Source organism: Novosphingobium sp. GW835-FHT14H07 (assembly GCF_058793515.1).
Genome location: NZ_JBXAFX010000001.1, coordinates 184,015 through 241,685, shown reverse-complemented (window position 1 = coordinate 241,685; position 57,671 = coordinate 184,015). Strand labels below are relative to the sequence as shown.

General features: G+C 63.3%; 40 protein-coding genes and 5 tRNA genes (1 of these 45 running past the window's edge). 34 read left to right on the top strand and 11 right to left on the bottom strand.

Going from position 1 to position 57,671, the window contains the following annotated elements:
- The 4 genes from AC1Q5P_RS01145 to AC1Q5P_RS01130 form a co-directional block, all read left to right on the top strand.
- Nucleotides 1-107, top strand: the 3' end of a protein-coding gene (locus AC1Q5P_RS01145; RefSeq protein ID WP_427463147.1) for a carbon-nitrogen hydrolase family protein. 724 nt of this gene lie to the left of the window's left edge; only the last 107 of its 831 coding nucleotides appear in the window; its start codon lies beyond the left edge, outside the window; the stop codon is at nucleotides 105-107.
- Complete coding sequence (locus tag AC1Q5P_RS01140; RefSeq protein ID WP_492517911.1) at nucleotides 104-580, top strand: DUF1178 family protein; 477 nt, start codon at nucleotides 104-106, stop codon at nucleotides 578-580. Before AC1Q5P_RS01145 ends, AC1Q5P_RS01140 begins: the two co-directional genes overlap by 4 nt.
- Before the next feature lie 45 nt (nucleotides 581-625).
- A tRNA-Arg gene (locus AC1Q5P_RS01135) sits at nucleotides 626-702 on the top strand.
- Between the two features lie 867 nt (nucleotides 703-1,569).
- A complete protein-coding gene (locus AC1Q5P_RS01130) occupies nucleotides 1,570-1,878 on the top strand; it encodes an FtsB family cell division protein (protein ID WP_193826622.1) in 309 nt (102 codons plus the stop codon).
- Between the two features lie 27 nt (nucleotides 1,879-1,905).
- On the opposite strand, the gene AC1Q5P_RS01125 is transcribed toward AC1Q5P_RS01130, so the two are convergent.
- Nucleotides 1,906-2,652, bottom strand: coding sequence for a class I SAM-dependent methyltransferase (locus AC1Q5P_RS01125; RefSeq protein WP_062780395.1), 747 nt, complete (start codon nucleotides 2,650-2,652; stop codon nucleotides 1,906-1,908).
- A gap of 139 nt (nucleotides 2,653-2,791) precedes the next feature.
- Between AC1Q5P_RS01125 and AC1Q5P_RS01120 the strand changes: the two genes are divergently transcribed.
- From AC1Q5P_RS01120 to AC1Q5P_RS01105, 4 genes are all read left to right on the top strand, one after another.
- On the top strand, nucleotides 2,792-4,309 hold the full coding sequence (locus AC1Q5P_RS01120; protein WP_230487615.1) for a phospholipase D-like domain-containing protein: 1,518 nt from the start codon (nucleotides 2,792-2,794) through the stop codon (nucleotides 4,307-4,309).
- A 12-nt stretch (nucleotides 4,310-4,321) separates the two neighbouring features.
- Nucleotides 4,322-4,936 (top strand): GTP cyclohydrolase I FolE, encoded by a 615-nt coding sequence (gene folE, locus AC1Q5P_RS01115; RefSeq protein ID WP_492478022.1) that lies wholly within the window; start codon nucleotides 4,322-4,324, stop codon nucleotides 4,934-4,936.
- A 110-nt stretch (nucleotides 4,937-5,046) separates the two neighbouring features.
- Nucleotides 5,047-5,496, top strand: coding sequence for a hypothetical protein (locus tag AC1Q5P_RS01110; RefSeq protein WP_492478023.1), 450 nt, complete (start codon nucleotides 5,047-5,049; stop codon nucleotides 5,494-5,496).
- 14 nt (nucleotides 5,497-5,510) lie between these two features.
- Nucleotides 5,511-6,257, top strand: a complete 747-nt coding sequence (locus AC1Q5P_RS01105) for a TorF family putative porin (RefSeq protein WP_427463142.1) — start codon at nucleotides 5,511-5,513, stop codon at nucleotides 6,255-6,257.
- 45 nt (nucleotides 6,258-6,302) lie between these two features.
- Here the strand turns inward: AC1Q5P_RS01105 and AC1Q5P_RS01100 are convergent, their stop codons facing one another.
- A complete protein-coding gene (locus AC1Q5P_RS01100; RefSeq protein WP_039332231.1) occupies nucleotides 6,303-6,782 on the bottom strand; it encodes a peroxiredoxin in 480 nt (159 codons plus the stop codon).
- A 231-nt stretch (nucleotides 6,783-7,013) separates the two neighbouring features.
- Between AC1Q5P_RS01100 and ahcY the strand changes: the two genes are divergently transcribed.
- From ahcY to trxA, 8 genes are all read left to right on the top strand, one after another.
- The gene (ahcY, locus tag AC1Q5P_RS01095; protein ID WP_039332440.1) at nucleotides 7,014-8,423 is read left to right on the top strand and encodes an adenosylhomocysteinase; all 1,410 of its coding nucleotides are present in this window, start codon (nucleotides 7,014-7,016) and stop codon (nucleotides 8,421-8,423) included.
- 142 nt (nucleotides 8,424-8,565) lie between these two features.
- Nucleotides 8,566-10,914, top strand: a complete 2,349-nt coding sequence (locus tag AC1Q5P_RS01090) for a sensor histidine kinase (RefSeq protein ID WP_492478025.1) — start codon at nucleotides 8,566-8,568, stop codon at nucleotides 10,912-10,914.
- The gene (tsaE, locus tag AC1Q5P_RS01085) at nucleotides 10,911-11,360 is read left to right on the top strand and encodes a tRNA (adenosine(37)-N6)-threonylcarbamoyltransferase complex ATPase subunit type 1 TsaE (protein ID WP_039332235.1); all 450 of its coding nucleotides are present in this window, start codon (nucleotides 10,911-10,913) and stop codon (nucleotides 11,358-11,360) included. Before AC1Q5P_RS01090 ends, tsaE begins: the two co-directional genes overlap by 4 nt.
- A complete protein-coding gene (locus AC1Q5P_RS01080; protein WP_492517910.1) occupies nucleotides 11,351-12,334 on the top strand; it encodes an aminoglycoside phosphotransferase family protein in 984 nt (327 codons plus the stop codon). Before tsaE ends, AC1Q5P_RS01080 begins: the two co-directional genes overlap by 10 nt.
- On the top strand, nucleotides 12,331-13,053 hold the full coding sequence (locus tag AC1Q5P_RS01075) for a nucleotidyltransferase family protein (protein WP_492517909.1): 723 nt from the start codon (nucleotides 12,331-12,333) through the stop codon (nucleotides 13,051-13,053). The genes AC1Q5P_RS01080 and AC1Q5P_RS01075 overlap by 4 nt, the downstream gene beginning before the upstream one ends.
- Nucleotide 13,054: 1 nt before the next feature.
- A complete protein-coding gene (gene addB / locus AC1Q5P_RS01070) occupies nucleotides 13,055-16,027 on the top strand; it encodes a double-strand break repair protein AddB (RefSeq protein WP_492517908.1) in 2,973 nt (990 codons plus the stop codon).
- Nucleotides 16,024-19,515, top strand: a complete 3,492-nt coding sequence (gene addA / locus AC1Q5P_RS01065) for a double-strand break repair helicase AddA (protein ID WP_492517907.1) — start codon at nucleotides 16,024-16,026, stop codon at nucleotides 19,513-19,515. The genes addB and addA overlap by 4 nt, the downstream gene beginning before the upstream one ends.
- Nucleotides 19,516-19,575: 60 nt before the next feature.
- Complete coding sequence (trxA, locus tag AC1Q5P_RS01060; RefSeq protein ID WP_039332242.1) at nucleotides 19,576-19,896, top strand: thioredoxin; 321 nt, start codon at nucleotides 19,576-19,578, stop codon at nucleotides 19,894-19,896.
- Nucleotides 19,897-19,936: 40 nt separating this feature from the next.
- Here the strand turns inward: trxA and AC1Q5P_RS01055 are convergent, their stop codons facing one another.
- Both AC1Q5P_RS01055 and argJ read right to left on the bottom strand, forming a co-directional pair.
- On the bottom strand, nucleotides 19,937-20,710 hold the full coding sequence (locus AC1Q5P_RS01055; RefSeq protein ID WP_492517906.1) for an inositol monophosphatase family protein: 774 nt from the start codon (nucleotides 20,708-20,710) through the stop codon (nucleotides 19,937-19,939).
- Between the two features lie 32 nt (nucleotides 20,711-20,742).
- Nucleotides 20,743-21,969: a bifunctional glutamate N-acetyltransferase/amino-acid acetyltransferase ArgJ gene (gene argJ, locus AC1Q5P_RS01050; protein WP_492517905.1), complete on the bottom strand. Its 1,227-nt coding sequence runs from the start codon at nucleotides 21,967-21,969 to the stop codon at nucleotides 20,743-20,745.
- A gap of 98 nt (nucleotides 21,970-22,067) precedes the next feature.
- Here argJ and AC1Q5P_RS01045 point away from each other — a divergent pair, with 98 nt between their 5' ends.
- From AC1Q5P_RS01045 to AC1Q5P_RS01015, 7 genes are all read left to right on the top strand, one after another.
- Nucleotides 22,068-22,676, top strand: coding sequence for an energy transducer TonB (locus AC1Q5P_RS01045; protein ID WP_492517904.1), 609 nt, complete (start codon nucleotides 22,068-22,070; stop codon nucleotides 22,674-22,676).
- A 49-nt stretch (nucleotides 22,677-22,725) separates the two neighbouring features.
- Complete coding sequence (locus AC1Q5P_RS01040; protein ID WP_039332248.1) at nucleotides 22,726-22,992, top strand: hypothetical protein; 267 nt, start codon at nucleotides 22,726-22,728, stop codon at nucleotides 22,990-22,992.
- Between the two features lie 102 nt (nucleotides 22,993-23,094).
- Nucleotides 23,095-25,830 carry a preprotein translocase subunit SecA gene (gene secA / locus AC1Q5P_RS01035; protein WP_062344563.1) on the top strand — a complete coding sequence of 912 codons (2,736 nt, stop codon included), beginning with the start codon at nucleotides 23,095-23,097 and terminating at the stop codon, nucleotides 25,828-25,830.
- Between the two features lie 257 nt (nucleotides 25,831-26,087).
- Nucleotides 26,088-27,785: a ShlB/FhaC/HecB family hemolysin secretion/activation protein gene (locus AC1Q5P_RS01030; RefSeq protein WP_492478033.1), complete on the top strand. Its 1,698-nt coding sequence runs from the start codon at nucleotides 26,088-26,090 to the stop codon at nucleotides 27,783-27,785.
- Nucleotides 27,785-36,121 carry a hypothetical protein gene (locus AC1Q5P_RS01025; protein WP_492517903.1) on the top strand — a complete coding sequence of 2,779 codons (8,337 nt, stop codon included), beginning with the start codon at nucleotides 27,785-27,787 and terminating at the stop codon, nucleotides 36,119-36,121. The genes AC1Q5P_RS01030 and AC1Q5P_RS01025 overlap by 1 nt, the downstream gene beginning before the upstream one ends.
- Nucleotides 36,118-39,201 (top strand): CHAT domain-containing protein, encoded by a 3,084-nt coding sequence (locus AC1Q5P_RS01020; RefSeq protein WP_492517902.1) that lies wholly within the window; start codon nucleotides 36,118-36,120, stop codon nucleotides 39,199-39,201. Before AC1Q5P_RS01025 ends, AC1Q5P_RS01020 begins: the two co-directional genes overlap by 4 nt.
- Nucleotides 39,202-39,313: 112 nt before the next feature.
- A complete protein-coding gene (locus AC1Q5P_RS01015; protein ID WP_492478036.1) occupies nucleotides 39,314-39,637 on the top strand; it encodes a hypothetical protein in 324 nt (107 codons plus the stop codon).
- Nucleotides 39,638-39,723: 86 nt separating this feature from the next.
- Here the strand turns inward: AC1Q5P_RS01015 and AC1Q5P_RS01010 are convergent.
- Together AC1Q5P_RS01010 and AC1Q5P_RS01005 are read right to left on the bottom strand one after the other, a co-directional pair.
- Nucleotides 39,724-39,798 (bottom strand) — tRNA-Asn (locus AC1Q5P_RS01010).
- A gap of 80 nt (nucleotides 39,799-39,878) precedes the next feature.
- Nucleotides 39,879-40,658 (bottom strand): NAD kinase, encoded by a 780-nt coding sequence (locus AC1Q5P_RS01005; protein ID WP_156135716.1) that lies wholly within the window; start codon nucleotides 40,656-40,658, stop codon nucleotides 39,879-39,881.
- A 151-nt stretch (nucleotides 40,659-40,809) separates the two neighbouring features.
- Between AC1Q5P_RS01005 and AC1Q5P_RS01000 the strand changes: the two genes are divergently transcribed.
- Nucleotides 40,810-42,090 carry an EAL domain-containing protein gene (locus tag AC1Q5P_RS01000; RefSeq protein ID WP_492517901.1) on the top strand — a complete coding sequence of 427 codons (1,281 nt, stop codon included), beginning with the start codon at nucleotides 40,810-40,812 and terminating at the stop codon, nucleotides 42,088-42,090.
- On the opposite strand, the gene mfd is transcribed toward AC1Q5P_RS01000, so the two are convergent.
- From mfd to AC1Q5P_RS00985, 3 genes are all read right to left on the bottom strand, one after another.
- Nucleotides 42,087-45,581: a transcription-repair coupling factor gene (gene mfd, locus AC1Q5P_RS00995; RefSeq protein WP_492517900.1), complete on the bottom strand. Its 3,495-nt coding sequence runs from the start codon at nucleotides 45,579-45,581 to the stop codon at nucleotides 42,087-42,089. The two genes, AC1Q5P_RS01000 and mfd, sit on opposite strands and share 4 nt — an antisense overlap.
- Before the next feature lie 27 nt (nucleotides 45,582-45,608).
- The gene (locus tag AC1Q5P_RS00990; protein ID WP_039332261.1) at nucleotides 45,609-45,890 is read right to left on the bottom strand and encodes an FAD assembly factor SdhE; all 282 of its coding nucleotides are present in this window, start codon (nucleotides 45,888-45,890) and stop codon (nucleotides 45,609-45,611) included.
- A gap of 127 nt (nucleotides 45,891-46,017) precedes the next feature.
- Nucleotides 46,018-46,404 carry a host attachment protein gene (locus AC1Q5P_RS00985; RefSeq protein WP_039332263.1) on the bottom strand — a complete coding sequence of 129 codons (387 nt, stop codon included), beginning with the start codon at nucleotides 46,402-46,404 and terminating at the stop codon, nucleotides 46,018-46,020.
- A gap of 145 nt (nucleotides 46,405-46,549) precedes the next feature.
- On the opposite strand from AC1Q5P_RS00985, the gene recG reads away from it, so the two are divergent.
- Entirely contained in the window at nucleotides 46,550-48,607 is a 2,058-nt protein-coding gene (gene recG, locus AC1Q5P_RS00980; RefSeq protein WP_492517996.1) for an ATP-dependent DNA helicase RecG, read from the top strand.
- A gap of 71 nt (nucleotides 48,608-48,678) precedes the next feature.
- On the opposite strand, the gene AC1Q5P_RS00975 is transcribed toward recG, so the two are convergent.
- Together AC1Q5P_RS00975 and AC1Q5P_RS00970 are read right to left on the bottom strand one after the other, a co-directional pair.
- Nucleotides 48,679-49,290 (bottom strand): hypothetical protein, encoded by a 612-nt coding sequence (locus AC1Q5P_RS00975; protein ID WP_492517899.1) that lies wholly within the window; start codon nucleotides 49,288-49,290, stop codon nucleotides 48,679-48,681.
- Nucleotides 49,291-49,493: 203 nt separating this feature from the next.
- A tRNA-Pro gene (locus tag AC1Q5P_RS00970) sits at nucleotides 49,494-49,570 on the bottom strand.
- Between the two features lie 152 nt (nucleotides 49,571-49,722).
- On the opposite strand from AC1Q5P_RS00970, the gene thyA reads away from it, so the two are divergent.
- From thyA to AC1Q5P_RS00925, 9 genes are all read left to right on the top strand, one after another.
- Nucleotides 49,723-50,667, top strand: a complete 945-nt coding sequence (thyA, locus tag AC1Q5P_RS00965) for a thymidylate synthase (RefSeq protein ID WP_492517898.1) — start codon at nucleotides 49,723-49,725, stop codon at nucleotides 50,665-50,667.
- Between the two features lie 146 nt (nucleotides 50,668-50,813).
- On the top strand, nucleotides 50,814-51,836 hold the full coding sequence (locus AC1Q5P_RS00960; RefSeq protein ID WP_492517897.1) for a VOC family protein: 1,023 nt from the start codon (nucleotides 50,814-50,816) through the stop codon (nucleotides 51,834-51,836).
- Nucleotides 51,837-51,997: 161 nt separating this feature from the next.
- Complete coding sequence (locus AC1Q5P_RS00955) at nucleotides 51,998-52,756, top strand: SDR family NAD(P)-dependent oxidoreductase (protein WP_492476188.1); 759 nt, start codon at nucleotides 51,998-52,000, stop codon at nucleotides 52,754-52,756.
- Between the two features lie 227 nt (nucleotides 52,757-52,983).
- Nucleotides 52,984-54,279 carry a 3-methyl-2-oxobutanoate dehydrogenase (2-methylpropanoyl-transferring) subunit alpha gene (locus AC1Q5P_RS00950; protein ID WP_492517896.1) on the top strand — a complete coding sequence of 432 codons (1,296 nt, stop codon included), beginning with the start codon at nucleotides 52,984-52,986 and terminating at the stop codon, nucleotides 54,277-54,279.
- Nucleotides 54,276-55,331 (top strand): alpha-ketoacid dehydrogenase subunit beta, encoded by a 1,056-nt coding sequence (locus AC1Q5P_RS00945; RefSeq protein WP_039332271.1) that lies wholly within the window; start codon nucleotides 54,276-54,278, stop codon nucleotides 55,329-55,331. Before AC1Q5P_RS00950 ends, AC1Q5P_RS00945 begins: the two co-directional genes overlap by 4 nt.
- Nucleotides 55,332-55,335: 4 nt before the next feature.
- The gene (locus AC1Q5P_RS00940; RefSeq protein ID WP_492517895.1) at nucleotides 55,336-56,676 is read left to right on the top strand and encodes a dihydrolipoamide acetyltransferase family protein; all 1,341 of its coding nucleotides are present in this window, start codon (nucleotides 55,336-55,338) and stop codon (nucleotides 56,674-56,676) included.
- A gap of 29 nt (nucleotides 56,677-56,705) precedes the next feature.
- Nucleotides 56,706-57,278, top strand: a complete 573-nt coding sequence (locus AC1Q5P_RS00935; RefSeq protein WP_492517894.1) for a YdeI/OmpD-associated family protein — start codon at nucleotides 56,706-56,708, stop codon at nucleotides 57,276-57,278.
- 103 nt (nucleotides 57,279-57,381) lie between these two features.
- Nucleotides 57,382-57,458: transfer RNA gene (locus tag AC1Q5P_RS00930), tRNA-Asp, on the top strand.
- Nucleotides 57,459-57,596: 138 nt separating this feature from the next.
- Nucleotides 57,597-57,670, top strand: a tRNA-Asp gene (locus AC1Q5P_RS00925).
- Nucleotide 57,671: the final 1 nt, after the last annotated feature.

Here is a 57,671-nt window from a genome sequence, read left to right as displayed (position 1 = left end):
GCAGCTCGCTTGGCTTTGCATATGTCGACCCTGCCCGAACGGGCGAGGTTCGCGCACAGCTTCCCAGTCTTGCCAACAAGCGCGAAATCCCTAGATCGGCGGCATGATTGTCTTTGATCTGCAATGCGGGCCGAACGGGCATCGCTTCGAGGGCTGGTTCGGCTCCTCGCAGGACTATGAAAGTCAACTCGCTCGGGGGCTGGTGTCCTGTCCCTCGTGTGGATCGCCCGATGTCGGCAAGGCGGTCATGGCGCCCAATGTTGGCCGCAAAGGCAACCAGATTGCGGCACCGGTGCCGGCAAAGCCTGCGGAATCCGCGCCCGTCGCTAATGTCCCGCTGCCGCCCGAGGCCGTGGCCATGCTGCAGGCCGTCGCTGCGATGCAGGCCGAGGCGATCAAGTCCTCGACCTGGGTAGGGGACAAATTCGCCGACGATGCCCGCGCAATGCACTACGGCGAGAAGGACCCCGGCGCCATCCACGGCCGTGCGACGCCCGATGAGGCGCGTGAATTGCTTGATGAGGGCATTGCGGTTGCTCCCTTGCTTATTCCCGTCGTTCCGCCGGAAGAAGCCAACTGAAAGAGCGTTGCCAGCGCCCGCGCCCCTGCCTAAAGGAGTGCGCGGGCGCCCGTAGCTCAGCAGGATAGAGCACCAGATTCCTAATCTGGGGGCCATGGGTTCGAATCCCGTCGGGCGCACCATTTTCCTAGAGCATTGATGTCATTGCCGTGGTCGGGGACGCTGAGGTCCCCGCCTGCGCGGGGACGCCGCGAGGTGGCGCGAGAGATCATCCGCTGGCGAATGCGGACCATAACGCCTGTGGGAGTTCACAGATCGCGCGACCGGTGCGGTGCCGTTGTGGCACGCAAGGGATGGGGCGCGGGACCGGTTGCGAGTGGCCGGGGGCGGTTCCGGGCCCCTTGTCGGCTCAGCCTGATGGTCGGACATATGCGAAAGGACGAAGCTTTGGCAGCGGCTCGCGTACTGCCTTGGCTTCTGGCAAGCGGCTGCGTGAAAAGAACCTGTCGTTTGTGCTGACACAGTCGCACAATCATGGCGGGTTCCGCATCCGCAGCGTCGCTCAGGGTTCGGCGCCGTGCTATCAGCCCTGGGTTGTCCTGTCTGTCCTTGGGTAACGGCAGGGTTTGCCCGGTGGGCCTTGGGCTTTACGCCCCTCGTTGAACCCGCTGCGCACCTGCCGCACCGATCGCGCCGGAGCCGTCCGCCCAAGTATAATTCTGGGCGTAAGCTCCGAAGGGAGAGGAGCGGGTTGGCCTTGTGCCCTCTCCTGACCTGTGGCGGGGCGTGTAACCTATATGGTTCGTTTTGTCAAGCTTGTCCGCGCCCCTTTCCTCGTCATCCCGGGCTTGACCCGGGATCCCGCTTCCTTGGTTCACAGGAAGCGCAGAAGAAAAGCGGGGCCCCGGGTCAAGCCCGGGGCGACGATTGTGTTTGTAGTGTGGTGGTGGTGTGCAGATTACATTTTTGTCTGTGCCGTTTTACCTATTGTGATGCGGGTGAAGGTGAAGGTCCTTGAAACGGCGCGGGATTTGTGATTCAATCGTGACATGAAATCCCGTCGCCCACTTCTCCCGAAAGACAGCCTTGCGCAGTCGATGGCGCTTGTCGTCCTGCTTGTGCTTGCTGCGGTCGGCGTTGCCGGGCCAAGCGGCCTGCTGGCCTGGGGCGAGAACGCGCGGGTGCTTGAACAGCGGCAGAAGGAAATTGCGTCGCTGACAGCTGAACGGGACCGGATAAAGAACCGTGTCGATCTGCTCGATCCTCGCCATGCGGACCCCGATCTTGTCGGCGAATTGCTGCATAGCAATCTCAACGTGACGCATCCTGACGACGTGGTGATGCAGCTCAAGGATTGAGCGGGTCTCCGCCAATGCAGCGGAGGCTTACCGCCGCTTCTGGAACATGGCGTCACTGTAACTCCCGTCCATGCGCGCATCGTCGGGTCCGTAGAGCAGAGTCATCGGATCGGCGCGCGTGAAGCGAAGGGAGCGCGCATGATAGCGCGCAGCGACGGGAGTATCGCTGAAGCGGAAGTGCGCATTCCAGATCGTGAGCCAACCGCCCGGGGCAAGATGGCGATCCAGCGCGGCAACCGTCTGCGCAAAGCGGGAGAAGGGTAGCCAGGCCGAACAGGACTGCGGCGCCTGGCTTTCCAGGGCGCCGTGTCGAAACACTGCCATGGCCAGAATGGCATCGAACGTCTGGCCTTCAAGCACCCCGACGTCGGCGGCCTCGATGTAGGAAATATCGGGGTCAGGGTGCAGCGCGAGGTGCGCCCGCGCGGTCCGGATCATCGCCGGGTTGGGGTCCAGACCGACAATGCGGGCGTTTGGGAACCACCGCCGCAGGCTGCGGACTTCGCTGCCATCACTGCACCCGAAGGAGAGGATGCGCGGGTTGGCGAGGGTCCACAGATGCGCGTCGAGCGCCGTGAAGATCTCGGGGTAGCGATCCTCGCAGGTCGTCGGCCAAGGTTGCAGGATGGCGCTGGAATGGGTGCGCTTCATGCGCGCGATGGCGCGGCGATCGGGGTCTGCCAGGTCCCTGATCCGATCGATCGTCGAACGCACTTGTGGAACTGCAAGCAGCCCGGTGCGTAGGGACGATATCAGGGTTGAGCCGCTTGCCATGGCTTCTGGATTGCGGTTGTGTCCGCTGCGGTAAAGCTGAAACGGACTTTTCCTTACTAGTGACAAAAAGATAGCAATCTATCGGTATGCAGGGGAATGTCGGTGGTGTGTGCTGGTAACATAATCGAAGTAAGTTTTTGTGGCTGAACACGAAGGCGTGACCGAGCAACAGGCCGGCGGCCTTGCCCGGATGCAGTCGGAATCCGAATCAGTCTGGCGCTATGCGATGGCCGACAGGGCGCATGCGGTGATCGATGCTGCGGATTACTTCGCGCTCATGCGCGAGGCGATGATGCGCGCGCAGCAACGGATTTTCCTGATTGGATGGGATTTCGATACGCGGATCATCATCGGCGGCGGCCGGCGATGGTGGAACCTGCCGCGAAGGCGCGTTTCGCCGGCGCGGCTTGGCCCCTTTGTCGTCTGGCTGGCCAACCGTCGCAAGCAACTCGATGTCAGGGTTCTCAAGTGGAACTTCGGCGCCTTGAAGGCCGTCTTTCGTGGCTCGATGATGCTTGATCTGTTGCGCTGGTGGAGGCACCCGCGCATCGTGTTCAAGCTCGACAGCGCGCATCCCCTGGGGTGCAGCCACCATCAGAAGATTGCGGTGATCGACGATCGCTTTGCCGTGTGCGGCGGGATCGACATGGCGGGCGATCGCTGGGACACGCGACAGCACATCGACGACGACAAGCGGCGCAGACGGCCCGGAGGCAAGCTCTATGGCCCGTGGCACGACTGCACCATGCTGATGGAAGGCGAGGCTGCCGCTGTCCTGGGAGCCTTTGGCAGAAAGCGGTGGGAACAGGCCGGGGGTAAGCCGTTCGAGCCTTGCGAGCCGCAACGAGCCTCTCCCTGGCCAACCACGGTGGAGGCTGAATTCCGCAATGTCGAGATCGGCATCGCGCGGACGCGATCACACTTTGCCGAAGCACGCGAGGTGCGCGAGGTGGAAGCGCTGTTTCTCGAGCATATCGCGCGGGCGAAGAAGTTCATCTACTTCGAGAACCAGTATTTCGCATCGCGCAAGATTGCAGAAGCCATCGTGAGGCGGATGGAGGAGCCGGATCCCCCCGAGATCGTGCTCATCAACCCGCAGAGTTCGGATGGCTGGCTGGAGCAGACGGCGATGGATGGGGCACGCATCCGGCTGGTGCGGGCGATCGAGCAGGTCGATCACGCAGGTCGCTTCTCTGTCTGGCATCCCTTCACCGCGAAAGGCACGCCGATCTATGTGCATTCCAAGCTGACAATCGTCGATGACGAGATCCTGAGGATCGGATCGGCAAACCTGAACAACCGGTCGATGGGTCTTGATAGCGAGTGCGATGTGTTCATCGACTGTGCAAGGCCTGCCAATGGTCACTGTGGCGAGGCAATCCGCCGGTTGCGAGTTTCCCTTCTGGCCGAGCATTGCGGTATCGGGCCAGAGCGGGTAGCGGAACTTCTGGACCAGCACGGTTCGATGGCTGCGGCCATCGCTGCTGCTCCGCAGGAGGGCAAGAGACTGGGGCGGTTCGTGCCGCACGACCTTACCGATGCGGAGAAGGCGCTGGCCGACAACGAGGTACTCGACCCAGAGCGTCCGGAGGAAATGCTGTCCTTCTACCGCCGGGGTCTGTTCAGGAGTCGCTTCCTGCGACGGCCTGCAAGGTAGCGGAGGAACGTGATGAGCAGTCTGGTGGGGCCTGATGAAGATGACGATCTGGCCCAGGGCAAGTCACCTGTTCCCGAAGATGTCCAGGACGCCATCCGCACGCTGATCCGGTGGTCGGGTGACGATCCGGCGCGCGAGGGACTGCTTGATACGCCCAAGCGCGTCGCCCGTGCCTGGAAGGAATATTGTCTGGGCTATGGCGAGGATCCTGCCAGCCATCTGTCGCGCCAGTTCGAGGAAGTAGGTGGCTACGACGAGATCGTGCTGCTGAAGGACATTCCGTTCCAGAGCCATTGCGAGCATCACATGGCGCCGATCATCGGCAAGGCGGCGATCGCGTATCTCCCGCGGCACAAGGTCGTCGGCATTTCCAAGCTGGCGCGGGTCCTTCATGGGTTTGCGCGTCGCCTGCAGATTCAGGAGCGCCTGACCGCCGAAGTCGCGCAGTGCATCTGGGACAACCTCAAGCCGCATGGTGTGGCGGTGGTCATCGAGGCGAGCCACGCCTGCATGACCGCGCGCGGCGTGCGCACGCCTGGTGTTGGAATGGTGACGAGCCGGATGATGGGCACGTTCCTTGACGATACGCGAAGCCGCAAGGAAGTGCTCAGCCTGATGGGCTATTGAGGCAACCTAGCAAAGAAACATTACAAGTCGGTCGGTTGGTTGCACACAATCGCGGTTCTATCTTGCTTGTGTCACCGGAAAAAAGCCGGGACGTTTGCAGGAGACACAACATGAAGACGCTTGGCTTTGCAGGTCTTGCCGTTGCGCTGGGCTTCAGCGCTCCGGCGATGGGCATGGAGCACTCGACCGTCATCGAGCATGCTGCCGGCCCGATCACAGCCGATTACAGCGGAAAGACAAGGGTCGAAATGAAGCAGGTCGGTTCGGCCGGCGGTGCCGGGCGGGCTTCCTCCTTGCGCTGCCAGTGGTCCGTATCGCTTTCGGTCGAGCGGCAGGCACGGGTTGGCGCAAAGATGCAGGCAAGTCGTTCGATGCTGCGCGATGACGTGCTTACGGGATCGTCGCCGGGCTGGTGCTCGGAGCGCGGCAATGGCATCGACCGCGTGATCGAGGCGCGCCGAGATGACTTGCGCAGTGCGATGATGGCCATGGTTGCGCAGGATCGCGAAGTGATCCTCGTTGAAGCAGAAGGAGCCCACGCCAGGCAGCGCGAGGGCTGAGGAGAAATGAGTACATGACCCGCATCCACACTCTGAATGGTCTGGCAGTTCTTGGCGTGATCGCTTCGGTGCAGGCGCCGCAAGCGCTGGCCCAGTCGGTGGAAGTGGGCGTGGAGGCAACCACGGACGAAGTCCGGCGCGGGCTCAGCTGGAGTGATGGGGAAATCTCCGCCTCGGCCGATGCCAGCGTCGGCTTTGCCGGGCTCGATGCCTCGGTGCGCATGGCGGCGCTGCGCAAGTCTGACCGCCATGCCAATGCCGATGTCGTCGGCGACGTGGCTATCGGCAAGGATTGGGAAGCCGGGGCGATCACCCTGCGGACGGAAGCTATCGGGCATTTCTTCGGCGGCGCGGATATCGGTGCCGACTACGGGGAAGTGGGCCTTGGTGCGCGTTATTCGATCGGACCGCTGCAAGTGCGGGCCGATGCGTTCTATGCGCCGAAACAGGACGCGATCGGCGGGGACAATCTCTATCTGAGAGGGTCAGCGAACTTCGGCGTGCCGGCGCTGCCGATCAGTCTTTCCGCATCAGTGGGATACACCACGGGGGACACGAAGGATCTTCGCTCGGCAAGGCTGCGTCCGGCCGGGGACTATGCAGACTGGAGGCTGGGCGTGGAATACAACCAGTTTCCGTTCACGATCGGGCTCGACTACGCTGGCACCGATATCGACACTTCGGGTGTCTCGGTTTCGCCCTATGCCGATCTCAAGCACGCCGGTGACCGGGTGCTGGGGAGGGTCCGGCTTTCGTTCTGAGTGCTCAAGGAAAAAGGCCCCCGTTTCCGGGGGCCTTTTGATAGATCAGATGTTCTCGATCATGTGCTCGGCGGAGCTGACCTTGAAGTCGCCCGGAGCTTCGACGAACAGCTGCTCGACGACGCCATCGTTGACGACCATCGAGAAACGCTGGCCGCGCTTGCCGAGGCCGAAGCCCGAACCGTCCATGGTAAGGCCGAGCGCTTCGGCGAGGTCACCGTTGCCGTCTGCCAGCATGGTCACGTCGCTCGATCCCGAAGCGGCGCCCCAGGCCTTCATCACGAAGGGATCGTTGACGGCGGTGCAGGCGATCTCGTCGATGCCCTTCGCCTTGAGATCGGCGGCCTTTTCCACGTAGCCGGGGAGGTGCTTGGCCGAGCAGGTCGGGGTGAAGGCACCGGGGACGGAAAACAGCGCAACGCGCTTGCCCTTGAAGTAATCGGCTGACTGCACGGCTTCCGGACCTTCGGCAGTCGCCTTGACGATCTTGACGTCGGGCAGCTTGTCTCCAACAGCGATTGTCATCCCCATCTTCCTTTCGTTGCGCCGGGCGAGGGGGCCCGGACGAGTATGGCGGGTTGGATATAGGCGCGCTGCGGTGGTCTGCAACAGTCCGGCAGTGCGGTAATCCCGAATAGCGATATAAAGACATCTTTATATTAAGTTTGCAGAGTGGGGGCGGGCACGCTATGGGCCCTGCAGGAGCGCGCCGGTACCTTGGTCTGCCGCGCAGATGATTTTTCAGGAGAAAGCTTCGTGGCCAGCGTGCTTGACGCCAAGAACGACTACGTGATCGCCGATATCGGCCTTGCCGACTTCGGTCGCGCCGAAATCAAGATCGCCGAAACCGAAATGCCCGGCCTGATGGCCCTGCGCGAGGAATTCGGCGCATCGCAGCCGCTCAAGGGCGCGCGCATCACCGGATCGCTGCACATGACGATCCAGACTGCCGTGCTGATCGAGACGCTGGTCGCGCTGGGCGCCGAAGTGCGTTGGGCCACCTGCAATATCTTCTCCACGCAGGACCATGCTGCGGCTGCCATCGCCGCTGCCGGCATCCCGGTCTTCGCGATCAAGGGTGAAACCCTTGCGGAATACTGGGACTATGTCGGTTCGATCTTCGACTGGGGTGACGACCAGACTGCCAACATGATCCTCGACGACGGCGGTGATGCCACCATGTTCGCCCTGTGGGGCGCGCGCGTGGAAGCTGGCGAGAAGCTGTTCGAGCCTTCGAACGCCGAGGAAATCGAGTTCGTCCGCGCGCTCAACGCTTTCCTCAAGAGGAAGCCCGGCTACCTCACGCAGTCGGTCAAGAACATCAAGGGCGTTTCGGAAGAGACGACCACGGGCGTCCACCGCCTGTATCAGATCGCCAAGGACGGCAAGCTGCCTTTCCCGGCGATCAACGTGAACGACAGCGTTACCAAGTCGAAGTTCGACAACCTGTATGGCTGCAAGGAATCGCTGGTCGACGCCATCCGTCGCGCCACCGACGTGATGCTGGCCGGCAAGGTCGCCTGCGTTGCCGGCTTCGGCGACGTCGGCAAGGGCTCGGCCGCATCGCTGCGCCAGGGCGGCGCGCGCGTGATGGTCACCGAAATCGATCCGATCTGCGCACTGCAGGCGGCGATGGAAGGCTATGAAGTTGTCACCATGGAAGAAGCGGTCAAGCGCTGCGACATCTTCGTGACCGCGACCGGCAACGAGGACGTAATCACCGCCGAGCACATGAAGGCGATGAAGCCGATGTCCATCGTCTGCAACATCGGCCACTTCGACAGCGAGATTCAGATCGCTGCGCTCGACAACTACAACTGGACCGAAGTGAAGCCGGGCACCGACCTCGTCGAATTCCCCGATGGCAAGCAGATCATCATCCTTGCCAAGGGTCGCCTGGTGAACCTGGGCTGCGCCACCGGCCACCCGAGCTTCGTGATGAGCGCCAGCTTCACCAACCAGACGCTGGCCCAGATCGAGCTCTTCACCAAGGCCGAGAACTACAAGAACGAAGTCTACGTGCTGCCCAAGCACCTCGACGAGAAGGTTGCGGCGCTGCACCTCGAGAAGCTCGGCGTGCAGCTGACCAAGCTCAGCAAGAAGCAGGCTGATTACATTGGCGTGCCGGAAGCCGGGCCGTTCAAGCCGGACCACTATCGCTACTGATCGTGCGATAGCAGCCAGAACACCAGAGGGCGGCGCGGGAAACCACGCCGCCCTTTCGGTTCTTGGAATGAGTGATACCGGATCATCAGTATTGTAGTGCGCCGGATTGTAATTCTTGGGGGCAGGCCCTAGCGAGAGGACGATGCCGCTGCTCAACCAGACCATCATGGTGTTGATCGGATTGCTGCTTGCTGCCTGGACCGCAGGGGCAGGCTGGCTGGTGCTTGTTGCACGAGCGCGCGCGCGTAAGGGCGAGGCGGTGCATCGCCAGGCGCGCCGATTGGCGAGGATGGTCGATGAATCGCCCGCCCTGCCATTGCTGGTGCGCGCCGATGGCAGGATTGAAGGCCCTGCGCGGCTTGCCGGATGGTTCGGCTTCGAGACGATGCCCGGCTACCTGACCGAACTGGACGCAGAAGGTGCAGGCTTTGACGAGGTGCAGCTTTCGCAATTGAGCGACGCTGTGCGAAAGGCGCAAAAGACCGGCGCGTCCTTCAGGCTGGCGCTCACGCCCAAGGATGGCAAACGCAGCCTTTCGGCCCAGGGACACCTGGCCGACCCCCAGATCTCTCCGGGTGGTGCAGCCTTGGTCTGGTTTTTCGACTTCTCGGAAAGCCAGGAAGAGCTGGTCCGCCTGCGCAGCGAGACGACTGCGGCACGGGCGGATTTTGCCGGGCTTTCGGGCCTGATCGAGGCGGCTCCCTTGCCGATGTGGTTTCGCGGGCCGGACCTGCGCCTGCGTCTTGTCAACAGCGCCTATGTGAAAGCCGTTGGTGCGGCGAGCGCCGATGTGGTTATCGCTCAGGGCATCGAACTGATCGAACCTGTCGATGGTCTCTCCGCATCCCAGGTTGCCCGCCAGGCGCAGTCTCGCAAGGTGCCGATCGAGCGTTCGCTGCTGGCAACGATCAAGGGGCAGCGCCGCGCGGTGCGCGTCACGGACCTGCCGTTGGGCGAGGACGGGATCGCCGGATACGTCGTCGACATCGAGGAAATGGAGGAGCTGATCCGCCAGTTCCGCCGCTTCCGCGAAGCGCAGCGCGAAATGCTCGATACGCTCTCGGCGGGCATTGCCCAGTTTGACGAGAAGCGAAACCTGGTCTTCGCAAACCAGCCTTTCCTGCGCATATTCGGTGTGCCCAAGGCCTGGGTGGTGGACACACCGCCGTTCGACCGGGTCATTGACCGGATGCGAGATGCGGGCAGGTTGCCGGAAGTCCGCGATTTCCCCGAGTGGCGCCGCGAAAGGCAGGCCTGGTTCCTCGCCCGCGTGCCAATCGAGGAATCCTGGCACCTTTCCGGGGGGACCCATCTGCGCGTGGTCGGCCAGCCCATGCCGGATGGCGGGCTGTTGATGATCTTCGAGGATCGAACCGAACAACTGCAGCTCTCGGCGACGCGGGACACCCTGCTGCGGACGCGAACGGCAACTTTCGACAATCTGTTCGAATCGCTCGCCGTTTTTGCACCTGACGGCAAGCTGCAGCTGTGGAACCGAAGGTTTGCTGCAGATTGGGGGCTTGAGGAGGAGTTTCTCACCACCCATCCGCGGGTCGACGTTCTGCTTAACAGGCTGGCAACGCAACTTAAACGTCCCGCGCAGATTGGCACGATAGCGCAGGTTATCCAAGCCGCGACGCTGGAGCGCAAGCAGCGTTCCGGCCGGTTGACGCTTGCGGATGGACGCCATTTTGCCCTCGCTGGCGTGCCGCTTCCGGACGGGAACGGGATGCTCACGGTCCTGGACATCACCGACAGCCAGAAGGCCGAGGCGGCGCTGCTCGAACGCAATGCGGCGCTGGTCGAGGCCGACGCGGTGAAGACGCGGTTCATAGCGAACATGAGCTACGAATTCCGCACGCCCCTCACTTCGATCGGAGGCTTTGCCGAGCTTCTGCAAAGTGGCATCGCCGGGGATCTGACGCCCCAGCAGGACGAATATGTTTCGGCAATCCTCACTTCGGTCGCGCGGCTTGGGGAGCAGATCGAGAACGTGCTCGACCTTTCGCAGAGCGAGGCCGGAACGCTGCCGCTGGAACAGGAGCCGGTGGAGATATTCCCGTTGCTGACCGAAGTTGTCAGCGAACGCGGAGAGCGGATCACGGCTGCTGGCCTTGCCCTCGATCTGCGCGGCGACAAGAGCGCCGGAACCGTGATCGGCGATGCCCGCAGGTTGCGTCGGGCCTTTGGGCAACTGGTTGACAATGCCGTGGCTGCGACACCCGAGGGCGGCAGGATCCTTGTCGTTGCCTCCCGAAGCAAGGGGGGACCGCTCCAGGTGGTCGTGTCCGACAATGGCCGCGGCATGGAGCCTGCGGTCCTTGCCCGCGCTCTTGAGGGGCTGAAGCTCGATGCCGAAGGCAAGGCGGTGGAGCGCCGGCAGGGGCTCGGCCTGCCGCTGGTTCGCCAACTGGTGGAAGCGCATGGCGGAACACTGGAGCTTGTGTCCGAGCCCGGCCTTGGCACCAGCGCCATCGTGGTGCTGCCGTGATCTTCGAGTTGCCCGACCTGGACAGTTCGGCTGTTCTCGCCCGCGAGATCGCCGCGAAACTGCGCCCGGGCGATGTGATTGCCCTCTCTGGCGGCCTGGGCGCGGGAAAGACAACCTTGGCGCGATCAATCATTGCAGCACTGGGACACGCCGGAGAAGTGCCCAGTCCCAGCTTTGCCATCATCGAGCTTTATGATCCGCCGTCGGTGCGTCTGCCCCTGGTCCACGCAGACTTCTACCGTCTGGACGATCCGTCCGAGGCGGAAGAGATCGGTCTGGATGACTATCGCGAAGGCGCGGCGCTGCTCGCTGAATGGCCGGAAAATGCCGGGGGCTTCGCGCATGAGCCCGGATGCCTTTCGATCGTGCTGGAATCCACGGAAAACGGCAGGCGGGCCATTGTAACGCCGGGGCGCGATTGGATAGAGCGAGTACCATGGACCTGACTATTCCTTCGGGCGTCGACGCCTTCCTGAACAAGGCAGGCTGGATCGGCGCTACCGTCGAGCCACTGCCTGGCGATGCATCGTTCCGTCGTTACTTTCGTATTCGCCGATCAGCGGGCAATGCGATGCTGATGCACGCGCCGCCGCCCAACGAAGATCCCGAGCCGTTCCTTCGCGCTGCCAAGTGGCTCGATGCAAATGGCCTGCGCGCGCCCCATGTCCTCGCCGAGGATCCGGCGCAGGGCTTTGTCCTGCTGGAGGATTTCGGTGACGTGCGCATGCGCGAATACCTCGATGCCTGGCCGCAGGATGAGGAAGAAGTCTATCGGCATGCCATCGACGCCCTGCTGCAGCTGCGCAAGCTGCCTGCGGGGCCTTTCACGGGATATACGCTGGCCGAGTATCAGCGCGAGGCTCGCCTGTTCATCGAGTGGTACGTGCCTACCCAGTCCCTCTATGTCGACGGGCGGGGCTGGAACGCGGCCTGGGAAGAGGTCCTGTCGCACCTTCTTCCGCGTCAGCGCCCCGGGGTCACTGTCCTGCGCGATTATCACGCCGAGAACATCATGCTGCTCAACGGCCTGGATCGACAGGGGCTGCTGGACTTTCAGGATGCCCTGAACGGCCACTCGGCATACGATCTGGTCTCGCTGCTGCAGGATGCGCGCCGGGATGTCTCGCCGGAACTCGAAGCCAGCATGCTGGACTACTACCTGCAGAAGACCGGCGAAGGCGACGATTTCCTGGCGGATTACGCCCGGCTTGGCGCGCAAAGGAATGCCAAGATCGTCGGCATCTTCGTGCGGCTTTGGAAGCGCGATGGCAAACCGCGCTACCTTGACTACATTCCTCGCGTCTGGGCTCTGCTGGAACGCGATCTCGCGCATCCGGCACTGGCTCCGGTTGCCGCCTGGTTCGATGCCAATATTCCGGCAGACCTGCGCGCCAGCATGGGCGGATCGTTTACAGTATGAGCAAGCCTCTTGTGAGCGACGTGGCCATGGTTCTTTCGGCGGGCCTTGGCAAAAGAATGCGCCCGCTTACGGCCACGCGGCCAAAGCCTCTGGTGCAGGTGGCGGGCAAGCCCTTGATCGACCATGCGCTGGACAAGCTTGAGGAAGCCGGCCTGGCCCGGGCCGTGGTCAACGTCCATTATCTTGCCGACGCGATGGAAGCGTATCTGGCGCAACGCAAAAGCCCGGCCATTTCCATTTCGGACGAGCGGGCGCAGCTGCTGGAAACCGGCGGGGGCATGGTCAAGGCATTGCCCTTGCTGAGGACCGATCCGTTTTTCTGCCTCAACTCCGACAATATCTGGCTAGACGGGCCGCGGAACGTCTTTGCCCACCTTTCGGATCATTGGGACGCCGAAAGGATGGATGCGTTGCTGCTGCTCGTGCCCCATGCGCGGGCGTTCAACTATCGCGGGAAGGGGGATTTCCACATGGATGCCCTGGGCCGGATATCGCGCCGTCGGACCGGTCGTGTGGCGCCTTTCATTTACAGCGGCATCCAGATTGTTTCGCACCGCCTGCTCCGTGACGCGCCGGAAGGTCCGTTCGGAACTATGGTGCTGTGGCAACGGGCCATCGAAAAGGGGCGGCTTTACGGATTGTCCCACCAGGGACTGTGGTATGAAGTGGGCGAACCCCAGATGATCGCCCCAACCGAGGCTGCGCTGAAGCGCGACTGACATGGCCGAGTTCTCCACCCGTCCGCGTGTCTGGTCCATCGCGGCGCACAGGGGTTTTGCCGACGCCTTGGTCGCCGGCCTGGTCCCTCGTTATCGCGAGGATCGGTTTGGCCTCGCGCGCCTGACGCTGCTGCTGCCAAGCCAACGCGCAATCCGCACGGTCACCGAAGCTTTCGTTAGGATAAGCGGGCAGGGACTGTTGCTGCCGCGCATGGCGGTAGTGGGCGACCTTGACCTCGACGAGACGCTGGGACCGTTGCTTGACCCGATCGGTGCCGGGGCGGGGATTCCCGATGCCGTGGACCCAGTACACCGGCTGCTCAAACTCTCCGCGCTGATCCGCGACGAACTGGGCAACGAAGCGCCCGGTGAAGCTGCCTTGCTGCGACAGGCCAGAAGCGTGGCACAGAGCATCGACCGGCTCCTCATTGAAGGGGTGCGTCCCGAGGACATGCTCGACGAAGGCATCCTTGGCCTCTCGTCGGAACTGTCGGAGCACTGGCGGGAAAGCACCAAGCTGTTCGCCACCGTATTCTTCAAGTGGAAGGACGAACTGGCGCGGCTGGGCAGGATCGATGCGCCCGAACGACGCAATCTGCTTTTGGCCCACGCGGCGCAGGTGTGGAGGGAAACCCCGCCTGCCCATCCCGTGATCGCTGCGGGCGTAACCTCGGCCTCGCCTGCGGTCGCGAAATTGCTGCGGGTGATTGCGGATCTTCCGGACGGCGGCGTCATTCTGCCCGATCTTGATCTTGCGATGGATGTATCGGTCTGGGACGCGCTCGGGTCTGCAGGCGGACCTGACGGCAAGGTATTTCAGCGCGGGGATGTCGTAACGCATCCGCAGTATCACCTGAAGCTTCTGCTGAACCGCATGGGGATCGGGCGAGGCGAGGTTGAGCCGTGGCACCGTTCTGGCCTTGCGCCTGCGCCGCCGGAACGCAGCCGCGCAATCTCGAATCTCTTCCTGCCGCCGGAAGCCAGTGCTGCTTGGGCTTCGCTCGAGGCGAGGGAGCGCCGTCTTTCCGGCGTTCGGATGATGGAGAGCGCCAACCCGGAGGAAGAAGCGCAGGCCATTGCCGTGTTGGTCCGCGAAGCTCTTGACGAGCCAGAGCGCCGCGTGGCGGTGATCACGCCGGACCGCAGTCTGGCGGCGCGGGTCGTGGCGCATCTTGGCCGCTGGAATATTGGCGTGGACGATACGGCCGGCCGGCCATTGCCGCAGACGGCGGCAGGCAGGGTGATCCTTCAATTGGCCGAAGTCGTTGCCGAGCGGGCCGCACCCGTCCCGCTGCTTGCCTTGCTTGGCCACCCGCTGGTCTGCGCAGGCGAGGGCAGGGCGAAATGGCTCGAGCGGGTGCGACAGCTGGATCTGGCCCTGCGTGGCCCCCGACCCGGCCCCGGACTGGCTGCCATCCGGAGCAAGGCGAAGGAACATGAAAAGCGGTATCCGGGTCTTGCAGACTGGTGGTCGGTCGTCGAGGACCTGCTGTTTCCGCTGCTGTCGCTCGATGGCCACGCGTCGCTGGATGCGGCGCTGATAGCTCTGTCCGAAGTGGGAGAAGCGCTGTGCGGGCAGGGGCTGTGGGCGCAGGCCGATGGGCGCTGTCTCGCGCAGTTCATCGAGACCTGGCGCGAAGCTGCTTCAGAGCATCCAGGCCTTTTGCCGCCCGAAGAACTGCCGGCATTGTTGCGCGATGCCATGGAGGAAGTCTCCGTCCGCCCGCCCTATGGGGGGCATCCGCGTCTGGCGATCTACGGCTTGCTCGAAGCGCGGATGAGCCGGGCCGATCTTGTCATCTGCGCTGGCCTGACCGAGGGCTCCTGGCCAGGCAGCCCGGCGACTGATCCGCTGCTGGCTCCTGCCATCCTCCGCGCTCTGGGCATCCCGGGCGCCGATTTCCGCATCGGTCTTTCTGCACACGACCTTGCTGCTGCATTGGGAGCGCCCGAAGTCGTGCTCAGCCATGCGCACCGCGATGCAACCGGTCCGGTCATTCCTTCGCGCTTCCTGCTGCGAATTCGCGCAATGCTTGGCGAGCAGCTTCGGCGCGAGACGCGCGCGGTCAGCCTTGCCCAAGCGTTGGCCGATCCCGAACCGGAGCAGCCTCACCCCCGGCCGCACCCCATGCCCAGTGCGGAGCAGCGGCGCGTTCCGATTGCGGTTACCGCACTGGACCGGCTGCGCGGCGATCCGTACCAGTTCTATGCCTCGGCGATCCTTGGTCTGCGTAGCCTGGATCCGGTCGATGCCGATCCGACGCCTGCCTGGAAAGGCACCGCAGTTCACGATGTGCTGAAGGCATGGCACGATGGCGGCGGCCGTCCCGGCGAACTCGTGCCGCTTGCCGAACGCATGTTCGACGAGATGAGCGCCCACCCCTTCATGCGGGCGATGTGGAAGCCGCGCCTGATCGATGCCTTGCTGTGGATCGAGGAGGAAACGGACCGCCTTGCCGGCGAAGGCCGCGACGTTCTGGCGATCGAGCGCAAGGGCGAGATCATGGTTGACGGCATCCGCATTCACGGCCGTGCAGATCGTATTGACAGGCTGGCCGACGGAACGCTGGCCGTAGTCGACTACAAGACCGGCACGCCGCCATCGGGCAAGATGGTCGCGCAAGGATACGCCCTTCAGCTTGGCCTCATTGGCATGATCGCCCGTGGCGGTGGCATGGAAGACGTCTCGGGCGAGCCAACGAAGTTCGAGTACTGGTCGCTTGGCCGGAACAAGGATCGCGCCTTTGGCTACATGAAATCTCCCGTCAAGGAAACGGCGCGGCAGACCGGCCTGTCGCTTGAAGACTTCCTGCCCGAAACCGAGCGTTTCCTGCGTGAAGCAATTGCGCGTTGGTTGCTCGGCAGCGAGCCGTTCACGGCGCGGCTCAATCCCGATCTTCCGGGCTACAGTGATTTTGACCAGCTGATGCGTCTCGACGAATGGCAGGGTCGCGAAGAGGAAAGCGGCCGGTGAGCAAGGTCTATCCCCTCAGGGACAATCAGGCGCATGCGGTCCATCCGCAGCGCACCGTCTGGCTATCTGCGTCCGCAGGGACCGGCAAGACGCAGGTCCTTTCCGCGCGCGTTCTGCGCCTGCTTCTGCAGGAGGGTGTCGAACCCGAGCAGATCCTTTGCCTGACTTTCACGAAGGCGGGTGCCGCCGAAATGGCGACGCGCGTCAACGAAGTGCTCGCCAGCTGGGTGCGTCTTCCCGAGATCGAGCTCGCCGCGCAGTTGAAGGCGATTGGCGCGCCTTTCGGACCCGAAACCGTGGCCCGCGCGCGCAGCCGCTTTGCCGCCGTGCTCGATTGCCCCGGCGGCGGTCTCAGGATCGAGACCATTCACGCCTTCTGCCAGTGGCTGCTTGCATCTTTTCCCGTGGAGGCGGGATTGCGACCGGGCAGCCGAGCCATGGAGGACCGCGACCGGGCACTGCTGGTTCGGCAAGTGCTGGCCGAATTGTTGGTTTCGGCCGAAATCGAGGGCGACGAGGCATTGATCGACGGTCTTGCCTCGCTCTCGCGCCGGATGAGCGAGGATCAGGTGGAAGCCTTTCTGCTGCGTTGCGCCGGTGCTCTGGATCTGTGGACAGGGCCGGGCGCATGGCAACCGCCACTGCGACCGCGGATCAACCGCGTGATCGGGCTGGGCGAGGACGACGGGCCGGAGAGCCTTGCCGCCATGTGCGCCGATGATCGGTTCGATTGCGAGTCCGTCCGGCGCTGCATGGAGATGAACAGCGCCTGGGGCACCAAGAGTGGTATCGAAACCGCGAACACCCTTGGCGACTGGCTCGCCGCGGGCCCGGAAGGGCGCCTGAACACCTTTGCCGCGCTGAAGAGCCAGTTTCTCACGGCCAAAGATGAAGCCAAGTCGACCACGAACATCGAAAAGAAGCAGCCCGGATATGCCGACTATGCCGCGCGGGTCATTGCCTGCGTCGAGGCAGTAAAGGCCCGCAAGGCACAGCTTGATCTTGCCGACCTGCTCGAGACAGCGCTTACCATCGGTCGCCGTTTTGCCCTGGCCTGGAGCGATGCCAAGGCGCGCGAGGGCTTCATCGATTTCGATGACCAGATCCGCACCGCCGCCGACCTTCTGACCAAGCGCACCAGCGCCGAATGGATCCGCTTCAAGCTCGATCGCCGCTTCGACCACATCCTTGTCGATGAAGCGCAGGACACAAATGCCTCGCAGTGGGAGATCGTGCTCGAAGGGCTGGTGTCCGACTTCTTCACCGGCGAAGGCCAGCGTGGGCCTGCCGTGCGCACGCTGTTCGTGGTGGGCGATTACAAGCAGGCCATCTTCGGTTTTCAGGGGACGAGTCCCGAGAACTTCGCGCAGGCGAGCCTTCGGGTCAGGGAGCAACTCGATCAGGTCGCGCAGATCCTCTCCGACCCGGACCGCAAGCTGCTCGAACTCGGGCTGGGCCAATCGTTTCGCACGTCAAGGCCGATCCTCGAATTCGTCGACCGTGCCATCGATCATCTGGGGTGGGATCGGCTGGGCCTTGATCGCAAGCCCGAGCGCCATGTCGGTCTGGATATCCCCGGCACGGTCGGCCTCTGGAAGATCGTCGGCGATGATGCGCCGGACGAGGAGGATGACGGTGGCGGGGGCGACCAGGGAGGGGGAGACGAGGGCGCCGAAAGCTGGCTCTCGCGCCCTGATCGCAAGCTGGCGGACCAGATCGCGCTGCAGGTGAAGGCGTGGATCGACAGCGGCTTCCCACTGGGCAAGGCTCAGCGCCATGCCGGTGCGGGCGACGTCATGGTCCTGGTGCGCAAGCGCAAGGAACTGGCGGGGCTGATCGTGGCACGTCTGCACGCGCGCGGCGTGCCAGTGGCGGGCGTGGACCGGCTGCGGCTTGGCGCTCCGCTTGCGGTGAAGGACCTGGTGGCCGCGCTGCGCTTTGCCGCGCAACCGCTGGATGACCTGAACCTGGCTGCGTTGCTGGTTTCTCCGCTGATCGGGTGGTCGCAGGAAGACCTGCTCGAACACGGCTATCGCAGGCAGGGCGTGCGGCTGTGGGACTGGCTGCGCCAGAACGAGGGGCCTGCGACTTTCGCAACGATGGAGCAATTGCGCAGCCTGCTTGCCCGGGCCGATTTCGATCCGCCGCAAGTGCTGCTGCATTGGTTGCTAGTGGGGCCTTGGGATGGCCGTCGCAGACTGGTCGCACGCCTTGGGCGTGAGGCCAACGATCCGATCGACGAACTGCTCAACGCAGCGATCGCGTTTTCCAGCGCCAATGTGCCCAGCCTGATCGGCTTCCTGCAGTGGTTCGACGCCGGGGAGGGTGAGCTCAAGCGCGAGGCAGGCAAGGCTGATGGCCTGGTGCGGGTGATGACCGTGCACGGATCGAAGGGGCTGCAGGCGCCGATCGTGATCCTCGCCGATGCTGCGGATGATCCGGACCTGTCTCCACCCCGCGGTCTTGAGCTTGTCGAAGACGTTCTGGGGTCCGTGCGCAAGGTCCCCCTGCCGTCGCTACGAAAGGAGGAGAAGGCACCCGCTGTTCTCGAGGCGGAGGCAGAAGCCAAGCTCGCCGAGCGCGAGGAGCATTGGCGTCTGCTCTATGTGGCGATGACGCGTGCCGAGGAAGCCCTGTTCATTGCAGGGGCGAAGGGCAAAAGGCGCAGGAAGGGGGCAGGTGACCTTCCCGAGGACAGCTGGTACGCACAACTCGAGCCGCTGTTCGAGGGCGATTGGCGCAGCGATCCGCTTTGGGGCGCGGTCAAGCAGATCGGCGGTCCTGCCAGCCTGAAAGGCCAGCCGGCCAAGCGATCCGGACGTTCTGCGCGGATTGAGGTCCCGGAGGTGTTGCGCGCTGCAGTCGGCCCCGAACCTCGCCCGCCGCGCCCGCTTGCACCTTCATCGCTGGGAGAGGACGAGGCCCCGGATCCGCCAGCGCCGCCCGGTCCTCATGCCATGCTGGCGGCAAGACGCGGGACGCTGCTGCATCGCCTTATCGAGCGTCTTCCGGAACTTCCGGTCGAGCGGCGACAGGAGGCTGGTCTCGCCTGGCTTGCCCGGATGGCGAGCGATTTCGACAATTCGGACTACGTGGCCATGGTGGCGGATGCCATAGCGGTAATCGACCAACCGGGCTGGAACGACGTCTTCGGCCCGGATTCCCTGGCTGAAGTGCCGCTGGCAGCGGTCGTCGGAGGCCGCGTCGTGAGCGGCACGGTGGACCGCCTTGTCATCTCGGACAAGGGCATACGGATCGTGGATTTCAAGACAGCGCGCCGCCCTCCGGCCTCGCTCGAGGAGATTCCTGCGGCCTACATCCGCCAGATGGCCGCCTATGTTGCCGCGCTTGAAGCAATACACCCCGGCCTGCCGGTTGAAGCTGCGCTGCTCTATACCCACACGCCGCAATTGTTCGTTATTCCCGATGACCTGATCGCAGCGCAAAAGCTGCGCCTTGCCGGGGTTCAGGAATCCTTGTCCGGCTGATCTGTTGCACCGCGCGCGCGAGTGCCTAGATTGCCCTCAACCACACAGGAGTTTCACGCAATGTCGACCAAGGCCGTTTCCGACGCCACTTTTGCCTCCGAAGTTCTGGGCAGCAGCAAGCCCGTCCTCGTCGATTTCTGGGCGGATTGGTGTGGCCCGTGCAAGATGATCGCCCCCGCGCTTGAGGAGATTTCCGAGGAACTGGCCGACAAGGTCGAGATCGCCAAGGTCGACATCATGGAGAACACCGATACGGCCAGCCAGTTCGGCGTGCAGTCGATCCCGCTGCTGATCCTGTTCAAGGACGGTCAGCCGGTCGCCCAGAAGCTGGGTGCTGCGCCGAAGAGCCAGATCAAGGGATGGCTCGAAAGCGTTCTTTGATTTCGAAGCAATTGCCCCCGCGAAAGCGGGGGTTCTTGTATCAGGCCGGCATGCGCGAAAGACGCTCGGCCAGTTCGTCGAACAGCCTGGGGCTGGCAGCACCGATCAGGCCCGGCTCAAGATGGCGGTCGACGCGGTAGGGCGAACCGTCAGGTCGCGCTGCCTTGCCGCCTGCCTCGTTCAGGAACAGCACGCCTGCGGCATGATCCCACGCCAGTGTCTTCTCGAACAGGGACACGTCATTCTGGCCAAGAGCTATGCGGGGATACTGCTCGGCGGCGCAACGGGGGATATCGACCAGCGTGTAGTGCAGCGCGATATGCTCCATCAGCGACGCGCGCTTGGACTTGTCGACAAAGACCAGCGAGATCGCGGCAATCGGCGTGTCATTGCCGCTGCCTTGCGCGGTCAGCTTCTCGCCGTTGACCCAAGCGCCCTGGCCGCGATGCGCGGTGCACAGACGGCCCGAGAGCGGGTCGTAGATCCAGCCTGCAACAGTTTCGCCGCCCTGCGCCAAGGCAACCAGGATACCGAACGGCGGCTTGCCAACCGCATAGTTGTTCGTCCCGTCGAGCGGGTCGATGATCCAGCACAGCTTGTCGGATAGGCGATCGAAGATTGCCGGATCAGCATGGGCCGCTTCCTCACCGACGATCGCCGCCTCGGGCAGGATCCTTGCCAGCCCTTCGGCCAGCATGATTTCGCTTTCGGTGTCGGCAATGGTGACGACATCGTCGACGGCCTTGTTGCTCACCTCTTCAATGGCCAGCCGCTGGTAGTGCTTCAGCAGCGTCTTTTCCGCAGTGTCCCGCATGAGGGCGGCCACTGCATCGTCAAGGGACCGGCTCAAGACCGGTAATCCGCATTGATCGAAATGTAGCCGTGCGTCAGGTCGCAGGTCCAGACCGTGGCCGAGCCTTCGCCCAGGCCGAGATCGACCTCTATCGAAATCTCGCTGCCCTTGAGATGCGCGGCGACGGGCGCTTCGTCGTAATTGGCCAAGGGCTGACCGTCACGCGCTGCCCAAGTGCCGCCGAACCCGATCGAGAGGCGGTCGCGATCGGCTGGTTCGCCAGCCTTCCCCACGGCCATGACAACCCGGCCCCAGTTGGCGTCCTCGCCTGCGATGGCGGTCTTGACCAGCGGCGAGTTGGCGATGGCAAGCCCCACCTTGCGGGCGCTCTCGTCGGACACCGCGCCGGTAACGCTGACGGCGATGAATTTCTGCGCGCCTTCGCCATCCTTGACGACGAGGTGGGACAGCTCGCGACATACCTGTTCAAGCGCGGCGGCGAAGGCATCGGCACCGGGGCTGTCGAAGCTGGTCAGTTCGGCGTTTCCTGCCTTGCCGGTGGCGAAGGCGAGCACGGTATCACTGGTCGAGGTGTCGCTGTCGACAGTGATGCATGAAAAGGTCCGACGGTTTGCGGCCGAAAGGCACTCCTGCAGGAATGCCGGGCTGACGGCGGCATCGGTGAAGATATAGCCCAGCATCGTTGCCATATCGGGCGCGATCATGCCGCTGCCCTTGATGATTGCACTGAACGTCACACGGGTATCGCCGATCATCGCCGAAGCGGCCGCGCCCTTGGTGAAGGTGTCCGTGGTGCCGATGGTCCGGGCGGCGTCTTCCCATGAGCAGACTTCGGCCTGGAGTGCGGCTTCGATCCCCGCACGGGCCTTGTCCTTGGGCAGCGGCACGCCGATCACGCCGGTGGAGGAGACGAAGACGTGCTCCTTTTCGCAGCCGAGGTGTGCGGCGACTTGCGACATGATCTGCTCGACCGCCTCGCGGCCGCGATAGCCGGTGAAGGCGTTGGAGTTACCGGCGTTCACCACCAGCGCGCGGGCCTTGCCCTGCTGGACGTTCTGCCGACCAAGTTCCACTTCTGACGAGCAGCACACGTTGCGCGTGAAGACGCCCGCAACCGCCGTGCCCTCGGCAAGTTCGACATAGGTGAGGTCGCAGCGGCCCCAGTCCTTGTACCCGGCGCGCGCGATGCGCGGGGTTGCGCCTGCAATGGCGGGCAGGGTGGGGAAGGGCGTTGCGAATGGCGATTTTGCTTCGGACATGGCGATGCGCCTAGCGCGCAGGCGCTTCCGGTTCAAGTTATGCGCAGAACGCGGGTTTGTCGGCTTGTGCTTTGCAATGCACCTTGTAGCCTCAGTGGATGAATTCGATCCGATATCTTGCGGCCTGCGTGGCCTTTGTCGTTGTTCAGCAGAATGCATCGGCCGCGGAGCCACAATCCCCCAAGCCCATGGGAAACCCGGGCGAGTGGGTTACCACCCAAGATTATCCTTCCGAAGCCCTTCGGAACGAACAGGAGGGCACCGTCGCCTTTCGCATTCAGGTCAGAACGGACGGAGTTCCGTCCGGCTGTGAAGTCACCATGAGCAGCGGAAGTGCATTGCTTGATAGTGCCACGTGCGACCTGATCCAGTCACGGGCGCGTTTCAGCCCTGCCATGGATGGGCAGGGAAGGGCCGTCGTCGGGACCTATTCGAATTCGGTACGCTGGACGATCCCGGATGATCTTGTCCCGGCCTCGATTTCACCCACAACGCAAGTGCTGGCGTTTGTCGTTGACGAGCAGGGCAACGTGATCAACTGCCGCCAATCCATCACTACGCCGTCAGGTACGAGGGAGTTGCCAGGCGCCGGACCGTGTCCCGGCGGGCCCCCGAAAATGGCTCCGTTCAAGGACAAATCTGGAAAGCCGGTAAAAAGGCAGGTGCAGGTCACCACGAAGATAGAGGTGTTTGACGTCGCGCCTTGAGAGCTTTCCATATGGACGAACCGCGACGGAATGCCTATCTGTTGCGGCAATGCGCATGCTTCTTGCCCTTTTGGCCCTGATTACGGGTCTTTCCCTGCCCGAGGCGGCGCTTGCCGTCTCGCGCACGGAAGTGGCCGAAGCAGGCATGGCGACAGGCGCTTCAACTTCTGTCGAGCAGCGCCAGCAGCGTTGCGCGGCCCGCGGTGGCGCGGTGCCGCAGAAGCGCACGAATGCCCGCCGCAAGACGGTGTGGCTGCCCGCTCCGGCACTGATCCGGCCTTGCGGCATTGAATTGACTGACCGCGCGCGCGAATAGCGCCACGGACAGCATACCCTTACCGGCACGACACTGTCCGACGCTGCGCGCCGATGATGCGCATGGCCAACTACATCACAGATTCAACAGGAAAATCCGCCCATGTTCGGCTCTATCGCCAAGGCCTTGTTTGGCTCTTCCAACGATCGTTACGTCAAGTCGCTCGACAAGCTCGTTCGCCAGATCGCGGGTTATGAACCACACCTCCAGGCGCTTTCCGACGAGGAACTCGCTGCCCAGACGCCGAAGCTGCGCCAGATGCTGGCCGAGGGCAAGACGCTCGACGACATCATGCCCGAAGCGTTTGCCACAGTCCGCGAGGCTTCGGTCCGCACGCTCGGGATGCGTCACTTTGATGTGCAGATGATTGGCGGCATCGTGCTTCACCGCGGCGAGATCGCCGAGATGCGCACTGGCGAAGGCAAGACGCTGGTTGCGACACTGGCGGTCTATCTCAACGCGCTGGAAGGCAAGGGCGTCCACGTCGTCACCGTGAACGACTACCTCGCCCGCCGCGACGCCGAGACCATGGGCGTGCTCTACAGGTTCCTCGGGCTGACGGTTGGCGTGATCGTGCCGAACCTCAACGAGGAGCAGCGCCGCGAGGCTTACAATTCGGACATCACTTACGCGACGAACAACGAACTCGGGTTCGACTACCTGCGCGACAACATGAAGCACGAACGGTCGCAGATGGTGCACCGCCCGTTCAACTTCGCGATCGTCGACGAAGTGGACTCGATCCTTATCGACGAGGCGCGCACGCCGCTGATCATTTCCGGACCGACCGACGACAAGAGCGACCTTTACATCTCGGTTGACGCCATCGTGAAGCAGATCCAGCCCGATCTCTACGAGGCGGACGAGAAGACCAAGAACATCACGCTCACCGAAGATGGCGTCGAGTGGGTCGAGCGTGCGTTCGAGGAAGCCGGGTTGCTGGTCGGCTCGAACCTCTATGACGTCGAGAACACGATGGTGGTCCACCATCTCGACCAGGCTCTCAAGGCCAACGTCATGTTCAAGCGAGACATCGACTATATCGTCAAGGACGACAAGGTCGTGATCATCGACGAGTTCACCGGCCGCATGATGGACGGCCGGCGCTGGTCGAACGGCCTGCACCAAGCGGTAGAAGCCAAGGAAGGCGTGCGGATCGAGCCCGAGAACCAGACGATGGCCTCGATCACGTTCCAGAACTACTTCCGCATGTACCCGAAGATTTCGGGCATGACCGGCACGGCTGCCACCGAAGCGCCGGAATTCTTCGACATCTACAAGATGAACGTCGTCTCGATCCCGACGAACGTGCCGGTGCAGCGCATCGACGAGGAAGACGAGTTCTACAAGAACACGCTCGACAAGTTCGCGGCCATCGCGAAGCTGATCCGCGACAAGTACGAAAACGGACAGCCGGTGCTGGTCGGCACCGTGTCGATCGAAAAGTCGGAGCTGCTTTCCGAATTCCTGACCAAGGAAGGCGTGAAGCACAACGTCCTGAACGCCCGCTTCCACGAGATGGAAGCGCACATCGTGGCGCAGGCGGGCCGCCTTGGCGCGGTGACCATTGCCACCAACATGGCGGGCCGCGGCACCGACATCCAGCTTGGCGGCAATGTCGAGTTCCGCATCGAGGACGAACTGCGCGATCTGCCCGAAGGCCCGGAGCGCGATGCCGGGATCGCCCGGATCAAGGCTGAAGTCGCCGAGGAAAAGGCCAAGGTGCTTGCCGCCGGCGGTCTGTGCGTGATTGGCACCGAACGCCACGAAAGCCGCCGCATCGACAACCAGTTGCGCGGTCGTTCGGGGCGTCAGGGTGACCCGGGCATGAGCAAGTTCTACCTCTGCCTCGAGGACGACCTGCTGCGTATCTTCGGCCCTGACACGCTCTTCGCCAAGATGATGAACAACAACCTTGCCGATGGCGAGGCGATCGGTTCGAAGTGGCTGTCGAAGGCTATTGAGACCGCGCAGAAGAAGGTCGAGGCGCGCAACTACGACATCCGCAAGCAGGTCGTCGAATACGACGACGTGATGAACGACCAGCGCAAGGTCATCTACGAGCAGCGCGCCGACATCATGGATGCCGAAGCCGTGGGCGATGTCGTGACCGACATGCGTCACGATACGGTAAACGCCATCGTCGGCGACGCCTGCCCTCCCGGCTCCTATCCCGAACAGTGGGATGTCGAAGGCCTCAAGGGCAGGGTGCGCGATGTTCTGGGCCTCGAGGTTCCGATCGAGGACTGGATGCAGGAAGAGGCGATCGAGCCGGATACCATCGAGGAGCGCATCCAGACGCTCGCCGACGAGCATATGGACCGCAAGATCGGCGAAATCGATCCGGTGGCCTGGCGCAGCCTCGAGAAGTCGATCCTGCTTGAGCGGCTTGATCATCACTGGAAGGAGCACCTCGCGACGCTCGACGCGCTTCGCCAGGTCGTGTTCCTGCGCGCTTACGCACAGAAGACGCCGATCAACGAGTACAAGCAGGAAGCGTTCGGCCTGTTCGAGAAGATGCTCGATGCCATCCGCGAGGATGTTACGCGCATTCTCACGACCAGCGAGATCCGCCTTCGCCCGTCCGAGGAATTCCAGCTGCCCGAACTGCCGGATTTCCTTACGAGCCACATCGATCCTTTCACGGGTGAGAACGACGCGGCTCCTCTGGCGCCGGCGCCAACCATGTTCGGCGCTCTGCCTCCGCAGGCTGGCGGCGGGCTGACCGTCGGTTCGTCGGCGGTGGATCCCTATGCGGGCCAGGGCATCAGCCGCAACGCGCCCTGCCCATGTGGATCGGGGCAGAAGTACAAGCACTGCCATGGCGTTGCCGCCTGACCACTGGTTTCGGATTTTGCAAGGATGTCTTCGGTCAAGGCGATTTGATTCAAAGGCTTGAAACAAATGTTATTGTGCAATCGCCGGTCCTCGGCGATTGCACGATCCGCATTTGTTGCTAAACATGAACGAGCGATAAACAGAACAGAACGGGCCGCGTCGAAGAGTTATCCGACGGGGGCACTTGCAGAATGACGTTCAGGGAGATGCGCAAGCGGAGCTTGCTGGCAAGCGGAGGCGTTCTTGCCTTTGCGGCGATGGCCTCCACTACAGTTCCGGCGCTCGCGCAATCGGCACCCGGCCAGGCTACTACTCCGCCATCGCGCGATGAACTTCGCGGCATCACAGGGCAGGCTCCTCAATCTGCGCCACGCCTTTCGGTCAGGAACGAGATCGAGCGTTCGCCCTGTCCGCTGGAAGACCCGCAATATGCGGACATCAGGGTTACGCTGAGCGAAGTTACCTTCAACAACCTGAAGGAGATCGCACCGGACGAGCTTTCGGAGACGTGGAAGCCGCTTGCGGGAACGCCGCAGCCGATCTCTGTCCTGTGCCAGATCCGTGACGCTGCAGGAACCATGCTGCGCAACAGGGGCTACCTTGCTGCCGTTCAGGTGCCGACCCAGAAGATCGAGAACGGTCAGGTCCGGATGGAAGTGATCTATGCCCGGATCACCACCGTCCGAGCCCGCGGTGAGACTCAAGGGGCCGAGAAGAAACTGCAGCAATACCTTGGCGCCCTGACCGGCGAGGAAGTGTTCAATCAGCGCCGCGCCGAACGCTACCTTCTGCTGGCCCGCGATCTGCCGGGATACAATGTCCAACTTACGCTGAAGCCCGCAGGCACCGGAGCGGGCGATCTCGTGGCCGAGGTGAGCGTATTGCGCGAACCCTATGCTCTCGACCTGACGATCCAGAACCTTGCGTCTGAGGCTACCGGTCGATTCGGCGGACAGCTCCGCGGCCAGTTCTACGGGCTGACGGGAATGGGAGATGTCACGACGCTGTCCTACTATGCGACGTCCGATTTTTCGGAGCAGCATATCCTGCAGGGCAGCCATGAGTTCCGCCCCGGCTCACGTGGCCTCGTCGTCGGTGGCCAGTTCACCTATGCCTGGACCAAGCCCGATGTGGCGGGGCTTCCGGCCAATGTCTCGCTCGACGCGCGTACGCTCTATGCCAGCCTTCATGCCCGTTATCCGCTCCAGCGCTCGCTCGCTCAAAACATCTGGCTCAGCGGTGGATTCGATCTGGTCAATCAGGACGTCAACCTGATCGTGCCACTCACGCAGGACAAGATCCGCGTGGCATGGGGCCGACTGGACATGGACGCCGTCGACACGTCCCACGCCCAGCCGAGATGGCGCCTCGCGTCTTCGTTGGAAGCGCGCCAGGGGCTCGCCATCCTCGACGCGACGCGGCCGTGCGCAGGCGCTGCATGTGCCACGGCACTACCTGCCAGCCGTGCTGATGCCTCGCCAACCGCTACGGTCGTGCGCTGGCAGGGTGAATACGAGCGCGCGCTTGGCAAGGTATCTTTTCTTCTCGCCCCTCGTGCCCAGTACGCCTTCAAGCCGCTGTTCGCGTTCGAGGAATTCTCGACCGGCAACTTCACGATCGGTCGCGGGTTCGATCCGGGAGAGCTGATCGGCGACGATGCCGTGGGCGCCACGGCTGAATTCAGGGGACCGCGCCTTCCGATCGGGAGCAGCCGGGAAATCCGCGTTCAGCCGTTCGTGTTCGCAGACGCCGCGTGGGTCTGGAACAAGGGGCTTGCGGGATCCGACCGCCTGACGTCTGCAGGTGGCGGTTTCCGCTCCGACATTGGCTCCCGCTTCCGTCTGGAGGCGACGCTGGCTGTGCCCCTGGAAAAGGTCGGCCTCCAGGCCCGCCGTTCCAAGCCCCGCTTTCTCATGACTTTGACCACGCGATTGCTGCCGTGGAGGAACTTCTGATGCGCGCTCATGTAAAGGCCCCCCGCAAGCAACTGCTTTCAGCTTCCGGAATTGCGCTGGCGACGGCACTGGCGGCATCGGGTTCGGTTGCGCAGGCGCAATCGTTCCAGGCTACGCCGACATCGACGTTCGGCTCTGTCTCGATCAACACCGGTTCGGGCACGACCGACATCGTCGTTTCAAGCCCGAGCGCAGTCATCAACTGGACGCCGAACGATACCGCAGCAACGGGCGGGCCAATCATATTTCAGTCGGCCGGCACGACGGCTACGTTTACCAATAACCCTGCATCGAACGGCGACTTTGCGGTGCTCAACCGCATCATCCCTTCAGGATCGACACGTGCAATCCAGTTTGATGGGACGGTCGTTTCTCGTCTGCAATCAGCTGCGGGCGGCTCTGCTCCGGGCGGGACTGTCTTCTTCTACAGCCCCGGCGGCATCCTCATTGGCGCATCGTCGGTCTTCGATGTCGGCAATCTGGTTCTCACCACATCGGATCTCAATTACAGCACGACCGACGGCAGCTTCGACACCAGCGGCGCCTATGTCTTTCAGCCAGTCAGCGTGGCTGGCTCGCAGATCGTGGTCAGCGCAGGCGCTCAACTCGGCGCGACGACGGACGGCTCCTACATCGCCATGGTTGCGCCGGCGGTTACCAACAACGGCACCATCACTGTCAACGGTTCCGCCGCGCTCGTTGCTGCCGATGCTGCCACAATCACCTTTTCTCCCAACGGCCTGTTCGACATTCAGGTCGATTCCGGAACAAGCGCAACCGGCACAGTTGCGAGCAACAACGGTACGATAACCGGCCCAGCGGCGTCCAACCCGGACTTCTTCCATCGCATCTACATGGTTGCCGTCCCCAAGAACGACGCGATCACCATGGCCATCGGGGCCAGCAGTTCGCTGGGATTCGACATCGCAGGCGCGGCGGATGTCATTGGCAACACCGTCGTGCTGTCAGCCGGTAACGACGTGGCAGGCGGAACCGCGCAGAGCTTCGCCTCCAGCGGGGGCGGAACCGGGCTCGCAAACATTTCGGGTGGCGATGCCGACTTCACGTCGAACCTGGAAGCCCGGCTGACTGGACAGTTTCAGCTTGGCTCGGGGAGCAGCGCAGGTCTGGATTTCGCGTCCAACGTCTTTGCGAGCTCAACCGGTGGTGACGTCAGCGTCTTTGCGAATGCCGGTGGGCAGGTTTCCTTCGGCGCCAACGTCGAATTCCATGCTGATAGAAGTGGGTCGAGTGCTTCGGTTCTTGCTGTTGGCGGCAGCGCGCATCTTTATGCGACTGATGGCGGCACGATCGATGTCACGGGCGATGTGCACCTCAGCGCCAATGGCTTTGGCGCTCCAGCGATTTCGCCCGATACCAACGCCGGAGACGCGCAGGGCGGCTTTGCCAAGATCCAGTCGAACAATGGCGGCCAGATCGACATTGCCGGTAACGTCCAGCTTGATGCGATTGGCTTTGGCGGCCAGGCGCAGAGCGCGGGCACCGGCGCCGGAACCGGGACAGGCGGCACTGCGTGGATCCTTTCGACCGGTACGGGTGGTTCGCAGGTCAACATTCAGGGTACTGCACTCCTTGATGCCACGGGGCGAGGATATGACGGTGCCGGCTGTGTCACGTGCGCGCTTGACGGTGGTAGTGCGCAGGGGGGGCTTGCCGCAATTCGCGCCAACGGTGACTCCACCATAGCCATCGGCGCTGCTTCGGCACTGTCAGCCCGTGCGCAGGGGGGCAGTTCGGCAAGTGGCGCGGGCGGCAATGCCACGGGGGGGCTGATCAGCGTCTACGCGCTCGATACCGCCTCTCTGTCGCTGCAGGCTCTCGATGGTTTTGCAGATGCAATCGGTGGAGATGGTGCAACTGTCGGTGGCTCAGCGCTTGGCGGCAATGTTTCGATCTACACCATCGCCACCAGCGGCTCCGGATTGGTCATTAATGGACTGGCGCGTTTCGACGCTTCGGCCTTCGGGAGCAATGGTTTCGGATCGGTTGGATCATCAGGCAGTGCAAGCGGCGGTTCGGTCAATCTCTTCGCAAACACGACCAGTATAACGATCACTGGCGCCCTTGACGTAACAGCGAACGCCTCGGGCGCCTCTGGCACCGGTCTGACCACGCCGGCAACAGGCGGGTTCGTAGCTGCCGAAGCGCGCAACGGGGCGACCCTTTCAGCTTCATCGGGCATTTCACTGACCGCAAATGCAACCGGCGCCGTCGCGGGTGATACGGCTGATGCGGGCGACGCGACTGGCGGCACCGTCGATGTCTTCGCCAACGGCGGCACCGTCCAGACCACCGACTTGTTCATGTCTGCCAACGGCAGCGGCGGCGGTCAATTCGGCACAGGTGCCTCCGGGGACGGAACGGGTGGGCTCGCGCGGCTGCGAGTATCGACCGGAGGATCGCTGACGGCGAGCGGAGATATCGCCGTCGCAGCAACCGGACGCGGCGGGGATGCGTCTGACGGTACCGGCGCGGGAGGCGTGGGCACAGGCGGCACCGCGCGGATAGCCATGACTGGCGGACAACTATCGGGCGGCGGTTCGCTTTCCTTTGTCGCAGAAGGTTATGGCGGCCCGGGGATGATCGCCGGTTTCGGCCAGGGTGGTCTGGTCGATATTGGTATCGCTGACGCTACGTTCGCGACCAGCGGCATCTCCTATATCGGCGCGATCGGTTCAGGCGGTGACGTGTTTGGCTTTGCGTCCGGCGGCAGCGCTGGCGGCGCGACAGGCGGGGCGATTACGTTCAATGCCAACCGCAGCACGGTTCACCTCAGCCAGACTGGCAGCGTCACCTTCGAGGCGACCGGTTACGCCGGTAGCGGTCGGTCCAGCGCAGATGGGCAAGGCGGAACGATTACGTTCACAGTCGGGAGTTCGACCGTCGATTCCTTCGACGGCCTGAACCTTTTTTCCGAAGGAGTAGGTAGTGATGGCCAGTCCGGAGGAAATGGCGGCACCGGACGCGGCGGCACCATTTCTCTGAATGCCAACGCCAGTCTGACCGCGCCCACGCTTATCACCGCGCCTACAGTCTCGATCAGCACGACTGGCCGTGGCGGAACGGGCGGGACGGGTGAACCCATAGGAGAAGTCGGCGGCGACGGCGGCCTCGGGCAGGGCGGCACGATCAATCTGAATGCGGCTGTCGACGGTGGCTTGATCAGCACTGGTCAACTCAACGCAAATGCGTCCGGCGTTGGCGGCAGCGGCGCTCTGGGAACGATGAACTCTCCCACCGGTGACCGCGGTGGAAACGGCGGGGCCGCGCTTGGCGGACAGATCAATCTCAATTCTTTCGCGGCGTCAGGCGGCAGCGGAGCAGGCGGATACGAACTCGGTTTCGTCATCATCAACGCGGGTGCGCTTGGCGGCGCAGGCGGAGACGGAGGCGAAGGTCCGACGCCCGGCGCTGGCGGAAATGGCGGCTCGGCGACAGGGGGGACGATCAACCTGCTGTTCGACCGTGGCGGCAGTCTCCTCTCCTCCACTGACGGGTTCAATGCGCTTGCCGATGCCACCGGCGGCAACAGCGGAACTTGCGGCGTTACATGCAGCGCGGCTGGTGGAACGGCTGTGGGCGGCTCCATCAATCTGGGTTCGAACGGCGCGACCACCGGGAACGAGGTATCGTTCACCGCAGGCCTCAATCTTTCGGCATTCGGCAGCGGCGGCGGATCGTACGGTGCGGCAGGCGGCAATGGCACGGGTGGCAACATCGCCGTGCGGCTCGGATCGGGCCTGTCCTTCGCTGCCGACGATGTGACGATTTCGGCGACAGGCGAAGGTGGCGATCAGTTTACGTCGCTCAGCGGTGGCAACGGCGCGGGTGGTAACGCATCCTTCACCGCGTCGGGGACAAGCACCGCGGGCATCTCTGGCACATTGGCCATCTACTCGGACGGCACGGGTGGCGCTGGCCGCGATGTCGGGGCCAACGGTGGTAACGGAACCGGCGGTACAAGCCGTCTTTACAGCGACGGTGGAAGTATCACCATCGACGGCGGCGCCACCATCGAAGCGAGCGGCTTTGGTGGTGCCGGATACCTCAACGGACCGAGCGGCCTCGGCGGCGCGGGTACCGGGGGCACCGCATTGCTGACGGTCGGCACGCCTGATGACCTTGGCAACAACGGTAGCATCGACATCGGCGGGTTCACGTTCGTGACTTCCGAAGGCACTGGCGGCGACAGTTTTGCCGGCGGCGTCGGTACCGGCGGGTTCGTCGGAATTTCGGCCAGGCAGGGAACGCTCGTTCTCGGCCAGACATTCGCAACCGCTGACGGGTTTGGCGGCTTCGGCCAGTTCGGCGGCGCAGGCGGCGCTGCGCAAGGTGGCGAGGTCGAAGTGTTCGCCAACAGCGCGCTCGAAGGCGCGAGTTCTGTAACCATCAGCAATCTTGTTGCCGATTCATCGGCATTTGGGGGCTTTGGCGGATTGGCCTCGTCTCCCACCGGCAATGGCGGCGCGGGTGGCGATGCTACTGGCGGAACGGCCTTGATCTTTGGCACTGCAGGCAATGGCCAGTTGCAGATCAATTCCGTCAACGTCTCTACCGGTGGCTTCGGCGGCGGCGGGGGTGACGGATTGAACGGCGGAGCAGGTGGTGCTGGTGCCGGCGGTAGAGTCCAACTCGGAACCGCCAGCGGGCTCGCTACAGGCGCGATCAACTCCGGATCGGCCACCTTCGGGTCTGTGCTTACCAGCGCTTCGGGCGTCGGCGGGGATGGCGGTGCAGGCGATCTGTCCTTCGGAACGGGCGGCAGTGGTGCCCTTGGGGCGGCAGGTGGATCGACATTGCTCGTTCGCGGCAGCCAGGTAACCATCACAGGCAGCGGCAGTTTCAACGCCCATGGGACAGGCGGCAATGGGGGTGACGGCGCAACTGCAGGTTCCAGCGGCAATGCGACTGTAGGCACTAATGTCGCGACCGACCGGGTTTCTGGTGCGGCCCTGGTGGTTACCCACCGGTTCCAGCAGCCGGGCCAACTTGGCAGCCTGACCGCAGGCGATCTCAGCTTCAGCGCGATTGCGGTCGGAGGCACGGGGGCGACCTCTGGAACCGGCACCATCATCGGCGATGCCATCGACATGGAGATGAATGGCGGCAGCTTGACTGGTACGAATGCTTCGTTCGTCGCGATCGCCGATAACGTGGCTGCAGGCGCTCTTGCGGACTACGTTTCGTTGACCAACTCCACCGCGGACCTATCGGGCAGCCTGTTCCTCTCGACGCCCAATGCATTCTCGATCCTGCTCGATCAGTCCACGCTGACAGCCGCAAATGTGGCAATCGACGCGGGCAACTGGGTTCTTCCGGGCACGGCTCCGGCAAGCGTCGGGACTTTGACTGGCACCAATTCGCTGAGCCTCTCTTCGGGCCAGGATATTGTCGGCTATGCCAACCTGTCGACGCAGGGCTCGCTAACGCTGCAGGCACTGGGGCGGATCGATCTGGGTGCTCTCTTCGCCGTCGGCGCAATCGACGTGACGGCGGGAGGGGCCATAAGCCTTGGCGACCTGACATCCAGCGATTCCATAGATCTCGAGACGCTGGGCGTCACCGTGACCGGCAACATGACAGCAGCGACATCTGTCACCGTGCAGTCGGCCGGCAGCGTGACGACCGGCAATATCTCGGCCGGAACGGGCACGCCGAACAGCAGCAACGGCGATCTCTATTCGGTCGGGATCACGTCTGGCGGCAGCGTCCAGACAGGTTCCATCTTTGCAGCTTCGGACGCTGGAATCAGTGCCGTTGGCAGCGTGACGACGGGCTTCGTGCGAGCCTACGACACCCTGCTTCTGGCCGGAACTGGCGTCACCATCGACAGTCTTTCGATCGTCAATCGCAACCTCATTGCCAACGCTTCGATGGCCGCGCTGGGCCAGACGGCCAATGGCTTCGACAAGGAACTGGTATTTGGAGCAGCGCCCGTCGCAGTAGGTGGAGCAGTCCGGATCACAAACTCGTCCGGCTCCGGCAGCCTCACAGCAGCCGCGGGAGGCGATCTGACAACCGGCAACCTGTCGGTTTCCAACTCATTGAGATTTTCCGCGGGCGGAAGCCTGACTGTCGGGCAAGTCTCGGCGGGCTCGGGCACGCCAACCGCCAGCGGAGCGGGGCTGATCTCGATCGCGGCCGATGGCAATGTCAGCACTGGCAACCTGACCTCGAGCGGAGACGTCCGCGTTGCGTCCGGTGGCGGTCTCGGCACTGGTACCGTTGTCGGGTATGACGTACTGCTCGGCTCGGTTGGTGACCTCTCCATAACCGGTCTCAATGTCATCAACCGCGCGCTCGTCGCCAACAGTTCGATGCAGGCTTCGGGGCAGACCACGAACGGGTTCGACAAGGAACTGGTGTTCGGTGCGACGCCGGTGGCCCTGACCGGGGCGGTGACGATCTCCAACAATTCAAGCGTCGGTTCGTTGCGGATCGCCGCCGGGACCGGGGTGACCACGGGCAACGTGTTTTCTGGCGGCCGGATAGGGATAACGGCCAACGGTCCATTGACCTTCTCGAGCCTTCAGGCGCAGAACGATCGCATCGAGATTATCTCGCGCAATCAGTCGATTACCGCAGCCTCACTCGTTTCGGGAAGCGACATCCTCGCAAGTGGCGCCACGGCGCTTAATATCGGGACGGTGCGAGGCCGGGATGTGGTGCTGCTTTCAGGGGGAACCGCATCCGTCCAGACCGCTCTGGCAGGGGCCGTGTTCAGCGCGACGGGCCAACTGACGAATGCCACGGGCCGCTTGTTGATTGCGAGCAGTTCCATGCTGCCGACCACCGCGCAGCCCGGAAGTATCAACTACCCGGCAATCTTTGCGGCGACCCCGGCAGCTACCGGCAGCAATGTCACCATCGGCAATGTAGCGATTGCCGGGCGGATCGCAGTAGCCACGGAGGGCGACTTCTCCGGCGCAGGGATGCGGTCCTTCAACGACATCAAGATCGAGGCCGCCGGAACAGCGACGGTGGCACGGCGCTGGTTGGCCACGCAGGTCCGGATCGTGTCCGGCGACATTTCGATTATCGACAACGGTAACGCGACCCTTCCGACCGGCCAGACAATCCTTTCGGGTATCCAGACGGCGGAGACGGGCTTTGTCGACCTGATCTCCAATTCGACCAGGACCGCGCTGATCGGGGATGGGCTAGCCGCAAATGGCGGATACGCACTGAGCAATGCCGAGATCGGCCTCGTCTCGACCGGCGAGTTGGTCATCGCTGCGGTGGATCGCTCTGCCAACGCAACGGACATGTTGATTGGTAACGTTTCGCTGGTGGCGGGGGGAGCCATCGGATCGACCAATGTGGCGGGCACCACCGGCAGAGTCATCTTTGCCTCGGGCGAACTGCAGACGGAGATACCGGGCGGCGCAATCCGTGTTGTCGGCGCGATTACCGGGACCGGCTTTGGTCAGTCCAACGTTCTCGAATTCACGACGGGCCGTTTCGAGCTGGATGCCGCGACAGGATCGATCAATCTTACTTCGGCCAGCCAACTGGGGAGCACTGCCCCCCTTGGTGGCGTTCTGGAGATCAATGCGGACCATATCCATGTAGCGTCGGGCAGCATTCTCGAAAAACTTGCGGCAGATCCATTCTACGAAGGCCGGATCGCAGAGTTGAATGCGCCGGCATCTGTCCAGCGACCGGAAGGGGTGCTTCGCAGCCTGGGGCTGGACCTTTATCCGACAGGCACGCTCTATATCCAGAACACCGGCACGACGCTCAATCCGGCTGGCTTCCTTGCAGATGCCGACCTGACCGATGTGACCGCGCCGACCAACTCGGCGGCAGGATCAATTTCCATTGTTGTCAATGGCGCTTTCCAGACCCCTGACGGAATCGTTACCGGAGCGGCGGCACACGGCCTTGTGGTCAATTCGCCGGACGCCGACTTCACGCCCTTCACGGCTGACAGCCAGATCAACGGCTGCCTGTTCTCCGTGGCGTCATGCGCTTCTGCCATGGAGGGCCCCGATACCATCGGGTCTATTTCGGGCCAGATTGAAATTATCTCCAACGAAACGCTGGGAAGCACGCCGGCGTTTGTCGAAGAACCGTCTGGGCCGACCTCTGACGAGAATAGCGATGATCCTGCACAGGAAGAGCAGCAGCAGGAGGAGCGGGCTACCGAAGGGGAGGATGCAGCCTCCAGCCCAATCGCTCCGCCACCGCAGCTGATCGACAGCAAGCCTCTCGATCCCGTGGGGCAAATCGAGCAACCGGTGGCCGGCAGTGGCAATCCGGCCCTGATCGGGTCGGTCGTGAACGAGGACAGCGCGGAAGGAGACGCCCAGTGAACGCGCGCATAAAGACAATTCGCAGCAGCGCCATGATGGCGGCACTCCTGGCATCGGCGGCAACGCCGTTGCAGGCGGCCGAAGGGCAGCAGCCTCTGTCGATCCGCAACTCGTTCCGTGTTGGCAGCTCGGGTGTGACCTGCACCGCGCAGAATGCTCCGCTGGACAAGCGGCTGGGCGGTATCTTCGATCGTGGTTACCGGGTCAGTTGTCGAGACGCCGCCGGGGCAGTGGGCAGTCTGATTGCCGTGAGGCGGGACATCTCCATGGGCAACGAGCCCACCGGCCTTCCCGGCGTGACTTTGGCTTGCGGGGGCGAAGGCAGCGTCGCGATCGAAACGCTGGGCCGGGTTAGCGCAGTGAACTGCCGCGACCAGAACGCCAATGTCGAATACAAACGCTATGCGGTGAAGCGCGGCGGGACCACCTACTTTGTTGAAGGGCTTGCAGGCTATGATCCGGCGCTGCGACTGGCTCTCGCGAGCGTTGTCAGCGACAGTCCGGTGCCGGGCGAAATCCGCGTGGCGACGACCGAGGTCAGCGATCCTGCCGCCTTCGCGCGCGTGCAGGCGGGGCAACTGGATCGCCTCGGTGCGCGGGACGAAGGGTATTTGCGCAACAATGGCGGCCGCTTTGCCGAATCCTCGGAGTTTTTCGAGGCGTTGGCCAGTCGTGATCGCTCGACCGGTGGGGCAGGACTTGCAGAAGCCCTGGCCAATCAGGGCCTGCAGCAATCCAATCTCGGCAACTTCACGGCAGCCGACCGCCTGCTTTCACAAGCAGCTGGAGCGCTTTCGCGGGGGGACGGCGTGACGCAGCGCCTGATCCGCAACTATCGTGCAATCAACCGGCTCAACCAGCGCAAGGCTGCGGCTGCGCTGAAGGAACTGGCAACGCCCGTAAGCGCCGTCGGGGACGTCTATGACCGGACCAGCCTTGCGGCTGGGTTGATCAATGCGCCGCTGGCCGAACAGATCAACCGCGAGAGTTCGTCGCTCAAGCGGCTGGGGGCGGTCGATCCCGGGCTTACGGACCTTGAGCGCGCAGAGATCCTCGATGCGCAAGCCGATGCCCTGAAGGCAACGGCGGCGCGCGTTCAAGGCAGGCTGGATGAAGCAGTGGCAGGATTTGAAGGCGCCAGCCGGAGGCTCGAAGCGGTAAGGGGCGGGCGCGTTGCCTCCGCCGGCTGGCTGCGTGCAGAAATCCAGATAGAGCTGGCATTGCTGGCCGAAGCGCAGGGCCGCAAGGCTGACAGCGGTGCGGCTTTCGACCGGGCAATTGCCCTGATCGGTGCATCCTTCCCGCAATCACCGGCCTTGCTGGCCACGCAGGCCCGCAAAGCGGCGTGGCTTGGCCGCAGCGGCGACGAGGCCGGAGCCCTGGCGCTTTATGGAAAAGTCGTCGAGGAAAGCCTGTCGGTCCCCGATGCCGGGACGACATTGCGCGATCTGCTCGGACCCTATTTCGGGTTGCTGGCCAAGAGCAACGGACCAGATGCAGCCAAGGCAACGTTTGTGGCCTCGCAAGTGCTTCAGCGTCCGGGCGTTGCCCAGACGCAGGCAGTGTTGGCGCGCCAGATGTCAGAAGGCAATGACGAGGCAGCGGCGCTGTTCCGTCTGTCGCTGGTCCGCACCCGTGACATCGCCCGCACCGAGGCTCTGGTCGAACAGCTTTCAGCGGTTGCCATGCCTGACGAGAAGCAGAGAGCCGCGCTGGTTGCGGCGCAGGACAACCTTGCCTCATTGCGTCGCGACCAGACGGCTTTGGTAAGCAAGTTGGCGGCGTTTCCGCGCTATAACGTGCTGGCGCCGCGTGGCGTTGAGCTGGCTGAACTGCAGGCCGCACTCAAGCCGGGGGAATCCTATTACAAGCTGATGCTGGTGGGCGACCGCGCCTATGGTCTGTTTGCGACAAGTGGCGATGCGCGCGTCGTGGACCTTGGCCTGACGCCAGCGGCCTTGGCCAGGCAGGTTCAGGACATTCGCGATACGATCGTGAAGGTCGAGAATGGCCAGCAGGTCAATTATCCCTTCGACCTCGACAAGTCCCGCGCGCTCTACAAGGCCGTGTTCGGACAGGTTGAGGATTTGCTGCCCGGCACGCGTCATCTGATCTTCGAACCGGATGGCGCCATGCTGCAGCTTCCGCCAACGGTTCTGGTAACCGGCGACAAGGGCGTCGCGGAATACAAGAAGCGGATGGAGAGCCCGGACGGCGATCCCTTCGACTTCACCGGTGTCGAGTGGCTGGGCCGTGGGCGCGAGGTTTCGATTGCGGTGAGCCCGCGCGGATTTCTCGATATTCGGAAGCTCGCAGCCTCCGGGGCGCCGCGAAATTACCTGGGACTAGGGCATAATGCCAAGCCCACGCAACGGCCGATGGCGGCGGTGGCGGATGAATGCGATTGGCCGCTGGCCACGTGGCAGAATCCGATCTCGGCCGACGAGCTGTTCTTCGCGCAGAAGAAGCTCAGCCTGGGTGGTAGCGCGGTGAAGACCGATGCGCAGTTCAGCGACAGTGCCCTGCTGAGCGAAAGTGACCTCGATCAGTATCGCGTGCTGCACTTTGCGACGCACGGCCTTGTCACGGCTCCGCGCGCGGATTGCCCGGCACGCCCCGCGCTGGTGACCAGTTTCGGGGACATGGGTTCCGATGGCCTGCTGAGCTTCCGCGAAATCTTCGACCTGAAGCTGAATGCAGACCTTGTGATCCTTTCAGCCTGCGACACAGCCGGGATGGCAACGGTTGCAGCGAGCCGGGAGGCGGGCGTCACCACGGGCGGCAATTATGCGCTCGACGGGCTGGTCCGCGCTTTCGTCGGCGCGGGTGCGCGTTCGGTGATTGCCAGCCACTGGCCGGTGCCGGACGACTTCGACGCCACCAAGCGTCTGATCGGCGGTGTCATCGATTCCAAGCCCGGGCAGGAACTCGCAAGTGCTCTGGAGGGGGCTCAGGAAAAGCTGATGGACGATCCCAATACGTCCCATCCTTTCTATTGGGCTGCATTCATCATCGTGGGCGACGGCGCAAAGCCGCTGGTAACCGGCAATGCACCGATGACGACGCAGGCTTCGCGATAAGCGCAGCTTTCGATGCTGGTACGTAAAGGCCCGCAGGTGATCCTGCGGGCTGAACTTTGCGGTTAACGGGCCGTCCTCAATCCTGTCGGGAACACAGGATCGGAGATGCGCAATGTGGCTTGAGAACAACGGCACGGCACGCCGCTCTCCCTACTCTGCAGGCGTTCCAGAGGGTCCGATCCCGGCGGCCTATCGCCGCGGCATCTTCAGGGCCAAGGTTAACGCCCACGAATTGACCGGTACGCACGCACAGATCGAATGTCTGGAGAATCCGAGCCCGGGCAGCATGGTATGGCTGACCTTCACGGGGCTCGAATCACGGGCGGCGATTGTCGAGGAAAGTGCAGCGTTCAGGATCAGGCTGCGGTTTGTCGAACCATTCCATCCCGCAGTGCTCGATGCCATCCTGCAGGGCAGGTTAGGCGTGTTTCACTGAGGCAAGGGCAAAGCCAGCCAACACCGGCGCAGCCGCTATGCCCTGAATGAAGGGCGGGGCATGATGCTGAATTGCTTGGAAGAAAGTGGCTCCCTGAGTAGGATTCGAACCTACGGCCGCTCGATTAACAGTCGAGAGCTCTACCGCTGAGCTATCAGGGAGCAGCCCCAGTTCCCCGGGGCAGGAGCGCGCTAATAACAGGCGATTCTCGTTTGGCAAGCACCTGTTTCGAGATTTTTGCTCAGACCATGAATTGCTCGGCGAAGATGCGGTCTTCCAGGCTCTGGCCACGGTCGAACATCAGGGTAAGGCGGTGTTCGGGCCAAGCCTTCACACGCACTTCGCGGACATCGCGCACTTCCTTCTGATCGGCCACGACGAGAACCGGCCGCTTCACCGATTCGAGCGCCTTGAACACGATCTCGTAGGTGTCGGGCAGAATCGCGCCGCGCCACCTGCGCGGACGGAAGGGACTGATCGGCGTCAGCGCCAGCATGTTCGAGGACAACGGCAGGATCGGGCCGTTGGCCGAGAGGTTGTAGGCGGTGGAGCCAGCAGGGGTAGCGACGAGGACGCCGTCGCAGGCCAGTTCGGGCATGCGCACCTTGCCGTTGACGCTGACCTCCAGCTTGGCGGTCTGGCGGGTTTCGCGCAGGATCGAGACTTCGTTGATCGCGCAGACCGAATGTTCTTCGTCCGAGTTGGTTATCGCAGTCATGCGCAAGGGCGAGACCGAGATCTGAGTGGCCTTGGCCAGTCGCTCCTCGATGCCACGGCTCGACCGGTACTTGTTCATCAGGAAGCCCACTGTGCCGAGATTGAGCCCGAAGGCCGGCACGACGTGGTCAATATCGAGCATGTGGTGCAGTGTCTGCAGCATGAAGCCGTCGCCGCCGATGACCACGGCCGCCTCTGCCTGATCGAGAGAAACCCAGTTCCTGCTCTTCAGAAGGCTCTCGTAAGCGTCCTGGGCGCGCTCGCTGGGCGAAGCTACAAGCGCAAGGCGAGTGAAGTCCGGCATCAGTATCAAAGCCCCCATCTGACGCGACTGCATCGTACCGGAGAGGGGATATGGGGCTAACTGAAGCCGCGCAATGCACAAAAGTACTGGAGCGGGGGCTTGCCGCGAACGGGGAACGCTTTGGCAAGGTTCCGCTGCTATTCGACGCATCATGCCTCACCGCCTGACCTTGCTGGATGCCGATGCTGGCCGGGATGCCCTCACTGGTTTGCCGGGACTGGCTGCGGCAAGATCGTGGCTGGCGCGGCATGAGCCGGACTTTGTCCATGCCATGCTTGTCGGTCTGCACCGCTTGAGTTCGGTCAACCTGGCTTACGGCCATGCGGGCGGAGATACTGCGCTGGCTGAAATAGGGCGACGTATCGCCGATTTTGCGGTCGACGAACTGGACCCTGGTTCCTTGGTGGCGCGCGTGGGCGGTGGCGAGTTCCTGATCGCCAGCGACGGCACTATCAGTCGTGAGCGCTGGCAGTGGCTGGCAGAAGCACTGACGCGCCGCATCTCTCGCGGTCTGCCGGTGCGGGGCGAGATGCTGCACCTGGTTCCACGAACGGCGCTGTTGCGCGGAATTCCGGGCGAGGCCGGGGCGGCAATGATCGACCGCCTGGATCAAGCGCTCGGCGCGGTACAGCAGCAAGCCGGACGCCGCATACTCTGGGCCGATGGCTCGCACCGGGCGCGAGGTCGGAGTGCGGCGCGGCTTGAAGCCGATCTGATCGGGGCCATGGCGCGGGACGAGATCGGACTCGTGTTCCAGCCACAGTATCGCGTGGCCGACGGCGTGCTGGTCGGCGTGGAAGCTCTCGCGCGCTGGGACCATCCCCAACTTGGCCGGATCGGCGCGGAGACGCTTTTCGCCCTTGCCGAGCGTGGCGATCATGTGGCGCAGCTCTCACGGCATATCGCGGGCAAGGCACTGACGGCGGCGGCGGGGTGGGGCAAGCTCGCTTTGTCCCTTAACGTGACAGCCGAGGATCTGGCAAGCGAAGCATTCGCTGCAGACTTTCGCGAGTTATTGGTCGGAACCGGGTTCGTGCCGACGAGGCTTACGCTGGAAGTGACCGAACATGCGCTGGTGGCGGACTTTGCCCAATCAGCAGCGGCGCTGGCGGAGCTCGCTTCAGTGGGCGCGCGCATGGCGCTCGACGATTTCGGGACGGGCTATGCGAACTTCCGCACGCTGAAGTCGCTGCCGCTCGATACGATCAAGCTCGACGCATCCATGGTCCGAGACGTCGACAGCGATCCGCGCGACAGGGCAATCCTGACGGCGATCGTCGCGATGGCGCGTGCGCTGGGGCTCAAGATCGTGTGCGAAGGCGTCGAGCGCGAGAGCCAGCTTTCAGTGCTGCAGCAAGAGGGCTGCGACACGTTCCAGGGTTTCCTGCGATCAGGACCGATCAGCGCGGCAGAGGTCTCCGCTTTGCTTTAGGCGGCCTTCTTCGCACGCTTCACGATTGCAGCCAGACCCTTCGTCATCTGTACCAGGCCGTTCAGGCGTCCTTCGGCCGTGCCCCAAGCCCGGGTGATGACCAGCTTGTTGTCGGGACGAAGCTTGGCAACGCCGTTGAGCCTCTCGACATAGCCGATGAGGCCGACGGGGTCCGGGAAGGTGTCCTTGTGGAAGCTGACCAGCGCTCCCTTGGGGCCGACGTCGATCTTCGCGATATTGGCGGCGATGGCCTGGCGCTTGACCTCGATCAGGCGCAGCAGGTTCTGCGTGGGCGCGGGCAGGGGGCCGAAGCGGTCGATCATCTCGGCGGCGAGGGCCTCGACGGCGTCCGGTCCTTCGGCGTCGTTCATGCGGCGGTACAGGGCCATGCGCACGGCAAGGTCGGGGACGTAGTCCTCCGGGATCATGATCGGCGCGTCGAGCGTGATCTGGGGGCTCAGTGCCTCGCGTTCGCGGGCGAGGCCGATGTCGCCGGCCTTGGCCGCAAGGATCGCATCCTCGAGCATCGACTGATAGAGTTCGAAGCCCACCTCCTTGATGTGGCCCGACTGCTCGTCGCCGAGGAGGTTGCCGGCGCCGCGAATGTCAAGGTCGTGGCTGGCAAGCTGGAAGCCGGCGCCAAGGCTGTCGAGATCGCCAAGAACCTTGAGGCGCTTTTCGGCGACTTCGGACAGCGCCATGTCCTCTGGCACGGTGAGATAGGCGTAGGCGCGGATCTTGCCGCGACCGACGCGTCCGCGCAGCTGGTAGAGCTGGGCCAGCCCGAAGCGGTCGGCGCGGTGGATGACAATGGTGTTGGCCGAGGGGATATCGATGCCGCTTTCGACGATCGTGGTCGAAAGCAGAACCTCGTACTTTTTCTCGTAGAACGCGCCCATCCGGTCCTCGACCTCGGTCGGGCTCATCTGGCCGTGTGCTGTCACGAAGCGGACTTCGGGCACATTGAGGCGCAGCCATTCCTCGAGCTCGGGCATGTCGGCGATGCGCGGCACGACGATGAAGCTCTGCCCGCCGCGCTGGTGTTCGCGCAGCAAGGCCTCGCGCATGACCATATCGTCCCACGGCATGACATAAGTGCGCACGGCAAGGCGGTCCACCGGCGGGGTCTGGATCGTGGAAAGCTCACGCAAGCCCGACATGGCCATCTGCAGCGTGCGCGGAATCGGCGTGGCAGTGAGGGTGAGGACGTGAACGTCCGCCTTCAGTTCCTTGAGCTTTTCCTTGTGCGTGACGCCAAAGCGCTGTTCCTCGTCGACGATGACCAGGCCCAAGCGCTTGAACTCGACCGACTTGGACAGGAGCGCATGGGTGCCGATGACGATATCAACCTTGCCGCTGGCCAGCCCGGCCTTGGTTTCGGCAGCTTCCTTGGCGGGGACGAGGCGCGAGAGGCGACCGATTTCCAGCGGGAAGCCGTTGAAGCGTTCGACGAAATTCGAATAGTGCTGGCGCGCCAGCAGGGTCGTCGGCGCGATGACGGCCACCTGGACACCCTGCATGGCTGCGACGAACGCCGCGCGCAAGGCAACTTCGGTCTTGCCGAAGCCGACGTCGCCACAGACCAGGCGGTCCATCGGCTTGCCCTCGGCCATGTCGCCGAGGACGTCGTCGATCGCGCGTTCCTGATCCTCGGTTTCGTCCCATGGGAAGCGGTCGACAAAGGGGCCATAGCTCGCGGGATCGACGGGTAGCACAGTGCCCTGTCGCAGGGCGCGCTGGGCCGCCGTGGCCATGAGGTGGCCGGCCATCTCCAGGATGCGTTCGCGCATCCGCGCCTTGCGGCGCTGCCAAGCCTCGCCGCCCAGCTTGTCCAATGCAACGCCATCGGCATCAGAGCCATAGCGTGAAAGGACGTCGAGGTTTTCGACCGGGATGTAGAGCTTGTCGCCACCGGAATATTCCAGCTGAACGCAATCGTGCGGGCTGTCGCCGACGCCAATGGCTTCCAGGCCGAGGTAACGACCGATGCCGTGGTCCATGTGGACGACGAGATCGCCCGGCGTAAGCGCGGACAATTCAGCCAGGAAGGCGTCGGCGTCCTTGCGCTTCTTCTTGCGGCGGACAAGACGGTCGCCAAGGATGTCCTGCTCGGTCAGCAGTTCCAGATCGTCGCTGGCAAAGCCCTGTTCGAGCGGGAGGACGACGGCGGCGGGTTTTCCCGTCGCCGCAAGGCCCAGTGCCTCCTGCCAGGTTTCAGCCATCTGCGGTGTAAACTTGCCGGCTTCCGCCAGCAGCGAGGCGAGGCGTGAGCGCGAGCCGGCAGTATAGGCCGCGATGATCGGCTTCTTGCCGCGCGTGCCCAATGCCGAAATGTACTTGGCGGCCGCTTCGTAGATGTTGGTCCCACCGGAGGTTGCGGCAGCGCGCTCCGGCGTGAAATCGTGGCTCGAAGTGAAGCCGAAATCGACAACCTGCTTCGATTCCGGCTCGGCAAAGATGGTGGTGCGGTGCACCGGCCAACCGGCAAGCGCCCGGTCCAGTTCATCGCGCGAGAGATAGAGCGCGGTTTCGGCCAGTGGACGGTAGCTGCCCGGCGCCTTGGACGAGGAATCGAGGCGCGACTGGTGATAGTCGGCAATGTCGGCAATGCGTTGTTCGGCAGCCTTGATCGCAGTCGTGTCGATCAGGACAAGGTCATCCTCGGCCAGATGATCGAACAGCGTGACGAGCCGGTCTTCGAACAGCGGGAGCCAGTGCTCCATGCCGGCAAGGCGACGGCCATCGGTGATGGCCTGATAGAGCGGATCGCCGGTGGCGTTCGCGCCAAACAGTTCGCGGTAGCGGCTGCGAAAACGCTTGATGCTGTCATCATCGAGCAGGGCTTCGCTGGCTGGCAGCAGGAGATGCGTTTCGACCGGCTGCACCGAGCGCTGCGTGTTCGGATCGAACAGGCGCAGGGTTTCAAGCTCGTCGCCGAAGAAGTCCAGCCGAAGGCCGTGGTCGAGGCCAGAAGGATAGATGTCGAACACCGATCCGCGCACCGCGTACTCGCCAGCGTCGACGACCGTGTCGGTGCGCGAATAGCCTTGGCGCTGGAGGAGTGCGATCAGGCTTTCGCGGCCGATCTCGGTGCCCGGCGAAAGCAGGCGGGTGGATGCGCGGATACGGAACGGCGTCAGGACGCGCTGGAGCGCGGCGTTGATCGTCGTGACGAGCAGTTGCGGTCCGCTGCGCTTGCGCTGCAGCCGCTGCAGTGCGGCGAGGCGGCGGGAACTGACCGATAGCGCCGGGGAGGCACGGTCAAACGGCAGGCAGTCCCACGCCGGAAAGTCGATGACTTCAAGGTCCGGCGCGAAGAATGCGGCGCTCTCGACGATGGCCCGCATTGCCGACTCGTCAGGCGCAATGAAGACGGCGCGACCTTTGGCGGCGCGGGCGAGATCGGCGAGAACAAGCGGCTGCGCGCCACGCGCGACGGACGAAAGCGTTAGCGGCGTCTTGGCCGAAAGGATGCGGGCGAGGTCGGACATGGCAGGCTTAACGCGCGAGAGGCAAAATCAGCGCGGGATCTCGACGTAGTCCAGCTTGCGCATGGCGTCCATCATCGCACCGGCATACTTTTCGGGCACAGGCTGTGTGCCGAGCGCCCATGCCATGATCTCGACGTCGTCTTCCTCGATCAGCTCTTCGAACCAGGCTACCTGCTCGGCCGACCAATTGGCGTGGTAGCGGTCAAAATAACAACCGATCATGTAGTCCGCTTCGCGCGTGCCGCGGTGCCAGGCGCGGAAGTGCAGGCGACGAAGGCTCTCGGGGGCGATTGCAGCAGGCTCGGTCATGCTCTGCCGTTAGGCCCATCGGCCCAGCGAGACAAGGGTCCTGGCCCCATGCCAAAGGGCATCCCGGCGCCTCCGGCCGAAGCCGTCCTTCCCCGCGCCGGAATGCCCCATCGCTTGGCCGCGCGAGTTACTTGCCCCGCAGCGCGGCGATGATCTCGGTGGGCTGGCGACCGACCATGTCCTTGGCCAGTTCCTTGATGATCGCGTTCTGGGTGCCCTTGCCGATCTGGTGACGCAGTTCGCCCAAGGCGCGCGGCGGAGCGATCAGCACGAGCTGGGCGATCTTGTGACCCTGCACCTGCCGGTTGAGCCAATCGGCTACCGCGGCACAGTGGGCGGTCTCGTCCTGCTGATGCGGCGATGCGTGGCTGCCGCCGCTGGAGTGATTGTGCTCGACGAGCGCAGGCGTTTCCATGGCCGCGAGTTCGGGCGTGGCTTCTGTCCCGGCGTTGCGGTAGAGTTCCCAGGCCTTGCCATCGACGACGGCAATGACGGCTCCATGAGGGATCAACATCGTTTTGCTCCTGCTTTCGTTATCTTCGAAAGCAACTCAAGCACCGGCTCAGCACCTGAACCATGCGCTGGGTCAAAAATGGCCGTGAATTTCGCTTTGGGCGGCATTGGCGAAACGTGGCCTTGCAGCCTATGTCGGGCGGGCGATGCGTCCTGACCTGCTCAACCCCCTGTTCGCGGAAAGCTCCAGCCTCAAAGGCGTGGGGCCTGGTCTGGCGCGCCCGCTCGAGAAGCTGGGGCTGACCCGCGTCAAGGATATCGCGTACCACCTGCCCGATCGCTGGGTGCTGCGCCGGGCGGTGGCCAATCTGGACGAGGCGGGGCTGGGGGAACAGATCGTGCTGCCGCTGACGGTGCGCGATTATCGCCAGTCGGCCGGGCGCGGTCCTTTCAGGGTAATGGCCGAGGATGCCGCTGGCAACTATGTCACGCTTACCTATTTCGGGCGAGCGGCCTATACCGCGAAGAAGCAGCTCCCCTTGGGCGAGAAGCGCTGGGTGGCGGGCAGGCTCGACCAGTTCGGCCAGACCTGGCAGATCGTACATCCCGATCATGTGAGCGAGGATAGCGCCGGCATGCTCGGCCAGCTGAACGAGCCGGTCTATCCGCTGTCAGAAGGGCTGACGCAGGGGCGGGTGCAGGCCTTGGTGGCGCAGTCGCTGGCGCACCTGCCCAAGCTGCCGGAGTGGATCGAGCCGGGCCTCATCGCGCGAATGGGCTGGCCGTCTTGGGACGCGGCGCTGCCGACTGCACACAAGGCCGAGGACAAGCTGGCCAAGGACCGGCTCGCCTATGACGAACTGCTGGCCAACAGCCTCGCCCTGATGCTGGTGCGGGAGAGCAACCGTGCGAAGAAGGGCACGCCGCTGCACGGGGACGGGCGATTGCGTGCAATGCTCAAGCTGCCGTTCGAACTGACTGGCGCGCAGAAGCGCTCGATTGCCGAGATCGAAAGCGACATGGCGCAAGGCGCGCCGATGCTGCGTCTGCTGCAAGGCGATGTCGGGTCTGGCAAGACGGCGGTGGCGCTCAATGCCATGCTGATCGCGGTGGAGGCGGGCGGGCAAGCCGCGCTGCTGGCGCCGACCGAAATCCTCGCGCGCCAGCATGCCGAGACTCTGACGCGGATGGCTGCAGGGACAGGCGTGAACATCGCGCTGTTGACAGGACGCGACAAGGGCAAGGCGCGCGAATCGATCCTGATGGGGCTGCTCGATGGCTCGATCGACATTTGCGTCGGTACGCACGCGATCTTCCAGGAGGCCGTCGCCTACCGCAATCTTGCGCTTGTGGTGATCGACGAGCAGCACCGCTTTGGCGTGGGGCAGCGCCTGATGCTGACCCAGAAGGCGCGGCGGACTCCGCATTGCCTGGCGATGACGGCCACACCGATCCCGCGCACGCTGACCCTGGCGCAGTACGGGGAGATGGACGTCTCGCGGCTCGACGAAATGCCGCCCGGCCGTCAGGCCATCGACACCCGCGTGATTTCGACAGAGCGCCTTGCCGACGTGGTCGAAGGAGTGGCGCGGCACATTGCCAAGGGTGCGCAGGCCTACTGGGTCTGCCCGATGGTGCGCGAGCTGGAGACGGAAGACATTGCTGCCGCAGAAGCGCGCTATGCTGCGCTGAAGGAGCGGTTCGGGGATACCGTGGTCATGGTTCACGGCCAGCTGCGGCCCGAGGCCAAGGATGCGGCCATGGAGCAGTTTGCCCGAGGTGACGCGCAACTGCTGGTTGCGACGACGGTAATCGAGGTCGGCGTCGACGTGCCTAACGCGACGCTGATGGTGATCGAGCAGGCAGAGCGCTTCGGTTTGGCCCAGTTGCACCAGTTGCGCGGGCGTGTCGGACGGGGCAGCCAGCAATCGACCTGCCTGCTGCTGCGTGGTGAGGCTCTCTCGGAAACCGGGCGCGAGCGGCTTGCTCTGATGCGAGAGACGCAGGACGGCTTTCGCCTGGCCGAGGAAGACTTGCGGTTGCGGGGCGGCGGAGAGCTGCTTGGCACCCGGCAATCGGGCGATACGCCGTTCAAGGTGGCGGACTTCGAACAGATCGCGCGGTTGCTGCCGCTAGCGCATGATGATGCACGACTGCTGATGGAACGCGACGGCGGTTTGTCGTCGCCAAGAGGGGAGGCGGCCCGCGTGCTGCTCTACCTTTTCGAGCGGGATTGGGGCGTGCAACTTCTCAGGGGCGGCTAAGAGGCTGATCCGAGGGAACGGTTGGGGCGGCGCGAAAAAGGGGTAAACGCGCCGCCCGCTCCCTGAATTGCTTACTTGCCAGCGGGCTTTGCGGCCGCTGCATTCGCACTCTGGTCGGCGCTCTTTGTAGCGTCTGCAAAGCCTTGCGCGGTCATGCCGATCATCAGACCGGAGGCGCCCTTGGCGACCGAAGTCTTCGGCAGCTTCACGCGAACCGTACCCGCATCGAGCACGAATTCGGTATCGGTCACTTCGGCCACCTTGCCGAGCTGCGTGGTGCCATCCGAGGCGTAGACCGGCGCATCGACAACGATCGCAGCAGCCGTATCAGCCTTTGCCGCTGCAGCAGCCTTTTCGGCAGCCGCATCCAGTTCGACCTTGGTCATGCCGAGGACCGGGCCCTTGGGACCAGTGCCGAGTGCGGTCAGCGCCAAGGTGGCGGTGTTCTTGCCGGTGTCGATCACGAAGTTGGGCGCGTTGACGCTCTTGATCTTGCCGACTTCGGCGCCGGCAGCATCATAGACAACAGCGCCGACGGCCGGTGTGGCCGCCGCCGGCGCGGCCGTGGTGGCTTCAGCCGTGGCCGTGGCTTCGGTGCCAGCAGCTGCGTCTTGTGCGTTTGCTGCGGTGGCGATGGGCAATGTGGCGACGAGAAGGGCAGCAGTGAGTTTGCGGATGGTCACGAATGGAGTTCCTGTCCAGTTGATTGGGTAACCCGGACAAGGTCGTCTTTGTCGTTCCGCAGCGAAACCCGGTTTGCGACTTTGCGACACGGATTTGCGGGCCAAATGTAGGAGTTGTGGCAGGTGCGCGATGAACCGAGCAGCCGCGACAAACGAAAAGGGCGACCCGAAGGCCGCCCTTTCGATCACCTTTGAAGGTGAAATGGTCGGGGAAAGAGGATTCGAACCTCCGGCCCCTGCCTCCCGAAGACAGTGCTCTACCAGGCTGAGCTATTCCCCGACCGATCCGCCAACCGGTGACCCGGCTGCGAGGCAGGGGCGCCCTATACGAAGCAGTTCCAACGCTGGCAAGCGGGTAACGCCAAGTTTTTTCGCCGGGAAATTTCGGCGGCGATTTTGCTCGAGCCCGCCCGCGCAGCTAGAAGCGAAGCCATGCCTGAACGCGCCGATTCCGCCCGCCATTACGAACAGCAGTATCTCGATCTCATGCGCGAGATCTGGGAGCGCGGAGACGAGCGGGTGGATCGCACCGGCGTGGGCACACGATCGGTTTTCGGCGCGCAATTGCGCTTCGACCTTTCCGACGGGCGCATGCCCTTGCTTACGACCAAGCGGGTGTACTGGAAAACAGCGACCCGCGAGTTTCTGTGGTTCCTGACTGGCGATACAAATATCCGCAAGCTGTGCGCGCAGGGTGTCGAGATCTGGACGGACTGGCCGCTGGACAAATACCGCAAGGCTTCCGGCGATGGCATTTCCCGCGCCGATTTTTCGGCACGCGTTGTAGAAGATGAGGCGTTCGCCCGTGAATGGGGCGATCTCGGTCCGGTCTATGGCAAGCAATGGGTAGACTGGCCGGTCTATGAACCGGCAGGCGATGACCTGTTTCGCCGGCGGGAGCATGGGGTGAACCAGGTTGCCGACGTGGTCCGCTCGCTGAGGACCAATCCCGGCAGCCGTCGCCATATCGTCGAGGGCTGGAACGTGGCCGAGCTTGACGCGATGGCGCTGCCTCCCTGCCACAAGACCTACCAGTTCCACGTCAGCGGGAACCGGCTGAATGGTCTGCTCTACCAGCGCAGCTGCGACGTGGCGCTGGGCCTGCCATTCAATCTGTGGGGTGCGGCCCTGTTCATCCGCTTGCTGGCGCAGCAGTGTGATCTCGAACCAGGAGAACTGGTTTGGATGGGGGGCGACACGCATCTCTATCTCAACCACGCCGAACTGGTTGAAACCCAGCTCGCCAGAAAGCCTTCAGGAGATCCTCGGCTTTCGATCCTGCGCCGGCCGGACTCAATCTTCGATTACAGGATCGAGGATTTTCAAGTGACCGGTTATGCGCCGCAGGGCGTGATCAAGGCCGACGTTGCGGTCTGAACCGGCAAAGGGCGTGGACTTACTGTTCGGCATCCATGAAATTGATGCACTGTCCTTCAAACAATTCATGATCCGGATTTGATCTGGCGCAAGACGATTGGATGAGAACGCCGCCATTCCCTTGCAAGCAAGGCAGGAGAATTGGCGTGGCGATCATTGGCATCAGGCGGTTGACATGGATGGTAGAGGAGGTTGAACCTTGCGTTCGCTTCTTCCGCGATTTTGGGCTGACGCTGATCGAGCAGAACGATGGCTCGGCGCTTTTCGAATCGGCCGACGGTTCTCAGTCATTGTTCTTGAAGCGCGGTCATCCCGATCTGCCCAAGGGTTCGGCGCAGACGACGAAGGGCGTCCATGAATGCGTTTGGGCGGTGGACAACGCGGAAGGGCTGGAACGCCTCAAGGCTCGCCTCGAGCGCGTCGTTGACCTGACCACTGATGCTGAGGGCGCGGTCCATTTCGTCACGCCGTTCGGGCAGGCGATTGGGCTGCAAGTGTGGCAGCCGCGTGCTGTCTTTGGCGCGCCAACCCCGCAGAATACGGTGGGCCGGATTGCCCGCCTCAACCAGCCGCGCAAATGGATTGATCGGGCGGTGCCAAAGCGCACGCACCACTGCGTCTGGACGTTTCCGGACGTGCAGGAGGCGGTGGCTTTCTATAAGGACATCCTCGGCTTCCGCATCACCGACATGCAGAAGGGCTTTGGCGTCTACATGCGGGCGGATGGCTGCTACGAACATCACAACGTGTTCCTGGCCGATGCGCACGCGCCAATGCCGGGCTTCAACGGGACGCTGAAGTTTCACCACGCCAATTGGGAAGTCGAGGATATCGACGAGCTGATGGTGGCCAAGAACTACCTCGACAGGCGCGGCTACACTTACGGTGACTGGAACTGGGGTTTCGGGCGGCACAGGCTGACCTCGGCCGCGTTCCTCTACGTGCCGTGTCCGGCGGGTGGCGAGGCAGAATACGGTGCAGATTGTGATTGCGTTGATGACAGCTGGAAGCCGCGCATCTGGGACGGCGCTTTCGGAACAGCGATATACATGACCAACCTGCCGGACTTCATGAAAGGCGAACCCAATTGGGACGTGCGATATGCCGGGCCTGACGAGTTGCGATATCACCCGGCCGAAATGGCTCGTCTCTTGGACGCGGCCGAATAACCATGCATGGCATTGATTGGGGGGCATCCATGGATTGCCTTTGTCCTGCAACGGTCCATCTCTTATGCGCCCTTACGGTGCAAGCATATGGGAGAGGGTGTTACCGACATGGACGTGACGTTATACGTGCTGGCTGACCAAGGCAGTCCTGTCGCTCGCGCATGAGTGGTCTGTTCGATCTTTCTGGCAAAGCGGCCATCGTTACCGGCTCCACGCGTGGGATTGGTCGCGCGATTGCAGAGGCGCTTATCGCAGCCGGCGCAAGAGTGATGATCTCGAGCGAGGACCCGGCCGATACTGCGCGCGTGGCCGCGGAGCTGGGCATGCCGGGTTGCCCCTGCGACGTGAGCGATGACGCAGCGCTGGCCCACCTAGTGGCTGAAAGCCTCGAGGTTTTCGGGCGGATCGACCATCTGGTTTGCAATGCCGGAATCACCGGTAATCCGGGTTCGTTCGCGCAGATCGACATGGACGATTATGCTCGTGTCATGGCAATCAATCTGCGGAGCCAGGTCGTGCTGTGCAATCTTGCCCTTCCGCATATCGCGGCGAGCGGCGGCGGTGCGGCCTTGCTGATGGCCAGTCTCTCGGCTCTGCGAGGCAACCTTAGGATCAATGCCTACGCTCTTGCGAAGGCGGGCGTAGCGCAACTGGCACGCAATCTCGCTGTGGAGTGGGGACCTAGCGGAGTGCGGGTCAATGCCATCTCTCCCGGGTTCATCGCCACGGAACTTTCGCAGCCGTTGCTTGATGATGCCGCTTTCATGGCGCGTCGCATGGCGATGACACCATTGCGTCGTCCTGGAACGCCGGATGAAGTGGCGGGCGCTGCGGTGTTCCTCGCTGCGCCGGCCGGCGCGTTTGTCACCGGCCACAATCTCGTGATCGATGGCGGAACTCTGATCACTGACGGCAGCTGACCGGAGCATCGGGCTCCTGTTGGAACAAGAGGCGCTTCGGCGCTTTGTGATCCTCGGACGATATATTAGCCTTGCTAGAAAAGACCTTTTTCGATCCGCCGGACGGCGGAAGCGAGAAAAGCTCTGTGAAATAAAATAACAAGAGTATATAACTTTGCGTCTGTCATGCTTTCCCATATGGAAAGCGCGATTCGATGTGGGAGAGTTCAGATGCAGGTCTTCGCAGCATGAGCGGAAGCGTGCGCGGCAACATGGCGCCGTTGGCGCTGCATGTGCCGGAACCGAAGTTCCGGCCGGGCGACGAGGTCGATTATTCGCACCTCGAAATCCCGCCCGCCGGTGCGCAGCCGCGTCCTGACGAGCAGTGCACCGCAGCTGAAACGCAGGGGCTGTGTTTCGACCTGGTTCGCGTGCTGGGCGACGATCATCGCGCAATCGGGCCATGGGATCCGAAGCTCGATGCCGAAACCTTGCGGCGGATGCTTCGCACCATGGCGCTGACCCGGGCCTTCGATGACCGCATGTATCGCGGCCAACGGCAGGGCAAGACCAGCTTCTACATGAAGTGTACGGGGGAAGAGGCAACCTCCGTGGCCCCGGCAATGGCCTTGGCATCTGACGACATGGTCTTTCCGAGCTACCGCCAGCAGGGTATCCTGATTTCGCGGAGCTACCCGATCGTCGAGATGATCAATCAGATCTACTCGAACCGGGCGGACAAGCTGAAGGGGCGTCAGCTGCCGATCATGTATTCGGCGCGGGAGGCTTCGTTCTTCACGATCAGCGGCAACCTTGCGACGCAATATCCGCAAGCGGTGGGCTGGGCGATGGCCAGCGCGATCAAGGGTGACACCCGGATTGCGGCCACCTGGATCGGCGAGGGATCGACGGCAGAGGGGGACTTCCATTCAGCGATGACCTTCGCAACCGTCTACAACGCGCCGGTCATCTTCAATGTCGTCAACAACCAGTGGGCGATCTCTAGCTTTTCGGGATTTGCCGGCGCCGAGCGTACCACCTTTGCCGCTCGCGCAATCGGTTATGGCATGGCTGGGCTGCGGGTGGACGGCAACGACCCCCTGGCAGTCTATGCGGCCACCAAGTGGGCAGCAGACCGCGCTCGATCGAACGCCGGGCCCACGCTGATCGAGCACTTCACCTATCGCGCCGAGGGCCATTCGACCTCGGACGATCCTGGCCAGTATCGTTCGGCGCACGAGCGTGAGGAGTGGCCGCTTGGGGATCCGATCAATCGGCTCAAGCAGCATCTGATCGCGCTCGGCGAATGGTCCGACGAGCAGCACGCCGCGATGGATCGCGAACAGATGGACATGGTCAAGGCCGCGACCAAGGAAGCTGAAAAGAACGGCATCCTCGGCCATGGGCTGCATCACCCGTTCCACACCATGTTCGAAGACGTGTTCGAAGACTTGCCCTGGCACCTTCGGGAGCAGAGCGAGCAGGCAATTCACGAGCGTCGGGTCAAATGGCCAGAGTGGTCCGAGGAGGGGAAGCAGCCATGACCCACGAAGAATCGCCGGTCAGCCTCGCCGAGGCTCCGACCCGCCGTCTCAACATGATCGAGGCAATCAACGATGCGCTCGACATCATGATGGAGCGCGATCCCAACGTTGTCGTGATGGGAGAGGATGTCGGCTATTTTGGTGGCGTGTTCCGCGCCACTGCGGGCCTGCAGAAGAAGTACGGCAAGACCCGCGTGTTCGACACGCCGATCAGCGAGTGCGGGATCATTGGCGTGGCTGTCGGCATGGGCGCTTATGGCCTGCGCCCCGTGCCCGAGATCCAGTTTGCCGACTACATCTATCCGGGGCTCGACCAGTTGGTGTCGGAAGCGGCACGCTTGCGCTATCGTTCGGCCGGCGAGTTCATCGCGCCGATGACCGTGCGCTCGCCGTTCGGCGGCGGCATCTTCGGGGGGCAGACGCATAGCCAGAGCCCCGAGGCGCTGTTCACGCATGTCGCCGGCCTGAAGACGGTCGTGCCGAGCAACCCGCACGATGCAAAGGGCCTGCTGATCTCGGCGATCGAGGATAACGATCCGGTGATCTTCTTTGAACCGAAGCGCATCTATAACGGCCCGTTCAATGGCTATTACGACAAGCCGGTCGAGCCGTGGTCGAAGCATGCCGACAGCGCGGTGCCTGAAGGCTACTATTCGATTCCCCTGGGCAAGGCCCGCATCGTCCGTCCGGGCAACGCTTTCACGGTCTTGGCCTACGGCACCATGGTCCACGTGGCCGCCGCGGTTTGCGCGGAAAAGGGCGTTGATGCCGAGATCATCGACTTGCGCACCCTGGTTCCACTCGACATCGAGACGGTGGAAAAGTCGGTGGAAAAGACCGGCAAATGCCTGATCGTCCATGAAGCGACGCGCACTTCCGGCTTCGGTGCAGAACTCTCGGCTCTGGTTCAGGAGCGCTGCTTCTATCACCTCGAAGCCCCGATCGAGCGCGTGACGGGTTTTGACACCCCCTATCCACACAGCCTCGAATGGGCCTACTTCCCAGGCCCTGTCCGCATCGGCGAGGCCATCGACCGCCTTACGAAAGCCTGAAGCCATGGGAACCTATACATTCCGCCTGCCCGACATCGGCGAAGGTATCGCCGAGGCCGAGATCGTGGCCTGGCACGTCGCCGTGGGCGACATGGTCGAGGAAGATGGCCGCTTGGCCGACATGATGACCGACAAGGCAACGGTCGAAATGGAAAGCCCCGTGGCGGGCAAGGTCGTCTCGATCGCGGGCGAAGTCGGTGATGTGGTAGCGATTGGTTCGGCACTGGTTGTCATCGAGACCGAAGGGGAAGGGGAGGCGCAGGCGTCTGCTGCGGCGCCAGCCCCTGCGCCCGCGCCCAAGGCGGAAATCGTTGAAGAGCGCATCGAGGTCGAGACGTCGGACGCTGGCGACGCGTCGCGGGTCGAGGCAGCTTCACCGCCGCCACCTTCACCACCGCCACCTCCGCCTTCCCCGGCAGCGCCCAAGCCTGCTCCCGCGCAGGCGGTCGAGCAAGTTCGCCGCGGCTACGATGCCAAGGTCCTCGCGAGCCCGGCCGTCCGCCAGCGTGCGCGCGATCTCGGCATCGATCTGTCCGAAGTGCGCCCGTCCGAGGAAGGGCGCGTGCGCCATGCGGATCTCGACCAGTTCCTCGCCTACAATGCAACGGGGGGCTATCGCTCCGCCGGTCCGGAGCGTGGCGACGAGGTGATCAAGGTCATTGGTATGCGCCGCCGCATTGCCGAGAACATGGCGGCATCAAAGCGCCACATTCCGCACTTCTCCTATGTCGAAGAGTGCGACGTTACGGCACTTGAAGTGATGCGCGAACAGCTCAACAGCAGCCGCGGCGACAAGCCCAAGCTGACGATGCTGCCGCTGCTCATCACCGCGATCTGTCGTACCCTGCCGCAATTCCCGATGATCAATGCCCGCTACGATGACGAAGCTGGCGTGGTGACCCGTTACGGAGCGGTCCATCTCGGCATGGCGGCGCAGACGCCAGCGGGCCTGATGGTGCCGGTGATCCGCAATGCTCAGTCCCTCAACCTGTGGCAGCTTGCGCGCGAGATTGGCCGTCTTGCTGAAGCGGCGCGTAATGGCAGCGCCAAGTCGGACGAGCTTTCGGGCTCGACCCTCACCGTCACGTCGCTTGGACCCCTGGGCGGCGTGGCGACGACCCCGGTGATCAACCGGCCCGAAGTCGCCATCATCGGACCCAACCGGATAATCGAGCGGCCGATGTTCGTGCCCGACGGCATGGGTGGCGAGCGCATCGAGAAGCGCAAGCTGATGAACATCTCGATCAGCTGCGACCATCGCGTGGTCGACGGCCACGATGCCGCAAGCTTTGTCCAGGCAATCAAGAAGCTCATCGAAACGCCGGTGCTGCTACTGGCGGACTGATGTGATAGATGTGCGGATCGGAGGTACACATGCCGACGACCGATCCGCGCATCGATCAGCATATCGCGAATGCAGGAGCATTCGCTCGACCGGTTCTCGAGCATTTTCGGGCGCTGGTGCATCGCGAGGTGCCCGAATGCGTCGAAGCCATCAAGTGGGGCATGCCGCACTTCACGTTGGGCGGAAAGAACCTGGCAGGCATGGCGGCCTTCAAGGCCCATGTCTCGATCTTCTTCCATAACGACGAGGTAGCGGGCGGGACGGGTCCGTTTCGCAGGATCGCATCGCTCGAGAATTTCCCGGACGAGGCCACTGTTGTCGAACGACTGAACTCCGCCGCCGCCCGGCTTTCTGCGCCAAAGGCAAAGTTGCCGCGCGCTTCCCCCAAGCCAGTGCCGGAACTCCCCGAACCCTTCAGCGCCGCTCTGGCAGTCGCTGGGCAAGCAGAGCGCTTTGCGGCAATGCCTCCCGGTCAGCGCCGGGAGTACATCGAATGGATCGTCGAGGCGAAGACCGAACCCACGCGGGACAAGCGCATTGCGCAGGCGGTCGAATGGATTGGCGAAGGCAAGAGCCGCAATTGGAAGTACCAGAATTGCTGAAGGCACAGGCAGCGAGAAGAAAATGTCGATCGAGGCCAAATGCTCGTGGTTGAGCGTTGACAGCCTGCAAAAGCTGCCATAGAGGCGGCGCTCCCAACGGCGAGCGGGTGTAGCTCAGTTGGTTAGAGTGCCGGCCTGTCACGCCGGAGGTCGCGGGTTCGAGCCCCGTCACTCGCGCCATTGGGATGATGAAGAAGGCGCCTCCGGGCGCCTTTTTCTTTGTGCGCCACGCGGCGCTCCGTTGTGGAAAAATTCCCGCTTTCAAGCCCGTTGACAGCCCACACGGCCTGCCATAGAGGCGCGGCTTCCAAGAGGTACGCGGGTGTAGCTCAGTTGGTTAGAGTGCCGGCCTGTCACGCCGGAGGTCGCGGGTTCGAGCCCCGTCACTCGCGC

Coding starts and splice junctions, on each gene's coding strand:
- AC1Q5P_RS00955 (WP_492476188.1), top strand. CDS start 51,998: ATGAGTGGTCTGTTCGATCTTTCTGGCAAAGCGGCCATCGTTACCGGC.
- AC1Q5P_RS01110 (WP_492478023.1), top strand. CDS start 5,047: ATGAAGACGCTTGGCTTTGCAGGTCTTGCCGTTGCGCTGGGCTTCAGC.
- AC1Q5P_RS00990 (WP_039332261.1), bottom strand. CDS start 45,890: ATGACCGAGCCTGCTGCAATCGCCCCCGAGAGCCTTCGTCGCCTGCAC.
- AC1Q5P_RS01045 (WP_492517904.1), top strand. CDS start 22,068: ATGAATTCGATCCGATATCTTGCGGCCTGCGTGGCCTTTGTCGTTGTT.
- AC1Q5P_RS01025 (WP_492517903.1), top strand. CDS start 27,785: ATGCGCGCTCATGTAAAGGCCCCCCGCAAGCAACTGCTTTCAGCTTCC.
- AC1Q5P_RS01105 (WP_427463142.1), top strand. CDS start 5,511: ATGACCCGCATCCACACTCTGAATGGTCTGGCAGTTCTTGGCGTGATC.
- AC1Q5P_RS00945 (WP_039332271.1), top strand. CDS start 54,276: ATGACCCACGAAGAATCGCCGGTCAGCCTCGCCGAGGCTCCGACCCGC.
- AC1Q5P_RS01080 (WP_492517910.1), top strand. CDS start 11,351: ATGGACCTGACTATTCCTTCGGGCGTCGACGCCTTCCTGAACAAGGCA.
- AC1Q5P_RS01100 (WP_039332231.1), bottom strand. CDS start 6,782: ATGACAATCGCTGTTGGAGACAAGCTGCCCGACGTCAAGATCGTCAAG.
- trxA (WP_039332242.1), top strand. CDS start 19,576: ATGTCGACCAAGGCCGTTTCCGACGCCACTTTTGCCTCCGAAGTTCTG.
- AC1Q5P_RS00985 (WP_039332263.1), bottom strand. CDS start 46,404: ATGTTGATCCCTCATGGAGCCGTCATTGCCGTCGTCGATGGCAAGGCC.
- AC1Q5P_RS01055 (WP_492517906.1), bottom strand. CDS start 20,710: ATGCGGGACACTGCGGAAAAGACGCTGCTGAAGCACTACCAGCGGCTG.
- recG (WP_492517996.1), top strand. CDS start 46,550: ATGCGTCCTGACCTGCTCAACCCCCTGTTCGCGGAAAGCTCCAGCCTC.
- AC1Q5P_RS00935 (WP_492517894.1), top strand. CDS start 56,706: ATGCCGACGACCGATCCGCGCATCGATCAGCATATCGCGAATGCAGGA.
- folE (WP_492478022.1), top strand. CDS start 4,322: ATGAGCAGTCTGGTGGGGCCTGATGAAGATGACGATCTGGCCCAGGGC.
- addB (WP_492517908.1), top strand. CDS start 13,055: ATGGCCGAGTTCTCCACCCGTCCGCGTGTCTGGTCCATCGCGGCGCAC.
- AC1Q5P_RS01030 (WP_492478033.1), top strand. CDS start 26,088: ATGGCCTCCACTACAGTTCCGGCGCTCGCGCAATCGGCACCCGGCCAG.
- AC1Q5P_RS01140 (WP_492517911.1), top strand. CDS start 104: ATGATTGTCTTTGATCTGCAATGCGGGCCGAACGGGCATCGCTTCGAG.
- AC1Q5P_RS00950 (WP_492517896.1), top strand. CDS start 52,984: ATGAGCGGAAGCGTGCGCGGCAACATGGCGCCGTTGGCGCTGCATGTG.
- AC1Q5P_RS01075 (WP_492517909.1), top strand. CDS start 12,331: ATGAGCAAGCCTCTTGTGAGCGACGTGGCCATGGTTCTTTCGGCGGGC.
- AC1Q5P_RS01130 (WP_193826622.1), top strand. CDS start 1,570: ATGAAATCCCGTCGCCCACTTCTCCCGAAAGACAGCCTTGCGCAGTCG.
- AC1Q5P_RS01015 (WP_492478036.1), top strand. CDS start 39,314: ATGTGGCTTGAGAACAACGGCACGGCACGCCGCTCTCCCTACTCTGCA.
- AC1Q5P_RS01040 (WP_039332248.1), top strand. CDS start 22,726: ATGCGCATGCTTCTTGCCCTTTTGGCCCTGATTACGGGTCTTTCCCTG.
- AC1Q5P_RS00940 (WP_492517895.1), top strand. CDS start 55,336: ATGGGAACCTATACATTCCGCCTGCCCGACATCGGCGAAGGTATCGCC.
- secA (WP_062344563.1), top strand. CDS start 23,095: ATGTTCGGCTCTATCGCCAAGGCCTTGTTTGGCTCTTCCAACGATCGT.
- thyA (WP_492517898.1), top strand. CDS start 49,723: ATGCCTGAACGCGCCGATTCCGCCCGCCATTACGAACAGCAGTATCTC.
- AC1Q5P_RS01090 (WP_492478025.1), top strand. CDS start 8,566: ATGCCGCTGCTCAACCAGACCATCATGGTGTTGATCGGATTGCTGCTT.
- AC1Q5P_RS01005 (WP_156135716.1), bottom strand. CDS start 40,658: ATGCCGGACTTCACTCGCCTTGCGCTTGTAGCTTCGCCCAGCGAGCGC.
- argJ (WP_492517905.1), bottom strand. CDS start 21,969: ATGTCCGAAGCAAAATCGCCATTCGCAACGCCCTTCCCCACCCTGCCC.
- mfd (WP_492517900.1), bottom strand. CDS start 45,581: ATGTCCGACCTCGCCCGCATCCTTTCGGCCAAGACGCCGCTAACGCTT.
- AC1Q5P_RS01125 (WP_062780395.1), bottom strand. CDS start 2,652: ATGGCAAGCGGCTCAACCCTGATATCGTCCCTACGCACCGGGCTGCTT.
- AC1Q5P_RS01000 (WP_492517901.1), top strand. CDS start 40,810: ATGCCTCACCGCCTGACCTTGCTGGATGCCGATGCTGGCCGGGATGCC.